The following is a 57,671-nucleotide window of genomic DNA, read 5'->3' as shown; positions in this document are numbered from 1 at the left end:
CGGCACAAATTCCATATCGTGCAAAAACAGCATATCCACATAATCGGTGCCAAGCCGCTGTAAGCTTGCTTCCACGCTTGCGGCGATATGTTCCGCCGAGTAATCAAATTCGTTTTCCGCGATCCGCCCGGCTTTGGTCGACAAGAGAAACTGATCCCTCGGCAGCTCCGCAATCGCCCGGCCCAGCACGGTTTCCGCCTTCGTTTTCCCGTAATACGGCGACACATCAAAATAGTTGATTCCCAGCTCAAACGCCCGGTGAACCGTCCGGATGCCCTCCCCTTCATCAATATCGCGGAACACCGAACCCAGCGAAGACGCCCCAAAGCTTAAGGACGATACCTTCAGCCCTGTATTCCCCAGCGGTCTGTAATCCATGTGCATGCTCCTCCCGAAAAAAGTGAATTTGCTGTTGAATTTGCTGTTGCCTTAACAACTTCCCTGTTTTAAAAAGGCTCCTCCTGTACTGGCAGCCAAGTCTGACTTGGTTGGCTTGGTTGGCTTGGTTGCCTTGGTGGGCCTGGTGGGCCTAGTGCGCCTGGTGGGCCTGGTCGGGTTGGTCTGCCGGCCGCGTCCCCGGACGCTCAGTTCATGTGCCCGCTTTGTGTACCCGTCAGCTTCACCCGTATAGCGCCGTACCCTAAATCCGGGCCTACAACGGCAGCCGGTAAAACGCCGCGGCGTTCAAACCGAACAGCCGCTCCCGGTCCGTATCACCGCAGGAATCCGGCAGCGTATTTTCCAGCAGCTCCAGCACTTCGCTGTAGCTCCCCGCCAGCAGGCATACCGGCCAGTCGCTGCCGAACATCACCCGCCCGGGACCAAAGCAATCCAGCACATGGCGGACATACGGTTGAAAATCCTCGGTTTTCCAGTCTGCCGCAGCCTCCGTCACCATTCCGGACAGCTTGCACCACAGATCCGGATATGCCGCCAGCTCCGCCATTTGAGCCCGCCAAGGGTCCTGCTGTCCGGCAGCAATCCGCGGTTTGGCAAGATGGTCGATGACCCCGTGCAGATGGGGAACCCGCTTCATGAGGGCTAACGCGGTGTCCAGCTGATCCGCCGTCAGCAGCAGATCCACCGGCAACCCTTCGTCCGCCAGATAAGTGAAGGCTTCCAGCGCCACCGGCTCCAAAATCTCATCCGGCCGCTCCATGTCCTGTATCATGACCCGCACGCCGGCGAATTTGGGGCGGTCCCTCATCTGCTTAAGCTGTTCCCGCCAGTCCGGCAGCCGGGGATCAAGCCAGCCGACCACGCCCACAATGGACTCCGTCCGTTCGGCTAGTTCCAAGATGAAGTCCGTTTCCTCCGCTGTCGGCGCGGCTTGGACCACCACCGTGCCGGCCAGTTTATGCCGCTCCAGATGCGGGGTCAAATCCGGCGGCAGATAGTCGCGGTAGAGCACCGGAATTTCGGGCGTAATCCAGCCGTAGTCCCCCCGTCCAATAGCCCAGTAGTGCTGATGCGCGTCGATTCGCATGCCTTTTCCTCCCTATGGACTCAGTTCGTTCTTTTCTCATCTTAACATCATAATAAATAATTAAAATAACTGATTTTTGCGCTTTCATATCTTTTTTTGATGTCCTATACTGACAGTAGAGGTGAGGGCTGATGAATCCGCTGCGCAAAAGTTTTCCTTCAGACAGCACATTCCCGTTCGAACTGGTTTACCGGGACCGTAAAACCTACCAAAGCGAGCTCCCCGACCATCTGCACGACTGGTGCGAGCTGATTTACGTGCACGGGGGCAGGGGCTCGTTTTTTATCGATCAGACCTTTTACGATATGCGGCCGGGGGATTTGTTTCTGATTCCCGAAAATACAATTCACCGGGCGTTCCCGGACCGGGATGATCCGGTGACGTCCACGGCGCTGTTTTTCCGGCCCAGCCTGGTTCAATCGCCGGATTTGCCCGACGGGTTTACCTTCCTGCAGTGCTTTGAGGAGTCCAGGCTTGCCCAGTCGTACAAAATGGAATGCCGCGGCCCGCTGCTGCTGAGACTGGAAGACAGCCTTGCCTCCATGCACAGCGAACTGTCCCAGCGGCGCCCCGGGCATCTGCACGCGGTTTGGCTGCAGCTGCAGCTGCTGCTGTTTACGCTGGGGCGGGAACGTGCGGCCGCAAGCGCACCCTCGAGCGAAGCCGCGGTTCACGGCGCCGGCTGGATTCAGGATGCGCTGCAGACCATCGACCGCGATCCGGGCGCGGAGCTGGGCTTGGCTGCGCTATCCCGGAAAGCCGCGGTCAGCCCCGCCCATTTCAGCCGCGAATTCAAACGGCTGACGGGAATGAACGTGACCGCGTACGTGACGGCCAAGCGGCTCATCCGCGTGATGGAGCTGCTGCGGACCACCGGGCGGAGCGTAAACGAAATTGCGGCCGCGACGGGCTTTGACAGTCTGCCGCATTTTTACCGGGTATTCAAAAAAGCGACCGGCCTCACCCCCGCCGAATACAGAGCAAAAGAGCGCTCCCCGTCATAGGGGAACGCTCTTTTTAATGGAAATGGTCCACCGAATCGGCCACAATCCCTGTCAAATTTTCAAGCGGCTAGCAGCTAACGGCTAACGGTTAGTGGCTAAACCTTAAACCTGAGCTTAAACCTAAACCCTATAATCCTCGAACCCAACTTCCTTCCCGTCAATCTTCCGGCTGACACGGAGGGACTGCTGCTCTGCTCCACTTTCTTCCCGGACCTCAAGTTTAAGCTCTGCGCCGGGCAGCGTCCGGTATTCCACCGCGGCCGACAAGCCGGGTCCAGCCGTAAACCGCGGCTGCCGGTTCTCCATATATGCCGCAAACTCCTCCAGCGATGACCAGCCGCCCGCTGCACGCTCCTCCGCTCCGGCCGCCTCAACCGCAACACCGCCCGGCATGCCGGAAACAATCACCTCTACGTACTGCTCCCGTTCTGTTAACCGGTACGCTCCGGATACAAAAACGGCAAAATCCACGCCGCCGCTCCGTCCATACAGCGCACCCGGCCGCTGCAGCCACTCTCCCGGCGGCAGCACGCCAAGCGCAAACGGATGCGGATCTGTCTCGGGTACCGGGAACAGCGCAAGCACCGTATTCCGGTTGAACAAGACTTCCATCCGGCCGCTCTGATGCCGCGGGTCGCCCTCCCGGTAGCCCTGACCAGGGTGCATAAAATACAGGCGGTTGCCCTTCCCGCTGCCGTCCACCGGCAGCGAGAACGCCCACCGCAGCTGCTCGTTATCGAATTCCTCCACCCGCTCCCATAGTCCGCCGGCGCCGTATTCCGCCGTCCGGTAGGTGTAGCTGTGGATGTCCGGCTGCTGCGGCTGACCCGGATAAACTTTGCGCGTCAGGCGTTTTTCTTCCGATGGAACGCACCGGTCCAAAGCCAGCGTACGGATGCGCTCGGGCGCTTCATAATACAGGAAACCCGCATACTCCGTCCGGGGCATCGCATCCGGCAGCGGAAAATCGCCGAACTGCACATAATCGAACAGCACATTAGCGTCCCCCGGCACGTCGTGCGGCCAGCCCCGGGAGAGCGGGCCAGCAAAAGCGCCTCCAATATATTGCCTTGCCCGCTGTTCCCAAAGATAATCCAGCATAGCCTCCAGCTCCTTCCGGAGCTCTCCTGCGCCTCCCCGTTCCTCAGCCAGCATAAGCGCGCAGGTAAACGCCTGAACCCAATGCCAGTACCACGGAAGCGCGCCGTATTCGGGCATGCCCTGCGTCCGGATATAATCCAGCGTCTGCTTCAAACTCCGGCGTCCGTCCTCGGTGAGATCCGCATCTTCAAACAGCTGCCCGAAAATTAGCTTTGCCGCCGTATATTTAGCTTCATGATGTCCGTAATGGACAACAGGCTTGCGGAAAAAACCGCTCCGGTAGACGTGCCCCAGCGCACTATGGAATGCCACGCGCAGTCCTGCGCTCAGTTCTTTTCCGTAATGGCGGCAAAAATAAGCCATCAGGCTGCCCATAATTTCCACAGGCAGTTCATGCGGACTCGCTTCCCTCGGCTCCGGATCGAGCCCGAGCGGCCAGTGCCCATACAGCGACGTGCTGGGCGTCCGGTTCTGCAGCCGCAGCACCTCCTCCAGCACCTGTTCGGCTTTTTGCTTCGCTGCGGTTCGGTCCATCTCTTCGGCGGTTTCCGGATCCACTGCAGCCGCAAACAAATAAGAAGCATAATAAAAATTATTGCGTACATCGTCATGGAACCATAAACCCGACGCTTTCAGCGGCATGCGGTAGGCCTCCGCCGCAATTTTCAAGGCGATCTCCCGCCGTCTGGCGTTCGCCGTATCGTTCATTTCATTCCATCCTTTTCGCTCATTTTTACATCCTATACCAATTAAAAGGTAATACAGAACGAAAATAAACGCAATGAGTAACATTAATCACTTGATAAATGAACATAAATGGAGTAAGTTATACCTATATGAACGAAAAATTCATTTTAAGGAGACTGAACATTCCATGGAAAGACGTTTTGCTTCCCATCCGAGAGAGGTCAAGAAGTTCGACACGCAGCAGCTGCGCGAGGAATTCCATGTGCCGGTTATTTTTGCCGAAGACGAGCTGAAGCTGGTTTTGACGCATGAAGACCGCATGATTGTCGGCGGAGCTTATCCGGTGAACAAGTCTGTAGAACTGACAACGGATCTGAAAGAGCTTGGGGTTACTTTCTTCCTGGAACGCCGTGAGCTGGGCGCCATCAACGTTGGCGGCAAAGGCATCGTAACCGTAGACGGGACTGATTATGAAATCGATACGAAGGAATGCCTGTATGTCGGCAAAGGCTCCAAGAGCGTAGTGTTCAAGAGCGCGGACGCCTCCAAGCCGGCCAAGTTCTATCTGAACTCCGCTCCGGCCCACAAGGAATATCCGACGGTCAAAGCGACGCTGGCGGAATCGGAATCTGCGGAACTGGGCAGCATTACGAACTCCAACGAGCGCAGCATCCACCGTCTGATTCACGCGAACGGCGTGCAGAGCTGCCAGCTCGTTATGGGCCTGACCCAGCTGAAGCCGGGCAACATGTGGAACACGATGCCGTCTCACACCCATCCGCGCCGGATGGAAGCTTACTTCTATTTTGAACTGCCGGAGGACGCGGTTGTCGTTCACCTGATGGGCGAGCCGCAAGAGACGCGCCACATCATTATGCGCAACGAACAAGCTGTGATTTCCCCGAGCTGGTCGATTCACAGCGGCGTAGGCACAAGCAATTATACGTTTATCTGGAGCATGGCCGGCGATAACATCCGCTACGACGATATGGACCCCGTATCCATGAAAGAATTACAATAGCAGTAAACTCTTTTACGGAAAGCTGAGGCTGGCAATGAACCCGATACGACGACACGAACTGATTATGGAAGTGCTGCTGAACCAGAAGGATGTCACAGTGAATGAATTGAGCGAAAAGCTACAGGTTACCGGCAAAACGATCCGCGAGGATTTAAGCCGGCTGGAGGAGCAGGGGCTGATTGTGCGTGTGCACGGCGGGGCCGTACTGGCGCAAAGCGACCAGTTCGGCATCCTGCCCTCCAAGGAGCCGCTGGCTACTTTCTCCTCGGAGAAAGCCCAGATCGCCAGACTGGCGCTGAATGCGATCGACGAAGGCGACATCATCGCCCTCGACGGCGGAAGCACCACGCTGGAAATCGCGCGCAGGCTGGACAACATGCCTCTAACTGTCATCACCAATGACGTCTATATCATCAGCGAGCTCGTTCCCAAAGATCGGATCCGGCTCGTCGTGCCGGGGGGCTACCGCGTCCGCAATATGCTGGCGGGCCCTGAGGCCGTCTCTTATGTGCAAACTTTAAATATACAAAAAGCATTTTTGTCGGCTACGGCCGTTCATATCGAACACGGACTGTCGATTTATACAGGCGACCTGCTGGAGTTCAAGCAGGCGCTTGTTCAGACGGCCCGGACTGTATATGCGGCCGTCGATCATCACAAATTCGGCCGGACCGCGCTGCGCACCTTCGCCTCGTTCAGCGAAGTCGACGTACTGCTGACGGACGCGGGGCTGCCCCTGGAGACGGCCGAACAATTTCAGGCAGCGGGCGTTATCGTCGAACGCGGTACCGAATAAGCGGCCGCGGACGGCACTTACCATTTTATCCAAAGGAGCGAATCATTTATGTCTTTATTTAGTCTTAAAGGTAAAACGGCCCTCGTAACCGGAGCGGCTCAAGGTCTTGGTCAAGGGATCTCGCTGGCGCTTGCCGAAGCGGGCGCGGACATCGTATCCGTCTCCTTGACTTCCAGCAGCGAAACGGTCAAAGCCGCTGAAGCGTTTGGCGTCAAAGCGGCAGGCATCGAAGCCGATCTGGGCGACCACAGCAAGCTGCAATCCACTTTTGACGAAGCGCTGAAGCTGACCGGACATGTGGACATCCTGGTGAACAACGCCGGCATCATCCGCCGTACTCCGGCCAAGGACCACAGCGAGAAAGACTGGTTCGACGTTATTAACCTGAACCTGAACACCGTATTCCTGCTGTCGCAAATCGCCGGCCGCCACATGCTGGAAAGACAATCCGGCAAAATCATCAACATCTGCTCCATGCTGTCCTACCAAGGCGGCATCAACGTGCCTGGCTACACCGCCAGCAAGCACGGCGTTGCGGGTCTGACCAAAGCATTCGCCAATGAATGGGCAGGCTCCGGTTTGAACATCAACGCCATTGCTCCGGGATACATGGCTACCGACAACACCGCTCCGATCCGTGCCGACGAGAACCGTTCCAACGCGATCCTCGACCGCATCCCTGCCGGACGTTGGGGCACCCCGGAAGACGTGAAGGGCCCGGCCGTGTTCCTGGCTTCCCCTGCTTCCGACTACCTGAACGGCCACATCCTGTGCGTAGACGGCGGCTGGATGGCCCGCTAAGATTTTTTAGGCTCACCGGAATATATGTTACGTCTGCAATAACTGCACTATCTTTTCTACTAGTCTTACTTGTTATATCTGCTGCATCTGTTATATCTCTGTTATCTGTTATATCTCTGCTATCTGTTATATTGATGTATCTGTTATATCTGCTGTACTTGCACACTGATTTGTCTGATTTGACTGCCGCATAACCGGCGTCTTCCAACACTTAAACGGAACCCGTACCAAGGATATCCTTGGGGGTTCCGTCTTTTTTTGACGAATGATTCATCCGGGATTGAAGAATTAGGAATCAATATATTAGAGTCTGTACGCAAACTTACTTCAGCCATAACCTCATCGAAATCAACTCTAAAAAAGCTTTGATCATGCTCGCTGTCTTTTCGAAGCCCGATCGCTTGCTTGCTGTGCCCCCATTTGCGCCTGCCCCATGCCGGTGGACTTGGACTATGGTTGTATTCATCGTCATCTGCTCAAAGTCGGGCTCAATGGTAACCTGCTTCAGGATTCCATCCCAGATTCCCGCCTTTTGTAGCCCCCAGAGGGGTACAAGTAGACGGACACAGAGGACCTTAATTGCTGATTATTCCGTGTTTTGGAAAAGTGACGGACTCAGATGCACCTATTTACGCGGAGAATCCATAGTTTGCATGTTTTTGGTACGAATAACGGATCTGGAGTCCGCCCGGCCTACCAAAAGCCCCCGAATTTCAGAAATAACGTCCGCTGAGTCCGGAAAGACCTCTGTATCGCGTACTGCAGTAATCCCGCTGCGGGTGTGTCGCAGGAGAGGATTCGTTCCAAAGTATTATCTATAATGGAGATCGATCGGACAATAAACGGGTGACCTTGCCGCCCCCGTCCCGGCTTGGCATTCTTTCCATTTATACGGATGAACAGATTGCACCATGTTATTGTACTGCAATCTGATTAGAGCTCTGCTCAAAGTCGGGTTCAATAGTAACGTGCTCAATGGTAACGTGCTTCAAGATTTCATCCCAGATCCCCGCCTTCTGTAAGCGCCAGAAAAAGCTGTAGGCGGAAGACCAAGGGCCATAATACTCGGATAAATCACGCCACACGCCATGGAGCACCTGTACGGGCAACCCACAATGACATTTAGTATCTGGCGACGGTCTTTAGGTGGTCGACCTCCTTGTGATTTTCGGGCTGGCGGTAAAAACATCTGAACGACTTCCCGCTCACGGTCTGTTATCTCGATCTTCGTCTCATAGCTCATATTTTACCTGACAGTTTGCGTACACACCCTAGTCTAAACATAAATAAGGAGCCGTGCTGGACACGACTCCCGATGCACAACCCACTATAAAGGCGGTTGGCTTCAAGGTATGGCCTGTGAAATAAACCGTTCCCCTGGTATGGGCGGTCTATTTCTTTTTGTTTTAGGTCAGGGCCACGACAAGCGCCACGGCTAACGTCAGCAGCGCAATAATCAGCGCTCCACCCACGGCTCAATCTCCATCCGCTGTCCGGCTTCCAAACGGAATACCAGCTGCGATCCGCCCGCCGCATCGTTCCATCGGCCTCCCGGGCCGATCCGCACACGGCAGTTGGCCCATTCCGGCCACTGTATTACTGCGTCGATCCGACGCTCCGCCGTCAGTACGGCGTGAAGCTCTCCATCTTGGGCCCGCCAACTGAGCGACAGCTTGCCTCCCGGTACGCGCCACCGGGTGAATGAGCCCGCTTGCCAGCCCGGTGGCAGCGCGGGCAGCAGCTTGATCCTGCCGGAGGATACCGAGAGCAGCATTTCCTGGACGGCATTCACCCAGCCCATATTCGCGTCAAGCTGGACGGGCGCGGACGGAACATCCATGCAGATGCCCATTCCCCGCCAGTCATTATGCAGTGTAAAAAAATTCGGCAGCAGGCAGGAGCGGGCCAGTGCAGACAAGCTGTCCTGCGCGCTTCCCCCGTCCCCCAGCCGGGCATAAACGGATGCCATATGGGCCAGCGACCAGCCGGTCTGCGCGCCGAGCCTGCGCTGCTTCACCGCCTGCTCAAAACCCCGGAACAGCTCGGGGTCGCTTTCCTGCGTAATCTCCCGGCCCGGGAATACCGGATACAGATGCGACAGATGCCGATGATCCTGCCTGTCCTCAAAGGCAGGGTGCTGCCATTCTCTGACCGCGCCGGCTTCGTTGAGCTCATATTCGGGCAGACCGTGCAGCAGCCCCTGCCATTTTTCAATATCTCCGCTGTGCAGTCCGGTTAACCGGGCCGCTTCAATCGTATGGCGCAGCAGCTCCTTCAGGATGGCGATATCCATCGTTGCATTGATGGCGGTCGGCATCGGGTGAGCCATCGGCCGGCCGTCTTCCGGCATAAAGTTCAGCGGGGTATTTTCCGGCGAAACCGACGGGTAGATGCGGAACTGGCCCTGTTCGTCCTGTACGAGAAAATCCTCATAAAAACGCAGGGTTTCCACCATAAAGGGGAGCGCCCTTTCCCGCAAAAACCGCTCATCTCCCGTAAACCGGTAATGCTCATAATAATGAGCCGCAAGCCAGCCGGCCGCCCCGGTCCAATTCAGGATAACCGGCACGATTTGGGTCGGCAGCCCGATTCCCGGCGTGGTTGCCGCCGGAATGAAGATTCCCCGGCAGCCGTAGAGCTTCCGGGCGTTGTCACGGAAGTCATCCATCAGCGCCTCATAATGGCGGAATAACCCCGGAACCAGGGAAGACAATCCGCCTACGGCGGCATGCCAATACATCATCTGGATGTTTTCGTTCGCCATATGATGGCCCCACATCAACCGGTAGTCGCCGCCCCACAGACCGTACAGCCCAAAGGGAAGCCCTTCCTCCGACGTCCCGCTGATGAACAGGTAGCGGCCGTACGCCCACATTTTGCGGACAAGCTCGGGCGGCGCCGTCCCTTCGTACGCTTCTATCAGCAGTTCTTCGTTGCTGCGGCCGGAGCTGGACGCTTCAGCGCTGTTGCTTTGGCTGCGTACTGCGCTACTTTTAAAGCTCCTGCTCGGCGCACCCGTGGCAGAAATGCATCTGCTGCCTGGTAGTCCAAAGCCGTTTCCGCTGCCGGTGGACGCTTCATCGCCATCGCCCCCGCTGCCGCTGAATCCTTCACCGCCCAACTCCAAGTCCGCCGATTGAAACAGCGGCCGATGTAGGGCTGTATGCCGGACAAGCAGTTCTTCCCAGCCGATGCCGCTTAGTTCGGACAGCTCCTGCCGCAGCCTCGCCCACTGTTTCTCGGGGTCCCCCCCGGTGAACAGCTTGATAAGCACCCGCACCGGGCCCGCAAACGTCAGACATGCGGCGGTTTCAGCTTCTACCGGAGGCTGCACCCGCTCCCCAGCTCCACCAGCAAGGTCCATGCCACCGCCTTGCCGCCCCCGGTCCACACCTCTGCCGGAAGCCTTCCCGCCCGCTCCACGCACAATCCGCAGTACCGCCCCATAGGGCTCGCCGTCCCCGCTGGTCCCCGCATAGCAGAGCGTATCTTCGCCAAAACGCCTGACGATAATGGAAGCCTCCAGCCGCTTGAATGCTTCATCCTCCCTGACTCGGTCCCCCGGCGGAAAGGTCAAGGCGACTTCGCCCCGGGGGATATTGGAGGCTCCGGAAACAGCAGCTGTCTGTGTTCCATCCGATAACAGAGCGGCACTGTCTTCTATGCAGCTATTTTCCATGCAGCCGCCTTCTATTTGGTAAACAATACAATCATCCGCCCGGGAGACAAACAGCCGCCGTGCATACCTTACTTTCCCTTCCCGCCAGCGGACGGTTACGACGCCCGTTTCCATATCCAGCTCGCGGCGGTACTCTGTAAACGGCGAAGCTGCAGGCATCGTTACAGTCAAGGCAGCCAGCGGAAACCGGGAAGCCAGTTTACTGGCGTATCCCGATTCCCGCAGCGTATCAGCCAAATGACGGCTCGCCTCCCGGTAGTTGCCTTCATCCATTATCCGGCGCGTCTCAGCGAGCGTGCCGCTGACATCCGGCAGCGGATCCCGCTGCCCCCAATGCCACAAGCCGCCGTGCTGCAAAAGAATCGTCTCGTCCTTGACCCCGCCATAGACAGAAGCCCCGATGCGCCCATTCCCGGCGGGCAGTGCTTCCCGCCACAGGCCTCCCCGCCAGGAGGCCGGATACCGCATCTGTAGAACATTACGGCCATCCTGCTCCATATGCGGTATACCGGTAGTTGGCGCTTGATCCGCTGCATGGTCCGCTTTCTGCTCCACACGGTCCTGCCGCATCCTTGGATCAGCCATTCTGCAGCTTGCCTTGCCCTGACTCAGAAGAACCGCCGACCTGCAGACCGCCTTGCCCTGATACCGCTGGATCATCTGCCCGCAGACGCTCCATCTCAATGCTGGCCAACAGGAAGGGCGCCACGCCCATCTGGACATCGCTGACAACTGCTTCACTCAGGTAGTATTCATACGAGCCGTCACGATATTTACGGCCGCCGAGGCCCGCTCCATGGCAGATTCGGTGCAGGTGCACGCCCTTTCCGTCTTCGTCTTCGGTAACGAATTCATGCAAAATACCGGCATATGCCCGCTCGACGACTATCGGGTCCAACTCGGCGAGATAACGCAGACGCAGCCCCTTGGCTAGCGCATAGGTCAGCATGCAGGATGCCGACGCCTCGAGATAATTGCCCTCCCGTCCATGCTGGTCCATAACCTGATACCATAGGCCGCTGGCCTGATCTTGGTTCCGCGCCACCGCTTGCGCCAGCCGCTCGAACAACCCCATAATCTGCCCACGCTGCGGATGATCAACCGGGTAATGCTCCAGCGCATCGACCACCGCCATGGCGTACCAGCCCATCGCCCGGCCCCACACATGGAGCGAGCGTCCGGTGGCATTGTTGCACCAGCGCTGCTCGCAGCTCTCATCCCAGGCATGGTGCAGCAGACCTGTGCGCGGGTCGCGCGTTTTTCGCTCGATCAGCAGGATCTGGCGGGCCGCTTCATCCCAGCCTTCAGGTTCGTCAAACACCGCGGCATACTCCGCCAAAAACGGCGAAGCCATATAAATGCCGTCCAGCCACATTTGGTACGGATAGATTTTTTTATGCCAGAATCCGCCTTCAGTGGTGCGCGGTTGGCTTTTCAGCTGAGCGAGCAGCAGCGCGGCGGCCTTCCGGTATTTCTCTTCACCGGTACGCTTCCACATGGCGAACAGGTTTTTGCCCTCATTAATCATATCCAGGTTATAGTCTTCCAGCGTGTAAGACGGAATCGTCCCGTCCTCCGCAACCAGACCGTCCATGTGGTGCATCACGGTGTCCGCATATTTTGCTTCTCCTGTCCAGTCGGCGGCGCGGTTCAAAGCCATCAAGGTCATGCCCGCCACATATCCCCATTTCCCCGCAATCTTCGGATGATTTCCGCAGGTGCATTCGGATAAAAGTGTATCGGCGATTTTTCTGGACCACGAGGCGGGTTTCGCTGTTTCCGTAATTAAGGCCATGTCTTGGTTCCTCCTCACGCATTGCATCGTTATTAAGTAAGATTTGGCCAAGGCAAGAGCTATCGGGGTTCCAGGGTTCCAGGGTTCCAGGGTTCCAGGGTTCCAGGGTTCCAGGGTTCCAGGGTTCCAGGGTTCCAGGGTTCCAGGGTTCCAGGGTTCCAGGGTTCCAGGGTTCCGAGGTTCCGGGGTTCCGGTTGCCGGGATGTTGGGTTGTTTGTTGTCCGGTTGTTTGTTGTCCGGTTGTTTGTTGTCCGGTTGTTTGTTGTCCGGTTGTTTGTTGTCCGGCTGTCCTGTACGGATGTTTTGACATTTCATCTTCTCGTTTGTTCATTTGTTCATCTATTGAACTAACCGGTTACCCGATACCTGATCCGTCCAGCCATCATCCGCCCTGTCTCTGCGCGGCCTACAACAACGGGAGCTCCTCCAGCGTCTCCGGCAGGTCAATGAGGTACAGATTAGCGTATCCCGTCCGGTCGCTCGTGAACAAAATCCGGCCTCCATCCTCCGTAAACCGGGGATGCGCATGCACCAGCTGCGAATGAAAGCTGCACCGCAGCTCGCACAGCACACGCGGTCCATCGTATTGCCCGTCGCTGCCGCGCCGCCAGAGACAAAGCGTCTTCACCGCACCTTTGCCGTCCACAACGAACTGTCCGCTGCCGTCACCGTGCGCGTGCCAGGTGTCAAAACCAAATTCAATTTCTTCTTTGTCCGTATTGTCGTAACGTACGCTCCCGTAAAAATTCGTTCCGTCGGGGCGAAAGCCGTGATACCCGATCCGTTCGCCGTCCGGCATAAAGCACTCATGGCCCACTTTTTCACCGGGAGCTATACGTTCGCGGATTTTCCAGCTCTTGCCGCTGCGCAAATCCAGCCCCCAAATCCGGTGGTCAACGAGATGCCACGGCCCTTCATGGCAAAAAGTCAGCAGCCACTCCCGGGTGGGCGAAGCATTGATGTGGGTGATGAAACACCGGTCCCGGTATACTTCGTCTACCGAACCCGACTCCAGGTCAAGCCGGATGATCGCGCTGGACGGCGCGGCTTCCATCAGCTCCCGGTGGCCGACGTACCCGTTGCCGAGGTCCAGATCCAACCGGTCCGACAGGTCCTCCTGAATACAGGTGAGGACGGATAAACCGTCGCAGGTGCAACTGAGGTTGCCCATGCGGTATCCCGGCGGACAGCTGTACAGCAGACGCTCTTCCAGGGTCTGCAGATTGAGTACGATCACCGAACCCGAGGTACGGAGCAAAGCATGCGTCCCTTTCGGGTGAAGACAGGCGCTGAGTTCGTCCGCATCCGGATAGGCGGTCAGCTGTGTCATTTCCCCGCTCTCCAGATGCAGCGAAAACAGATTGGTTGCGTTGTCCCGGTCCGACAGAAACAGCAAGCGGGCTCCCCCGTCATACCAGCCGTTTTCCGTAAAATAAAGATGGCGGCTGTGCGCCTTGTAATCGGTCAGCTGCCTGACAGGAAGACCGGTGATCCGGTCCGTGTACGTCCTGCTTTCCGGCGGAAAAACCGTTCCTTTTTTCATAGTGTCACTAGCTCCTTTCCTTACCTTTCTGTTTATATCAAGGACCCGCATCCACAATGCGTCCAGTTTTAAGGGGCGGCGCCAGCTTTACGGCAGCGGCTTTAGCCCTTCCCAGCGAACGTTCCAGTTCCCGTCCTGCGGAAAACCCGGGTTATGTGTTTGGAAGTGCTGCTCTCCTGCATCTTCCAGCGCTTCTTTTCCCCAGCCTGCAGCCATCATGGCGATGGTGGTCAGCAGACCGCCGTTGCCCGGCAGATAAGCCCACAATCCAGGCCGCTGATAATTATGGCCGCTTGGCAGATAGGTGTTTTTGGTCGCCTCCATCAGCAAAAAGTCCACCGCAAGCTCCCGCTCGCCCAGCCTCGCAGCCGTCATCGCGCACATGGGAAAATCCCAGCCCCACGCCGACTCCCAGTCCCAGCATTCCTTAACCTTCAGCAGCGTGGCTCGCATCGTCTCCGGATCAACCAGTGAACCGGAGAGCAGTCCAAGCGCGCCGAGCATAGATGGATGGTCGTGGTTTTTTCCGGTAAACGTATCCGGACAGCGTTCATGCGCCAAATACACACCGTCCTGCACCGCCGGACTTGCCATATGCGCCGCCGTATGCGCCCAGGCCGGATCGGGCGTGATACCCAGCCGCTCCGCCCATCTCACAGCGGTTTCCAGTCCGGTTTTCCAATATTCGAGTTCATAAGGCGGATTGATGCTGTCCTGCATCGCATGGTTTTCCTGAGCCGGAATCAGTGGAGGGCCCAGCACGTATGCCTGCCGGTTCTCCTCCCAATGCGCATAGGACACCATAAAGTCGGCCGCTTCAAAAACAATCTCCTTATAACGTTCCAGCAGCGCCGGGTCCGGGTCGGCCAGATAACACAGCTCCGCCAGCGCCGTCGGGTGCGGCTGCTGCCAGATGAGGCCTGGCGCCACGGGTGAAGGCGTCTGTTCGCCGTCAAATCCGACCATTTTGGGCCATCTGGCTCCTTTATAGCCCTGGGAATTGGCAAGCGCTTTTGCTTTGGGCAGCAGCTCCACATACCAGTCCATGCTTCTTAGAAGAAGTTCTTTGCGCCCCCATAGCGGAAAATGGGCGGCATGCCACCAGTGCATCTCCAAATGCAGCTTGCCGAACCAGCTGTTATACAGCAGACCTGTCTCCTGAGGCGGCAGCGAACCGCCGCTGTGAACCGCGCACAGGAATTGGGACAACACCACCCGCCGCTCCAGCTCGGCCGCGCGCGGATCGGTGCATTCACTAAAGTCGATTGCGGCGCCTTCGGTCCAGAACCGCTCCCAATAAGCGGCGCTTTCGCGGTTTATTTCCGTCCAATGAACGGCCTTCATCGCGGCGTGAGATTCATCCGGGGCAAAACCCACCGTGCAGGACCAGACGTCCAACCCGTTATCAACATGGGGCTTGAGTGTAAACGTATGCGGTCCGGACCGCTCCAATCTTCCCCCGTCCCAGGCCCACCGGACAGCGTAGGATTGTCCGTCCATCGTCCGCTTAAACACCGCCTTGCGCTCTCCGTTCTCCTGAAGTTCGGTCAGATGTCTGTCGTCCCGCTCCCATTCGGGAAAAACGGATTTGGCCCAGCTGCGGTGCGTCATATCCGGTGCCGGGAAACGCAGATACAGCTGGAGTCTTCCGGCCGCGAGCAGCCGGGATGCCACCCGGACGCCCAGGCAGTCCAGCCGGGGGTGGCAGGCGGTCTCGACCCGGATCTCCTCCTCTTCATAAGCAAAAACGCTATGCAGCACGCCGGTCCACAGGTTCAGCTCCTGACGGACCGGCCGTACCTCATCAAGCAGGGCCTCTCTTCCGTCTTCCGACAGCAGGCGAACAGCCAGCCTGCCAAGCTGGAGCCGGTGCGGATTTTGGCGCAGCCAGTGATAAGCTTCCTCCTTGTCTTCCGGCTTCATCGGGTAACGGACCTTGCGGCCATAGGTTTCGAATTCCTGAAACACGATATCTTTTTCCGTATAGCGGCCGGCTCCTCCGGTATAATGCCAACCCCAGTTGGACTGGGTGCCAAGCGGGACCTCATAGCATTCCGGATAGCTTTGCAGCCCCGTAAAATCCGCGCTGAACGCAAACTCCCCATTGCCCACCGCAAGCGGCGACAGCGGCTGGATCTCCGTCAGGACAGGATCATTCCGTTTCACGATTTGTTGTCTGTTCATCAATTTGGCATCCCCTCCGGACGTCACGGGGATGGGAGCGGAGCACGGCTTCCGGAAGCTTTCACTAGCGATCCTGTTTCTTAGTCCAGTTCTCCGAAGTTTGGCCCCGTCCAATTAGGACTCCATGGCGGATTGTCCCTGACTGCGCATAAGCTCCCGGTATTTCCCCGGCGTAACGTCCTTATATTTGCGGTACACGCGGATGAAGCTGTTTTCATGCTGGTAACCTACTTTAGAAGCGATTTCGGAAATTTTGTAATCCGTGTTCACCAGCAGCTCGCAAGCCCGCTCCATCCGCAGTCTTGTAAAATAACCATGTATCGTCTCGTTCATCTCCTGCTTAAACAGCTGGCTCGCCAGGCTGACGCTGATGCCTGTATGCTCGGCGATCTCCTGGACGCCAACCGCATCCTCCAGATGCCGCTCCATAAAGGCGACCATCTGGCGGCAGAGCAGATAATCCTTGCTGTGCAGCCGGCTGCCGAGGCTTTCCGCCAGCGCTGCCGCCTGCTTCCGCAGCAGAACCGCCGCCGCTTCCAAATGAAGCGTCCGGATACCCGCCAGCTCCTCGGGACGGAGGCAGGCCTCCTGCCCCCGCCCGGCGCGAATCCGCTCCAGCCGTCCGGCGGCAGCCTCAAGGAGATCCGCTGCCGCCTGCGGATGCCAGGCTTCTTCCTGCACCTGGGCGATCAGCCGGTCTACCGCTTTTTCCGCTTCCTCAACGCTGCCTGTTTCCACCGCTTCTTTGAGCCGGAGCAGCAGCCGGTCCTCTTCCCGGGCGCTTCCGGCAGCCTCCTGGCCGGCGGCGGCTTCATAAGCAATGGCCTGCCCGTAACCCGCATACAATCTGTATGCCAAGGCGTCTTCGGCCTCCAGCATGGCCTGTTTCAGCCGCATGGCGCCGGAGTGGCTGCCGCTGAGTCCTGCCGTCAAGCCGAATTTCAGCAGATCCGCTATGCGGCCGATCGTCTCGGTAAGCGCTGGCTGCAGGATTTCCGTTCCGCCGCGCAGCGGCTGGAACAGCGCCAGCATGCGGTCGCCGCCAAGATCGGCGGTCAGCACCCGGAAGCGCTCCGACATCAGCTCGTCGACCATGTTCGCGATGGCGTATTTCATCAGCGAATGGTCCGCCTTGGAGAAGCGGGCGCACCACGAGCCGAAATCATCGACGGACAGCATCGCGACCGCAAGCGGTGTTTCCTCCCAGCCGCGGAAGTAACGGGCCCACTTTTCCCCGATTTCACGGCTGCCGCTCAGGTTCCCGGTATAAATATCCGACAGGAACTTGGAAGCCGCCTCGGGCATCGTCTGCCGCAGATGTCCGGTCAGCCGCGCATGATCGGTCAGCAGCTGTCCGGTGATTTTCTCCAAATCGAGCACGCCGGAGCCAAGCTGGCCGGTATCGTATTGGCTGAACAGCTGCCTGAGCCGGCGCACCGGTTTAAACGCCGTGCGGTTCACGGCGACAATGGCGGCCAGACCTGCCGCAAGCGCAGCGACGGAGACGAGAATGACGGCGTTCCGGATTTTTTGGGCGTTGGCCAGGAGACTGTCCTGGGACACGACGGATAAATAACGCCATCCGGTGACGGGCGAGATGATTTGGGACGCGAGCAGCCGCCGTCCGTCATGTTCAAATTCATCCAGCCGCTCATCGCCCAGACTGGCGAGCGCTTTGTCGGCCGCAGCGGCATCGATGCCGCCTCCGCCCAGCGTTTGCAGCAGGCGGTTGTTGTCGCCCAAAATAAAACGCCGGCTGTCCAGGTGAGACACGGAAGGCGGCAAAAGCTCGCTGAACAGCTCGCTTGTTTTAAAATTCAGCGCAACGATGCCTTTGTATTGGCCTGAAATCATGATTTTGCGGAACAATGTAATCTGCTCGGCTGCGTTTTCTCCACCCGCCGGGATGCGGCGCTGCTGCACGAGCATCGTCCGTCCCCCAAACTGGTTCTCCACCTCCGTCCAGTCCGAGTCGGCAAAGTTCGCCCGGCTGGAGCTGTAGCCCTGCGGGAACGCCACAAAGCTGTCCCGTTCCGCATCATAAATGTAAGCGCTTTTAATATAGCCGGCACTGCTGATCGTCGCCTCCATAAACCGCACCAGTTCGGTAATATTGGCGTAGGAGGCCTGCTCCTTGTCGGTCAGGAAACGGTAGGTGCCCCGGTTCAAGGCGATTTTGATCGCAATCTGGTTGCTTTCCCGGATGTATTCGTCGACCGACTTCATGCTGATCCGGAGCATCTGGTGCTGCGGTTCGCTAAGCTCCTGCTGAAGCACCGATTTGGACGTATAGTAATTCGCCAGCCCTACCGATACGATCAGGACAAACACGGCCAGGGTCAGGATGAGCAAAAGTCGGGTCTGTGCATGGGTCACATTGTATTTCAACCATTTCCGGAGGGGTCCGGCCATTACAATCCCACCTTTACTGCAGTATATTCCCCATTATACTGCCCCCGCCCATACCTGACGACCCGGCCCCGCGCCTTATTTGTCCGCCATACGCTCCGGTATGCCCGGTCTTGGGGCTTAGTTGTCCGCCGATGGCCCCGGAGCGTTCCGCCCGCCGGCCGTGACCATAGCCTCGGCTGCTTTGCTCCGCATCACGGGTCCGTAATCATCCTTTTCCTCCTTTGGCGAATGCCGCTTCCAAGCCTTCCGCTTTCCCGGTGCGGCTTCCTCCCGCACCCAGCACCTCTTCGATGGCTACCGGCCGGCCCTCCTCCGCCGAACGCCACACGGCTTCGCCCGCCGCGACGGCGTAGGCCCCGTCTTTCGCACCGGACAGTACACGGTATCCGCGCTCCGCTTCACCCAGGAACAAATCCTCCAGCAGCAGCGGATCCCCGCCGCCGTGTCCGCCTTCGCGGTGCACGACATGAATCGTCTCCTTGGACCCGAACAGCGGAAAATAGTCAATAGTCTGCACCGGCACCGGAAACGGGACGCGCGCCGGGATATGGTACTCCGTCGTTTCCAGCCGGCCGTGCGTGCCGTTGATTGCCAGGCGGTACCCCTCATAGGGCAGCGAAAAATTCACCGAATAACTCATCATGGCGCCGCCGCTGTATTTTACAGTTGCTGTATAGGTGTCCTCGATGGCGATGGATGAGTCAAAAATACACCGGTCCGGACGATAGTCCGTATAAGGAAAATCCGTGCCGCCACCTTCCAGCGACCGCAAATGGTCGTCGGCAATCCGCAGCCGGCGGCTGCGGGAATTCCAGCGCGATTCATAAGCGCAGCGTTCGGCCACATGGCAGGTGCGGCAGTGCCGGCCGTCCTCCTTCGCGGGATTCCACTCGCCATCCGCCCCGTAATAGTTCAGCGCGCCGTAGGCAAACACTTCCACCGGCTTCTGTCCGGTCCACCATTGAACTAGATCGAAATGATGACTGCATTTATGGACGGATAATCCGCCGGAGCAGGCCCGCTCGCGGTTCCAACGTTTAAAATAACTCGCCCCATGATGCGTATCCAGATACCAGTTCAAATCAATAGAGGTGATCCGGCCGATCCGGCCTTCCCGGATGAGCTCTTTGATCCGCATATGCACCGGCATATAGCGGTAGTTAAACGTGACGTACACTCTGCCCCGGCTGGCTGCCTCCGCGTCCAGCACCACCCGGGCGTCCGCTCCGGTTGTGGTCATGGGCTTCTCGGCTATAACGTCGAGATCCTTTTGCAGCGCCGCCACAATATACCGGGCATGCGTATCATCCCGGCCCGCCGCAATAATGCAGTCGGGTTTCGTCTCCTCGGCCATCCGGTCGAAGTCCTCCGTGCCGTAGACCGCCACGCCGCCGCTGTCCGGAAAACGTGTGCGATACTGCTCAAAACGCGCGGGGTCGGGATCAAGCAGAGCAACAATCTCCGCCCGCTCCGAAAACAGTTCATGAATCGGCTTCGCGAACTGGCCGAGTGCCCGGCCGCTTACCCCGCAGAGCGCGTACCGGCGCTTCACGATTTCACCTTGGCGTACCATTCCTGCACCCGTTTCGTTACTTCGTCGCCGCCGGACGCCTTCCATTTGGCCACATACTCGTCGAACGCTTCAATCGGCAGCTCGCCGATTACGATTTTGGTCAACGTCTCCTGGAACAGCTTGTGGGACTGGATGTCCGGGTAACCTTCGTAAACGGAGGCCGGGAGTCCGTCGCCGGCAATCTGCCGCGCGTCCGCTTTGCTCACCATGAACATGTCTTTTACCATCTGCTGCTGATCTTCGGGATACGTCTCTTCGATCCGTTTCTCCATGTCTTCTTCGGTGGTCAGGTTTTTCATCCCCAGCGCAATCGGTTTATTATCAGCCGGCGGCAAAATCACTTTTCTTCCGTCTTTCACTTCATGCTGATGCCCTTCCAGACCAAAACGGACAAACTCCTCATTCTCCGGGTTGTAAAAGAAGTCAAGCAGCTTCAGCGCATTTGGCGCATTTTTTTCGTTGACGGACGGGATAACCCATTCAGGTTCGCCCATGCTCTTTTGGGTGACAAACGGTTCAAAACCTTCGGCCTTCGGCAGCGGCATGGCGGCAATATAAGCATCCGGCGCTTTGGTCAAAATGGCATTGTAACGGTCGCGCACGCTCGCCGGCAGATGGTACCAGCTGCCTACCTGGTTGTTGTTGATTTTGGCCTGCCACACTTCTCCTTTATTCAGGAACGTTTCGTTGTCGAGCAGCTTTTCCTCATACAGCTTGCGGATAAAAACAATCGCTTCCCGCATGTTGTCCGTTACGCCCGCATACTGGATTTCTCCGTCATAAATATCCCACTCGGGGTACCCTTCCCACATCGCGACCCCGTAGATTGCAAACAGGTGATCCATCCAACGTCCAAATTCCCGGCCGCTGGTCGGCAGCTCGTCGGCCGTACCGTTGCCGTTCGGGTCCTGGTCCCGGAATGCTTTCAGCAGCTCTACGTATTCGTCGACCGTCTTGGGCATTTCCTTGCCGACCTTCTCCACCCAGTCCTGGCGGATCATCGGCGCGCGTTCGGGAACGAGGAACACTTTGGGGATGTAGTAAATTTTGCCGTCCGGCGAAGCGGATCGCACGATGTCCCAGGCTTCCTGCGGGATGCTTTTCCAGACGTTTGGCGCATATTCGGGCAGCAGATCATCAAGCGGCAGCGCGCCGCCCTGCTGGATCAGCGTTTGTTCCACACCGCCGATCGGACGGAGAATATCCGGCAGCTCGGCAGAAGCGATCATCAAATTCAGATACTCCGAAGGCTCGGAGCCGGGCGGTGTGGTTTCCAGCTCGTAGCGGACGCCAGTCCGCTCCTCGATGTACTTCACATGCGGATCGTCGGCGGCAGGCATCGTGCCCAACCCCATATGGCTTTTGAAGACTTTGACCGTGGCAGCCCCCGTCTCGCCGCCAGCCGCCCCGCTGCCGCCGCTTGCCTCGGCTCCTCCGTTGGTATTGCCGTTTCCTCCGCCGCAGCCTGCAAGCGCAAGCGCCAGCGCTCCAGTCAGGATAAGCATTTTGTGGATACGCGTTCTCATAAGCAACCTCCTCAGGTTTGGCTTTCTATTCTTTGAGGGAGCCGAGCAGGGCCCCTTTTACAAAGTACTTTTGGAGATACGGGTACACGAGGATAATGGGGACGCTTGCAAAAATAATCGTCGCCGCCTTCAGAGTCGTTGTATTAAATCCCGGATCGGTCAGCGCCAGGTTAATCTGCGCCAGCTCTTCGGGACTCTGCAGATATGCCCGCAGCTTCATCTGCAAGGGCCACAAATCCTGATCCCGCAGAAAGAGCACCGCCCGCTGAAATGTATTCCAGTACCCCACCGCGTAAAACAGGCTGACTGTAGCGAGCACCGGCTTCGACAGCGGCAGATAGATGCGGAACAAAATGCGGAAGTCGTGGCAGCCGTCAATCCGTGCGCTGTCGTCCAGCTCTTTTGGCAGGCCCGAAAAAAAGGTGCGCAGAATGACCATATTAAACGTTCCGATCACGCCCGGAATAATGAGCGCCCAGATGGAATTCATCATGCCAAGCTCCCGGACCGTCAGGAAAAACGGGATCATCGGCGCATTAAAGATCATGGTGATCACAATGAACAGCATGACGGGACGGCGGATCAGGAATTCCTGACGCGACAGCGGAAACGCCGTGAGCACCGAAAACAGCATGCTAACTAGTGTCCCGACGACCGTTATGAACACGGTTACACCAAATGACCTCCACAACCCCGCGTTTTCCAAAATGTGCGCCCAGGAGGCGGTGGTGAATTCGACGGGCAGCAGAAACACTTCCTTGGAATCAGCCGCAATCGGCGAGCTGAACGAAACGGCCAGCAGCTGCAGTAGCGGCAGGATCATGGTCAAAGCCGCGGCGGAGAGCAAGACATAATTCAGAACCTGGAACGAGGTTTCGCCAAGGGTGCGTTTCATTACCACAGCCCCTCTCCCGTTTTTTTGGCAAGCCGGTTAAAAATCCAGAGTAAAATGAAACCGATTACAGACTGGAAGACGCCGATCGCCGTCGTCACGCTGTACTGCCCTTGAAGCACGCCGGACCGGTATACATACGTTTCAATAATATCGCCGACCGAATACGTCATAGGCGTAAGCAGATTGTACACCTGATCAAAGCCCAGCTCCAGGAAATTGCCGATATTAAGCAGGAACAAGATGAGAATGGTCGGGAACAGCGCCGGCAGCGTAATGTAAATCGCCTGCTTCAGTTTGCCCGCGCCGTCCATCACAGCGGCTTCATATTGGCTTTGGTCAATACTGCTGATCGCCGCCAGGTAAATGATCGTTCCCCAGCCCACCTCTTTCCAGATGGAAGAAAGGACGATGATCGGCCGGAAATACGCTTCCTGCTGCATGTAGAGCACCGGCTCGTAGCCGAACCACCCCCGGATGGAGTTGATGATCCCGCCGGATGCCAGTACCTCAAACACGATGCCGCCGACGACAACCCAGGACAGGAAATGCGGAAGATAAAACAGGCTTTGGAGGAACCGTTTTGCCAGCATCTGCCGTACTTCATTAAACAGGAGCGCCAGCAAAATCGGAGCCGGAAACCCCATCACCAGTTTGTACAGGGCGATCAGGGCGGTATTGCGCAGCACATTGTAGAAATCCTGGTACGTAAAAATAAATTTGAAGTTGTCGAGTCCCACCCAGGGACTGTCCAGTATGCCTTTGAAAATCTGATAGTTCTGAAAAGCGATGACGCTTCCCCCGAGCGGAATGTATTTGAACACAATATAGAACAAAATGCCCGGGAAGATCATGACGTACAGCATCCAATGCTTTTTCATGTTATCCAAATAACGGTTGTTCACCCGTTTGACGGCAACGCCGGGAACCAGGTCGGTTCGCTCCGACAGCTCTGCCATGAATGTCCAGCCTCCTTTTCCCCTGATGATGTGAAGGGCGCCTGTTGCCAGCATACGGTCGGGAAAGCTTACGCACAATCATGCGATCAGCCAGAGGATGAGCAAATCCTTGAGCGCCGGGGGTTCTGGCAAATCGGTTCATCGGCTGGCGAATCGGTTGGTTATGAAATTGGAGCGGGAAGGTGCGGTTCGCAGCCGAGGAATGAAATGATTCGAGAGCCCGAGACAATGCGGTCTTGGCGCCACTCCGGAGCGCTTTTTTATTTATTTTTCTGAAAGATGTAACCTTTTTTCCTTTTCGTTCGTCTAATAGATATAAGGCCGTTTAGATCTGAACATAATGGGTATATAGCCTTATGTATTACATAAATTTGCAAGGGGGAACGGATAAACATGAGAATCAAGAAGTCGGCCTATGGGGTATCGTTTCTTGTCCTTTTGTTCTTGTCCCTGATCGCAACCGCAAGCACGGCCGGCACGACGGCGCAAGCCGGTGCGAGAAGCCAGCAGCTGACAGTATATATCGACGGCCTTCGAACGGAAACGGGAGCGGCGACGCTGACCGCAGACGAGCTGGAATGGTACGAAGGAGCCGCGGCGGATGCCGAGTTTGCCCGCCAGGAGCCTGACGCAGCCGCAGAGCTCGGCGGAGCACCGGACGGATATTATATCGTTAACGATTTTGAACAGCTTGCCCAATACCCGATCGCGGACGACTGCAAGGTCGTGTTGCAGATTTACGATCACACCGGCAACCCGGAAGATCTCGATATTCAGTGGAACGAAGAGATTTCGCTGCAGAAGTTCGGTGAACTGTATCACAACACTTCGGTGCTGAATCTGGGCGACTTCCCGTATCACCTCACCATCGAGGACGGTCAAGTGGTCAAGATTGTCCAGCAGTATATTCCTTAATCACACAAGCCAGCCAAATCACAAGTCAAAGCCTAAGCGCCTTCGGGCGCTTTTTTTGTTTGGTTTTACAGCCCGAAAAAAGTGGTCTGCACAGTCCCCGTCGAGGTTCAACGCCACATCAATTTCTATACCCTCCATCGTGTTTCAAAACAAACGGAAAAAGCCTCGGTCCAGCAGAGTACCGGACTAAGGCTGCTTGATTGCTTTTTTTACAATCGTCTAGTCGGTATAAGTTCAGGGTAAAGATCAGGATCAGGCTCCCGTCGTTTTATTGAGCTCTTCCGTTAGCTAATAAGAAAAAACAAGTCATCTCCATTGGAGTTCAAGCACATCCAAATTATCGTGAACGAGGATCATTTTGTCCTTATATTCCCAATGGCTGATCAAGTTAGGCAGCTTCGTCAGAATGTAGTCTTTATTCCATGCCAATAAGTTGTGGATACCTTCGAGCGTCTCTTGCTTCTTAGTTGGGATGATTTCTACAACACGTTCTTCATATCGCTTCCAGATCCGTTCCTCTTGAACGGACAATGGTGTCATCAGTACGACAATCTTATCTGCAGCAGCAAAACTTGGCGTTACCCACGACCTGTAAACGCCTTCTGTGATCCACGAATCATTTCCGATGATTTCACTGAGCCGGCGGTCACGCTCATCCTCTGGTGCCTTTACACCATACTCTTTCGAGTGATTATCCCAGAAAATATCGTCTAGATCGTAATGCGGGATATGAAGTTTATCACTTAATAAAGCCGCTATGTAAGATTTACCGCTTCCTGAGCCGCCGATGATATGGATTCGGATTGCTAACACCTCCTATGAAATACCAATCTCTCTTTTACTTAATTTTTTAAATGCCGAGTAATCCTGATCGGACTTGATAAAACTTAATATTTTTTCGGCACATTCTGTTGGATTCGACTCTTCAGTATTTACTTCAATGTCATATTCATTAAAGCAATATACTTTGTCGAACTGGGAACTTGCTAGTCCGATCTGTCGATCTCCTCTAATTTGCTCTCTTCTTATGAGTTCTTCTTTCGAGCATATTACACCTATAAATAACGTAGGCTGACCGGAAAATACATCAAGACACTCATTAAACCACTTGTCATTCTCGATTACGGTATCTACGATTACATTCAAACCCATTTCTGAAAACAATTTAACTGTCGAATAGAACATTGAGACTATGGGATCAAAAATAATTTGTGCGACAACATGATCATCTACTTTTCTTGTAGGTTCAATATTCGGAAATTTTTTATCAATAAATTCATTGAAATTATGAAAAAAATCATCTATTGACAGATGATGAAAAAGAATCTCTTTCTGATTTACCAGTTCAGTAGAAATACTAGTTTTTCCGGAACTTGAAGTTCCGTTCAACAGCACAATTAATCCTCGTTTCAAACGAATCACCCTCACCTATAAGATTTACGTATCCTTCAGTTAACGTTGTATTAACAACTCTATAGATTTATCCAACCAAGAGAATATTCGAGAACCGATTTAATTGCCCTGCCCGTTACTTCAATGAACAAAGGCAACCGATCTAGCCGGCTGTCTTTGTGCGGGTACACTTTCACTCCATAACTCACTTAGGTTCAAAAAAACCTCCCTTTAGAAGCTATCAAATCTAGTTTGCTTCTGAGGAGAGGTTTTAATCTTACTGAAATATTGATCTAACGTTTTCCTTTAGTTTAAAAAGAATTGAGAGATCATACAGTTAGTCCAAGCTTATTAATGAGTAAATCACCTTGTTCGATTTTCAATGAGTTCTTTTCTTGCTTAAATTCCCAACCCATTTCAATCGCATGCCTTATTAAACGTTCGCAATTCCTAAGGCTATGTGGATTAAAATGCCAACTACCTTCCCATGTGAATGACCGGATCGGGCGGCGCAAAGCGGCTATTGCTTGCTTGCTCGTAAGCATAGGCAAGTCTGAATAACGTAGGTTCGCTATATGCGGTTCCGATAAAGGTTACCCCTTGCGGACCCTTGGTCGTATAGCCCCCTTCTGCGATGATTCCTGTGTCCGCATATCCTCCCGGTACTGTAATTGCAGGATACCCCGCACGTGCGGACAAATCGAGCCCCTCCTCGTTGCCAAGAAACAGCAGCGCGTCCAATCGATACTCGCGGATCGCGTAGTCGATCCCCTGGCCTCGGGCTATCTCCCGGTTCAGGCGTAAACTCTCAATATACTCCGTTTCGGTTAACATGCCACTCGTTTCGTTAGACCAAATTAGTGTATCTTGGCCATATTTAAGCGCGGAGTCGCGATTCGTTTCGTTATAGGCTATGAGTTCATCTAACGTTCTAACCGAAGCACCCGAACCTGCTCTGGCGAGATAATCGTTGAGCCCTTTCTTAAACTCGAAGCGCATCACGTCCCAGTCCCACTTAGCACTCTCGCAAGGTAACGATATCGGGTCGACGATAGTGGCTCCGCATTCCTTGCACAAGGCGATCGCCCGTTCGATAATCGCTAACCGGGCTTGATCCAGTCCTCGATAATATTGACGTGGTATACCGATTCTTGCATCACGCAAACCATCAGGATTCAAAAACTGTGTATAGTCCTTGTGCGCTATCCGCTCATTAGATAACATGGCTGCATCTTGCGGGTCTGCCGCTGTCATGGCGCCGAGTAAGATCGCAGCATCCCTGACTGTCCGAGTCATTGGGCCGGCTGAATCTTGACTTTGAGTAATCGGGATGATCCCCGAACGACTGACAAGTCCGATTGTGGGCTTCAAGCCGACGAGGTAATTCTGCGAGGACGGACTGATGATTGAACCGGATGTTTCTGTCCCGATGGCAGCGGTACACAAATTCGCGGCAACTGCTACACCAGAGCCCGAGCTAGAGCCGCCTACGAACAATTCACCAGGTCCATAAGGATTGAGTGTCAACCCTCCTCTGGAGCTATACCCTGCCCACATCGTAGGCGACATGAAATTCGCCCATTCCGTCATATTCGCCTTGCCCAAAAATACCGCTCCTGCAGCCCTTAATTGCGCGGCTACGGAAGAATCCCTCGGTGCGAAATGGTTCGCCAGCGCCACCGACCCTGCACTAGTGTGCATACGGTCACCTGTATCGATATTGTCCTTGAGCACGATTGGGATGCCGTGAAGCGGTCCACGTGATTCGCCTTGCTGTCGTTCTTCGTCTAACGACTCTGCGACAGCAAGTGCGTCCGGATTCACTTCCAGCACCGCTTTCAGTATAGGGTTAAATCGTTCAATTCGCTCCAGATACCAGCGAACGCAATCCACTGCCGTTAACATGCCTGATTCCATCGCCGCTTGTATCGAAGCAATGTCTGCCTCGAATAACATTTCGTTAATCGTTCTGTCCATTTTTTGAGAGGCACTCCAATTCTGTTTTTCTATGTTTAGGAAATGTCCGATATTAATAGCATACAGCTATCAGGAATCAAAATCACTTTTTCTGTGTAATTTTTAGAATGAATACTAATATAATCATACATACATCTCACCTCACTCTGTATATCAACTATTCGAAAAAGAACAGCGGATTCCCTTCTGACAACCGTTCAATGCTCTGCCATTTACGCAAACAAAACGGCGCCCGCCTCCCATTAAGGGAAGGGGCGCCGTTTGGACGATCCATGTTACTTCGACTGCAGCTGCTCTCCGCCTTCAGGACGGAGGGAGTAGCTGTGATCTCGGGAAGCTTCTTCGACCTCGGCATAAGACCAATGTCCGGCCGGTACATCCGGCCAGGCCGGTTCGGTTACACCGTACAGCGGGCCGCGGCCGAACAAGCGGTTAACGATCTTGACGGCGGCGCTCCGCTGAAGCGCGTCCTTCGGCCGGTACGTACCGTCGCCGAATCCGTCAAGAATACCGGCGTTCTGTGCGGCCGCAATTTCGGCTGCCGCCCAATGCGAAGCAGTATCGGTAAATCCTCCTGCAGTGGACGCCGTAAGCTCAAGCTTTTTGTAGCGTGCGGCGATAGCTGCCATCTCTCCGCGGCTGACCGGCTGATCGGCACGGAACAGGCCGCGGTTGTCACCCACCATGAGACCGGACGATTTGACGAATTCAATCGCTCCGGAAGCCCAGTGGGTGGACTTCACATCGGGATATGAGGAAGCCGAAGGGTTTGACGCCTGCTTGTATCCCAGGTTTTTTGCCAGAATGGAGGCCATTTCGGCCCGCGTAATACTGCGGTTCGGCTTGAACGTGCCGTCCGGGTAGCCATTGATGTAAGCGGTGTGCGAATTCGCTTGGCTTCCATCTTTGCCTGCGCCGGTAAGCAGCTCCAGCGCCGCGGCGTAATCGGCCCATCCTCTCATATCAAGCACTGTAAATGTACTGAATTTATTGACGCCAAACTCCAGTCCGATCGTGCCATCCTTGTAATCCACGGCTTTTGCCTTAACGAGCTCTTTATCTCCGTCGCTGTGCTCAATGAAAATCGCCAGGTTCGCCAGATAATTTGCTCTCTCCGCCAGGTCGGCGGGAAGAGGTACACTGCTGAGCGGAAGCGTCAGCGTAACCGGACGGCTCTGCATGTTCGTCTCAATCGTCATCGGACGGCCAACGACCAAAATCTCGTCGTTTTTGGCCACTTCGCGGACAATTTTTTCGATTCTCGCGCGTGTCTCCACCTCTTTGCGTTTGTTCTCTTCCTTGATCGGTACCAGGCGGAAGAACAGGTCTTCGTTAAATTCATTCATCGATGCGTTCGGAATTACGATTTTTACGTTGTTCGTAAAAATCTCCATATCGACTTTGGCATCGCCCATCAGCTTAAGAGCACCCCGCGGAACGTACACCTTCAGATCGGATACTTCGTCCTTGTCGTCAGGGATCACGATCCGGGCGGTCGAACCGCCTGCGGTCGCGATATTGCGTACCGCTTCCTGCGTCTGCGCTTCATTCAGCGTGACCAGATCGCTGACTTTGCCGTCGGCTGCCCGTGTGCGCAGGATCGGCGTTTGGGTCAGCAGCTGCCCGCTATTCAGGCTGCCGGACTCTACTTTAATTTTGATTTCTTCCGTCACCGGGCCGGTTGGCTGAACCGGCTGCGGAGCAGGCTCCGGTGCAGGCTCGCTGCTTGGCTGCGGCGTCGGGGCTGTGCTTGGTGCTGCACTTGGTTCTGTGCTTGGTGCCGTACTTGGCTCTGTGCTTGGTTCTGCACTTGGTTCTGTGCTCGGTGCTGCACTTGGTTCTGTGCTCGGCGCTGCACTTGGTTCTGTGCTTGGTGCTGCACTTGGTTCTGTGCTTGGTGCCGTACTTGGCTCTGTGCTCGGTGCTGCACTTGGCTCTGTGCTTGGTGCTGCACTTGGCTTCGTGCTTGGTGCTGCACTTGGTTCTGCACTTGGCGTCGCGCTTGGTGCTGCGCTCGGCTCGGCGCTTGGCTCAGGACTTGGCGTCGCGCTTGGTTCCGCACTCGGCTCGGCGCTTGGCTCAGGACTTGGCGTCGCGCTTGGTTCTGCACTCGGCGCTGCGCTTGGCTCAGGACTTGGCGTCGCACTTGGTTCCGTGCTCGGCTCGGCGCTTGGCTCCGTGCTTGGTTCTGGGTTTGCTGTCGGCGAAGGCGTTGGTGCCGGCGTAGCCGACGGCTCCGGCGAAGGCGTTGGTGTCGGCGAAGGCAGCGGAGCAGCCTCTTTTACGATATGGATCGTATAGGTCAGCTTCGTACCGTCTTCCGCAGTCACCGTAATTTCAAAGACATTGTCGCCGTCTCTCAAATCATCCAGCTGCGCCCCGTCTTTGCCGGCGATCTCATACGTCGCTTTTTTATCAGACAAAACGATCGTCAGATCAAGCCCGGTAACTTCATGTCCGATATCTACTTTGTAATCTATGATCTCGGGATCGAAAACCGGTTCCAGCGGCCATCCGCCGCCCACTTCAATACTCTTAATCTTCGCGTCCGCCGACAGGGCTTCCCGGGTTACGACCACAGTGTATGTGGTTGATGTTTTCCCGTCCTGCGCGCGAACAACAATGTCTATCTTGTTGGGTCCTACTTCAAGCGCTTTTTCGATCCGGTCATTGGCGGGCAGGCCGTCAACATACAGAATCGCCTGGGGATCACTTTTCGATACAGCCAGTTCAACTCCATCAAGACTGTTCGGAACGTTCACTGTATAACCCGTTACGTCGGATGCAAATCCAGGCGTCAACGGAAGGCTGTCGGTTCCTTCCTTCGGATATACAGTCAAGCCTGTCAGCAAGGCGTCGCTAGGAAGCAGCTTCCGGTTAACCATTACCGTATATTCACGGACAGTATGCCCATCCGCCGCGGTAACAGTAACCACCAATAGATTGCTTCCTTCCCGCAGCGATATCGGAGCATCTGCCGTTACATCCACTCCGTTGTTCGTTACGGTAAATACAGCGCCAGGGTGATTCGCTTCAATATCCAGTACAATTTCATCCTGATCGTTTGGCACTGTTGCGGAATAGTCGGCTGTTTCCGGATCAAATCCCGGTGTCAGCGCAACACCCGGCTGAATCGTCAAATCCTTCAGCGACGCATCATGACTCGGTTGTCTTGTTACGTCAATCGTATAACTGTTTTTTGTTCCGTCCTCCGCAGTAACCCGGACGACAAGCTGGTTAACTCCTGTTTTCAGCGGTATAGCCGCCCGGTCAGCAACTTTCTCGCCGCCTAGCTCCACCTCAACGGCCGCCTTTTTATCAGAGGTTAAAACCTGCAGATCGATCACTTGAGTCTGATCCGGAACAAAAGCTTCATAACTGGCCGTATTTGGTTCAAAATCCGGTGTCAGCGTAACGGGAACCGCCCCGTCCAGCAGCTCCAGCCTGGTCAGCTTCGCATCGGAGGATTTGGCGCGTACAACGGTGATGCTGTACCGCTTAATTGTTCCGTCCTGGGCCGTCACCACAATCTCAAATACGTTTTCGCCTGTATGCAGCGCCTTCAGCGATGAACCGTCTTTGCCGACGACTTCATATGCTGCAAATTCGGGATCCGACAGGACAATCGTCCAATCCAGTGAGGTGACCTCATGGCCAACCTTCACTTCATAAGCGGTTACGCCCGGATCAAAAGCAGGCTCCAGCGCAGCGTCACCATTCAACACAATCTCCCGGATGTTGGCGTCCGATGAAGGCGATTTGCGTGTGACTTTGACCGTATAGACCTGCTTCGTTTTATGATCCTGTGCCATTACGGTGACATCAAACGTATTGACGCCTTCCAAAAGGCCGATAGCGCTTTGTTGTCCCGCCGGAAGTCCGTTAATAGACAGCAGGGCATGGGAGTCGCTTGTGAGCGCCTGCAGGGAAGCCTGATCGATGGTATACGGCACTTCAACCGCATATTCGGTCACATCAGATGAGAATCCTGGTGTCAGTGTTTCCGTACCTCTGACAGTAGTTACGCTCAGGTCCGCCAGCGATGCATCTTTCGGCAGAACTTCACGGTTCACCGTCAGCGTGTATGTCTTCACTGTTGTTTGGTCTGGCGCAGTTACCTTAACAATAATGACATTGCTTCCTTCTTCAAGGTTTACAAAATTATTGATGATTTCATTACCATTATTCGTGATTGTGTACGCCGCATCCGGATGATTGGTCAGCGGGAATAAGGAGAGGGAGTTGATGCCGTTCTCTACATTGGCGGCATAATCCTCAACGCCCGGTTCAAAGCCCGGAGCATATTCCACACTGCTGTTCAGTTCCTTCAGCGATGCGTCCGTACTCGGATTTTTTGTCAAATTAACCGTGTATTTCTTGATACTGCCGTCTTCGGCTGTAACCCGGACTTCAATAACATTCAGTCCAGTCACCGGCGTCAGTAGCAGGGGATCCTCTACCTCCACGCCATTCAGCCAATAGCTGATACTGCTTACATCCGGATCTTCGGCCAATGCCGCAAGCTCCAGACTTGGAATGCTGTCCTCAATACTGGCGCTGTAGACCGTTGTATCGGGGTGGAACTCAGGCGTCAACGGCACAGGCCCGCCCTCCCCGGTCAGCGCCAGACTTTGCAGATTGGCATTACCCGAAGCCGCACGGATCACGGTCACTGTATACTCTTTTGTAGTGACCCCGTCGGGGGCAGTCGTAACAACTGTAACCAGATTTTCGCCAACCTTCAGCGGAACTGGAACCCCGCCTTTGCTCTCCAATCCGTTGACGGTATAAGTTGCAAGCGGATCGCTGGTTACTGCCGCAGCCGTTACTGCGGATACGTTATTTGCCACATGCTCCACATAAGTGGAGGTTGCAGGATCAAACCCGCCGGACAGCGGAGCGCCGTTCAGGGTTAAATCCTTCAGATCGGCGTTGGATGAAGCCTTGCGCACGATCGTAAGCGTGTAGTTCTTAATCGTTTTGCCGTCCTGCGCTCTGACCGTTACTGTAACCGTGTTGGTCCCCGTCTGCAGTTCAACTTGGGTTCCAAATTCATCGGCGGCTGGTATACCGTTCAGCAGCAGGGAGGCCGTCTTGTCTTCCATAGCTGGCGTAACCGAAATTTGCTTCACATCATTTTCGACGGTTACCGCATATTCCGTCTGATCCCGGTCAAACAGCGGGGCCAGCGAACCGGAGGATACGTCCAGACTGCTCAAATTCGCATTGGACGAAGCTTCACGGATCACGGTGACAAGCGTCGTTTTGGTCACGGCTCCGCTTTCGGAGGTGACCTTAAGGGTAACCGGATTGATTCCTACGCGCAGCGGTTTGGAATACAACGTGCCGTTTGGATGCGGCAGTCCGTCCACGCTGAGCTCGGAAGCCGGATCGATCAACCAAGGGGTCAGATTAAACGTCCCCATCCAGTTAGGAACAACGATGCTGTACGCCGTATGTTCATTGCTGAACATCGGGTTCAGCGCAGCATCCTGGACGTCAAGCGCTGCCAGGTCGGCCACATCGGACAAGGCCCGGACAATCGCAAGCCGGTATACTTTCTTGGTTATACCGTCTTGAGCGGTTACTTCGATGGTGTACATATTCGCACCGGGCGACAAATCGCCGGCTGCATACGGTACGCCGCTCGGATGGTCGGCACCGTTGATCCGGATTGTCGCTCCCGGAGCTGCGGCCGGAGTGAACGAAGCAGCGTTGACGTTATGGTCCACCGCCAGCGTGTAATCCAGTTTAGCCGGATCGAACGCAGGCAACGCCCCCGCCGGCTGTGTGGTCAGGCTCGTAAGACTCGCGTCAGACGAGGCTTTGCGAATAACGGTAATCCGGTAAGGCTTTACCGTTTTTCCGTCTTCGGATTTCACCTGAAGGGTGATTACATTTTTGCCAAACGCCAAATTCACGTCGCCGCCGGCTTCCGCTTCGCCAATCGAACCGATGCCCGTATTATTCAGCATCACGCTCAAAAAGGGGCTGGACTTGCGGACGTTCACGCGCACCTGGCTCACTTCGGGGCCGACTTCAGCCGTATAGCTCAGCTGGTGTTTGTGATAAGACGGAGACAGCGAAACCGGTTGTCCCTCTGCCGATAACGCAAGGCCTTCAGCTTCCGCCAAATCGGCATCGTTACCGGGATAGCGGATCAGCTCAACCCGGTATTCTTTGTATCCCGATCCGGCTTTGTCGGCTGCACGGATGATGACCGGTTTATATACACCGACAGCAAGTCCGCTGACCCTAAATGCCGGATAACTGCCGGAGACCGTAACTCCGGATCCCTGCTCTGTATAAGCTGTCACCAGGGTGTCATTCGGGAACATGGACGCCACATTCAGCGTAACGTCATTGTTCGGAAGCGCTCCAGTTTTATTCGGAACATGCACTTTGTAATGGGTCACCAGCCGGTTGAACACCGGATCCAGCACCCCGGCGGAAGGTTTAATGGACACCAAATCATTACCGCCTGGCTTCACATTAAATTCAAAATCGCTTGTTGTCTGCAGCTCCCCGTCGTCCAGCGTCACAGCGATACGCGCTGTTCCGATCCGGTCCTTCGCCGGCGTTATCGTTAACAGCCGTTCGTTACCGGTGCCCGTCATTTCAATGCTGGCATCGGGAACCAGGTTCTGATTGGAGGAGGAGTACGTAGCGGTAACGGGATCGCCATCCACTTCAACAATTTGAAATGCCTTGGTTGCCGGCACGTTTACCGTCGTAGTAACGCTATAGTTGAAGCCTTCGCTTGACTGGTATTTCCCAGGAGCTGGATCGTTGTATTGATATACCACACCATGCTTGGCCGCAGGCGTGGAATCTTTGATCTCTCCCCCGTCGTCCGGATTGTTCAGCTTATAGTTCGCAACCAAATTCGGCTCGCTTCCGGTCAGCCTCCGGTTCATGCTGCCTGCAATTTCCGCCTGCGTTCTGGCCTTGTTCCAGAACCGGAAATCCCGAAGGCCGCCCGTATAGTTGGCATCCATCGACCAGGTGCTTTCGCCGATATAGTTGATCGGCCTTGGCGCGCCGTCGTTAGAGGCGGCAGCATTGGCCATATTGCTTAAGTCCATAGGGCCGGATGCCTTAAGGACACCATCCCAATAGATGTAACCCATCCGCTTTTGATGATCGTACACAGCTGCGACATGCACCCATCGTTTGAGCGGCAGTTTCTCTGCCGTGGCTACATTGTATTCGTGAACTCTGTAACCTTGTTGCGGAATTCCAGAGAGGACCACATTGCCGCCGTTGCCCTGGAAACCAAAAAACACTACAAAATTATCCATACCATAAGAAGTATCGAAGAACCGCCCCCAAGTGGAGTAGCTTGTTGCATATACCTCGGTTTCCAGTGTGAAGGAATTCGCGTAAATGCCAAGATCGGGGATTGACGCATAATTTGAACCGTCAAAATCGAAATAATACGATCCGCCTACTTCGGTCAAATAAGGAGCGTCATTTACCGGCGTGACGGTAATTTGCGCCGTCTTAACCGTTTCGCCGAACTCGCCAAACTCCTCAGCAGGATAGTTCAAATGATATTCGGACCCGCTTGCTTCCGGATCTCCGGAAATCCACTCCCGGTAAGTGAAAGTAGCCGTGCCGTTCCAATCTGCATTGGGCACATAACGGATCGGTACATTACGGTTAAAAACATACATTGTACCCGGCTGCGGGGTTTCGATCGCATACCAGACAACGCCATTGAAATATTGCCATTGGCCGTGGGCATTATCTACTCCGGTAATCCCAATCCCGTTGTTGTAGATCGTCGAGGTCAGCTCTCCGGGAGAATCGAAGGTATCCTCGGCAATGGTGTTCAGCTCCGCATTTCCTGACGCTGCTTGAACCGCTGAAGGCGACGCGGGAAAGATGCCAAGCAATAAGGTAATAATGAGAAGGATGGTTAGTCCCCTGTTCGCAGTCCGTTTCTTCACAGATTCAACTCCATTTGTTCATGATGTTCCATACTAGGATGCGTGAGAACCGGCCTTGGTCTGCTAACCACCAAATGCGGAGCCTCTCAGGCACACATACGAATCGAAAATTGTCGGACATCCCTCCTACAGCCATGGATAAGTGAAGTTTGTTGCAGATAAAGATGAAAGGTACTACATATATCGGATTTCACTCGCTGTTCTTTAACATTTTTTGAGAAAAATTTTAGGGCTTAGTACCCACAATTCACGTCATTTGGGGGAATTTGTGAAAAAAGGATGGGACCGCACAGTTTGCTATGCGGTCCCATCCTCATTAATGAGCTGTTTATCCCTTTATTCCGCCCCGCCGTCCGGCACAGGCTCTCCAAAGTCAGGCATCCCGTCCGCTTTCCAGCCGAAGACCTGAGCGCGCGTGTGGCGGTTCGGGTCATACAGCGGATCACCCGTGATTTCCTTGTAATTCCGGGCATGATAGATCAGCACGTCCTCGCCGTATTCATTGACGGTAAAGCTGTTATGCCCCGGTCCATACTGCCCGGCCGCCTCGCTGGTGCAAAACACCGGCTCCGCGCTTTTGCTCCAGGATGCCGGATCCAGGAGATCCGAATCCGCATCCGCGCTCAGCAGACCCATGCAGTAATGATGGTCGGTCGCGCTGGCGGAGTATGCCAGCAGAACTTTACCGCCGCGGATCAGCACCGCCGGTCCTTCGTTGACAAGAAAACCTATCTTTTCCCAAGGATACTCCGGGGTGGAGATCATCACTTGCGGCCCCGTCAGCGTCCAGGGATTAAGCATGGCCGAGATGTACAGGTTGGAGTTTCCCGGGATCTCCGGATCCTTTTGTGCCCAGACATAATATAAGGTTCCCCGGTGCCGGAACACGGTCGCATCCAGCGCAAACGACTCCCAGGCCGTCTTCACCTGCCCTTTCTCCGTCCATTCCCCCTCCAGCGGATTCGCCGAGTCATTCTCCAGCACATACATCCGGTGATCGAACAGCCCATCATTTGTTTCCGTGGTGCGTGCAGCCGCAAAATAAATGTACCATTTGCCGTCAATCGCATGAATCTCCGGCGCCCAAATGTTGGCGCTGAGTTGGCCGGTCTCATGTTTTGTCCAGACAGTCACAGGGACGGCTTGGGCCAGCTCTTCAATCCGTTTGGCCCGGCGCAGTTCAATCCGGTCATACTCGGGCACGGAAGCAGTGAAATAATAGAATCCGTCCGTGTGCAGGTATACCCAAGGGTCCGCCCGCTGCTCCACTAGCGGATTGGAATATCGCTGTGTTGTAATCATGATTTACGTGCTCCTTTGTCGTTAGCTTGGTCAGTTTGTCTGCCGGGAGACTTACCCTTTAACTGCGCCGGCTGTCATGCCGTCGATAAAGTATTTTTGAAATGCCACAAATAAAATAAAGATTGGCAGAATGGAGAAAAACGAGCCCACAATAAGCAGGTCATAGTTATTGCCGTATGGCGTCAGCAGCGTCTTCAAACCGATCGGAAGCGTGAACTTCGAATCATCCCCGAGCACCATAAACGGCCAGAGGAAATTGTTCCAGCTGTTCATCCCGTTCAAAATCGCCATCGCTGCAAAAGAAGGTTTCATGATCGGCAAAATCAATCTGGCGTAAATGCCATACTCTGATGCTCCATCCACCCGGCCAGCCGCCATCAGCTCCTTCGGAATGCCGCTGAGATATTGGCGGAAGAAAAAGATGGTCGCCGCGTTGGCGATCCCCGGCAGAATGATTGCGGAGTAGCTGTTCATCATCCCGATGTTAAAAATCAGCGAATAAAGCGGCAGCAGCAAAATTTCAAACGGCACCATCATAATCAGCAGCACGCAGATGAACAGGAAGTTTTTGCCCCGGAATTCATAAGCGGCAAAGCCGTAAGCGACCGTTGCACTGATAAACAGCGTCAGCGCTACCTGCACGACCGTCAGCAGCAGGGAGTTGAAAAACCAGGTAAAGTAAGCATGGTCACCCGTAAACAAATAGTTGAAATTATCAAACGACATGACCGACAAATCGAATTTCAGATTGAGGCCATACCGGATGAGATCTTCCCCCGGCTTAAAGGAAGCCAGAGCGACCGCATAAAACGGAATCAGGATCAGCAGACACAAAATACTAAAAAAAACGAACAGAAGAATCCGAATCCCCGTTTCTTTCTTCATGCGGGGAGCCTCAGCGGAAGGTCGTATCCCGCGCGGGTCGGCAGCAAAGGCCGCAGCATCTTTTGTCATCACTGATCCCCCTTCTTGAACAGGCCGCTAAAGGCGAGCTGGGACAAATTGATAACCATCGTGACGAGCAGCAGCACGATGCCGACCGTTGCCGCGTAGCCCAGGTTGTTTTTTTCAATGCCCTGCCGGTACAGATAACCGACGATAGTGAGGCCGATATTTTTGGGCGAGTTGTTGCCGTTCCACAGCATCATGCTTTCGATAAACATGGACATGCCGGCATAAATACTGATCGTCAGCACATAAATCGTAATCGGTTTAAGCAGCGGCATGGTGATCCGGGTAAATTTCTGAACGGTCGACGCTCCGTCAATGGAAGCCGCTTCATAATATTCATCCGGAATGTTTTTCAGCCCCGACAGAAAATACAGCATATTGACTCCGGTCCATCTCCAGGTTGCCAGCGCCAGGAGCGCGATAAAACCGGTGGTCTGACCTTTCAGGAATTTCACCGGCTCAACGCCGAACAAACCCAGGATGCTATTAATCAGCGATCCATCCATCTCTCCGAACATCAGCCGGAACACGGTGCCTGCCACCACTACCGAGGTAAGCGCGGGAAAGAAAAAAGCAGATTTAAAAAACTCTCTTCCCCACATCAGCTTGCTGTTGATGAGCACCGCGAACAGCATCGGAAACGGAATCAATATCACCAAGGTCAAAATCATATAAATCGTGCTGTTCTTGACCGCTTTCAGGAATACGCCGTCGCCCAGCAGCTTGTCGTAATTATCGAAGCCGACGAACTGGGCGCTCTGGCCCAGCATCAGCTTCTGAAAGCTCATTTCGACCGAGCTGAGCAGCGGATAGACCCAAAAGATCAGGAAGACCAGAATAAACGGCAGCACGAAGATATAAGGAGCGACCTTCTGCGAGTACAGAAATCTTTTTATCATTCGACCTTACTCCTTCTTAACAGGAGCCGCTCCCTGCCTGCCGGGAGCGGCTTCTCCTTGTTTTAGTGGCGTCCCGTTATTTTAGCTCCTGCTCAATCTGTTCCTGCGCATCCTTCAGCGCTTCCTTGATATCCTTGCCGTCCTCAAAAATCTCGTTCAGCGTTACCGTACAAAGGACGTTGTTAATCGTAGGCGATGCGGACGTCGACTTAATCATCCGGATTTCATCTTTGATCTCGTGCAGCACGTCAAACGGGTTGTTTTTGAAATACTTCACAAATTGGTTATCCGGATTATGCGTAACTTCCTTCATGTCCCACACGTCCATATTCACCGGGTCAAATCCAAGCGTATTCCAGATTTCGACGTTTGCATCGAGCGATAGCTTGGCGAAAGCAAGGAATTCCTTGGCAAGCTGCACATCTTTGGCCGTCTTGGTTACGACCGTGCCGGTGCCGCCGCCGCCAACCGATCTGGGCATGCCTTTTTCAATGACAGGAATGGGAGCGATCGCGATTTTGCCGGACAGTTCCTTCATATAATTGGTGTATCTGGACATCTGCCAAAGCGGCATAAACGCGGTCGCATAGTTGCCGGCATTAAATTCGCCGTAAGCTTCTTCCGTATCCGGCTGTCCGCCGGCGATGGTGGCGATGACGTTGTTCTCCTGCAAATCCTTCAGAATGGACAGCCCTTTGGCCAGTGCTTCCGAATTCACAATCGGCTTGCCGCTGTCATCCGTAAAATCGGTTCCTTGCTGGGCGAGCATCATCGAGAGCTGCCAGGTTGCGCTGGTATCCGCGGTTCCCATATATTTGCCCGTCTTCTCGTACAGCTTGATGCCGGCCTGCTTGAAATCTTCCCAAGTCTCGATCTTCGTGTAATCGATGCCGGCTTGTTCCAGCAATTCGGTATTGTAGAAGGCGACCGATGCGCCGACATGGGTTGGCGCCGCATAATTCTGGCCGTCCTTACTGTAAATATCGATTCTCGACTTCACGAGCGTATCTCTAAAAGGGTCAATCACATCGTTAAGCGGCACAAGCTGCGGCTCGCCTGCAAGAAAATCCGGGAATTTACCAAGCTCGATATCCGCGATATCCGGAGCGCCCGTGCCGGTCTGGACTGCGATCGACAGCTTGTTGTGCATATCGTCATACGGCATGACGGTTACATTCAGCTTGATCTGCCGGTCCGGGTTTGCTTCGTTCCACTTCTTCAGCATTTTCTCAAAATGCTGGCCGTGCAGCTCTACAAAGGTCCAATAAGACAATTCAGTAGCGGAATCGCCCGCCCCTCCGTCCAGAACCGATGATTTCCCCTCTGCGGCTTTACCGCCCGATCCGCCGCAGCCTGCCAGCAGCATCAGCATCAGGGAGAATACCGTTACCATCGACAACCATTTTCTCTTCATCCGTTGACCCTCCTCATAATCATAAAATCATGTCCTGTTCCTGCCTTACCTGGTGCAAGCAACAATAAAAGGGTTCAGCTTTCAGCTTAAGCAGCTGCAAAGAGGCAAAGTGAGCGAAATCATTTCACATATGTATAAATGATTTGAATATATATTAAATGAATTCGCTTACAACCTTAAATTACCACACAACAAGGCATTTGTAAACTAATAAATCTAAATCTTTTTAAGTTTATTTAAAACAGATTGAGTTGGCTTGTATTTAAGGGAGGGGTAAATCGGTTAGCCCCGAGGGAGCAAGAGAAGAACGGGGCGCCCTATTGAATATACTCCAATAACCTGCGCCCCGTTTATTTTAAGCTTATCTAAAACACAATAAAACAATAACGGAAGGAATTATGCTTACACCCACTTTGCTCCTTCCGGAAAAGGGCAGTCGGCGTCCTGCAGCCGTGTTCTCACTTCCACAAAACAGCCGCAATAACGGCAGGTGACGCCAAACTGCAGGCCGGTGCAATCGCGGCAGGCTTCGATCCTCCGCCGGTACTGCTCTTCCGCCGCAAGCGGCCTGACACGTGTGGCAATCTCAATCAGCCGCTCCAGCTTCTCGGGGCTGACCCGCATTGCTTCATCGCATGACCCGCATCGCTTGCGGGGTTCGCTATGCGCGTTATCCATCTCTCTTCTCATCTCCCGCGGAAATAGATGAGAACCGGCCCGGACCTTACCCGGCCGGGTAGGCTCTGCTCTCTATTGTACCAGCGGGATCTCAAGCAGGGTTATGACGGAAATCGCCCGGGCGGCAGGGCCGCTGCCTTAGTCAGCCGGTTTGGGCCGGCTGTTCGGTACGGCTGCAGTCCCGCTATTTTTAGCTAGCGGTTCGCTGATTGGGCTGGTATCTCCTTAAGATTTGGCTTTACCCAGGCGGATAACATTCCATGAAGCCTTGGATAGACGGGCATATACATACCCGTCACGGACAACCGCATCCCCGCCGCTGTGCGGTTTGACCTGTTCATTCGATGCGGAATTAACCGCTTTAAGATCAGAGTGGGCCAGCACGATATGCTCTATTACAGTGTATCCCTCAAATCCGCGCACGTCGCATTCGAGCTCCAAGCCTTCTTCCAGATGCCGGTTCAGCGCAAAAACAGTCAGCTGCTCCTCCGCTTCGTTATAGACCACCGCGCTGTCCAGATAAGGAACATCCGTGTAATCCTGGGCGTCATACTTCGGCGAATCGATAATCGGTTTCAAGGAAACGCCTTGACCGTACAGCGACGCATGAAGATACGGATAAAAAATCGTCTGTCTCCAAGCGGAGCCCCCGGATTCAGTCATAATTGGGGCGATTACATTGACCAGCTGCGCCAGGCAGGCGATTTTCACCCGGTCGGCATGCTTCAGGAAGGTGATCAGCATACCGCCGACCAGCAGGGCGTCTTCAAAGTTATAAATATCCTCAAGCTGAGGGGGTCCTACCGTCCAGGGTTCGATCCGGGTATCGGCATCATTGGAGTGATACCATACGTTCCATTCATCGAAGCTGAGGTGCATCGTTTTATTGCTGCGTTTTTTGGCTTTTACATAATCACAGGTGGAGATGACTGTATGCAGAAAATGCTCCAGATCCATCGTCCGGGCTAAAAAGTTCGCGGAATCGTTGTCGCGGTTGCCGTAATACTGATGCAACGAGATATAGTCCGCTACGTCGTATGTATGCTCAAGGGTAACGGCCTCCCATTCGGGGAAAGTCGGCATGGTAGAGCTGGAGCTGCCGCAGGATACCAGCTCGATATCCGGGTCGACAAGGCGCATCGCTTTGCCTGTCTCATAAGCCAGTCTTCCGTACTCGGCAGGCGTCTTCTGGCCAATCTGCCAAGGCCCATCCATTTCGTTACCCAGACACCAGGTTTTGATCTTGTGCGGGGCGTCGTATCCATGCGCTTTGCGCAGGTCACTCCAGTAACTGCCGCCGGGATGATTGCAGTATTCCAGCAGATTGCGGGCGGCATCCACACCGCGGGTGCCAAGATTGACCGCCATCATGACTTCGGCGCCGACACTGTGCGCCCAGCGGGCAAACTCATTTGTGCCCACCTCATTGGGTTCCACTGTCCGCCAGGCCAGCTCCAGGCGTTTCGGCCGCTCTTCGACCGGACCCACCCCGTCCTCCCAATTGTAGCCTGATACGAAGTTGCCGCCGGGATACCGGATAATCGGCACCCGCAGCTCCCGGATCAAAGCCTGCACGTCCTTGCGGAAACCATTTGAGTCTGCCTGGGGATGCCCCGGTTCATAAATGCCGCCGTATACGGCGCGCCCCAAATGTTCAACAAAGGAACCGTAAATTCTGCGGTCCACTTCCGCTATCACAAAAGACTTGTCGATTACCAGTCTGGCCTTGCTGCTCGTCTGCATTCACTTCTCCTCCAATTCATGTAGAATGTAACGGAAGACACCTATGTAACGGAATACATAGCGGATTGTATCCGCTTACGTGTAAAATTAGCACAACTTCCTCTGTTTGTAAATAAATAAACCTAAACCTTTTTAATGATTTATAAAGATTTGATAGGGGTCCTCCCTTATCTTTTTGAAGGTAAGTCTTTTGGTACAGATGCCATTTTGCTTGGTTTATAATTAGATTTGCCGCTGAATCCCAGCTGCTTCGCTTTATTTTCCTGTTCGATTAGTTTATAATTATTTAAAACAATTATCCAATCACTTCCGGAAGAAGGTTAACGCATGATATATATTAAGGATTTGATGAGCGGAATTGATATTTTCAAGGCGCTCAGCTCCGAAATCCGGATTCAAATTCTGGAGATGCTTGCCAGCAACCAGGAATTGAACCTTAATGAAATCGCCAAAAAGCTGAATTTGAGCAATGGAGCCATCACCATGCATATCAAGAAACTCGAGGAGAGCGGACTGATTGAAATTCATACCACGGTGGGGAAACACGGCATCCAGAAGGTATGTTACTTGAACAAGGACAAATTGATGGTGGATTTGCGCAGAAAAGACGTGGATAATCTGTACGAGGTTGAGATTCAGGTTGGACATTACAGCGACTACCAGGCCCTTCCCACCTGCGGGCTGGCTACCAAAGACAGCATCATCGGCGATTTTGACGAACCCCGTTATTTCGCCGATCCGGCAAGAATCAACTCCGAAATCATTTGGCTGACCGAAGGATTTCTGGAATACCGGATTCCGAACTACCTGAAGGCTAACCAGTCCTTCCGCGAGGTCCAGTTCTCGCTTGAAATCGGTTCGGAAGCGCCGGGGTTCAATAACAACTACCCGTCCGACATCTATTTTTATATCAACGGGATTGAGATCGGCTACTGGACCAGCCCAGGAGATTTCGGGGATACCCGGGGGACATTCAACCCGGACTGGTGGCCGCCGCACTTGAACCAATACGGCATGCTGAAGCTGATCCGGATTAACCAGGAAGGCAGCTTTATTGACGGCTGCCGCATTTCGGACGTCACACTGGATGACATCAAGCTCGATTACCGCAGCGAGCTTACCTTCCGCATCGCTGTAGGGGAGCAGTCGGCGAACAAACGGGGAATGACGATCTTCGGGAAGCATTTCGGCAACTACAGCCAGCATCTGCTCGCCAGAGTGCTGTACGATGTGCATGAAGTCGAGGAAAAAGTGTGTCTTAAACCGGCACCTGCCAATGCTCAAGCGGGCGCAGAGGACTAAACCCGGATTGCCTGAAAGCCAGCGGGGAGTATGGTTTCTTGCCGCTGCCGTTAATCTGCCCGCTTGCCGAATGAGGCCTGCGCCGGAAGGAAGCCGCGGCCTGTAACTGGCAGACCATTGGCTGCGCAGCGAGATGATCTGTGTATCCGTCCCGTCTGCCCCCGGCTCCATCCGGGACAGGGGCATAATCAAGCACTCGGTAAGCCATACTAACTGCGTCTCCCAAACCACCGAGAAGGAGTGTTTCGAATGCGTGAAGGCCTGATCCCAACCGTACTTGGAACTGTCGTATCCGCCACAGGCGCGGCTTTTCTTGGAAGCAAGTATAAGCTCGCCGCCACAGGCGTGCTTGGCTTTGGTCTGGCCCACATTGTGCTTGGCGCCATCGACTTGATCGAGCACCGGTAAAGGAATGGAAGACCCGGGGAGCGTATTTGACAATCGCCCCCGGTTTGGCTGTCATGTCGGGCGTCTCTTTCGCCCTGCGATAAAAAAATGCAAAACCGCCCGCCGCTGGAGAACGGATTCCCCGTTCCTATGCGATGGGCGGTTTTTATTTTGACTGAACAGATCATGGTCTTCAGTGCAACATTCAGTACAGAGCATGTCTTATCCAAGCCAGTCCCTCTATCACCCCGCCGTTGTCCGGGGTTCGGGTTGATACTTATACCGGACTCGGATTTTCGGCGATCAAACCTCTGAGCTGCTCGGCCATTTCTGTACCATCCGTTGTATAGACGATATAATTTCTGCTGTCCGTGCGGATCGTCACGCGGTCAGTAGTCGCATAGGGCAATCCGAGACGAATAGACGGCTGCTCGCCGCCGCTGTAATGCTCCGAGAGCCTAATGTCCCGGATGTCGCGCAGCGGAATTTCCACCTTGGACAACAGCCAGCGGACAACCAGTTTGTCGTTCACGATTTTCATCCAAGCCATCGCCGTATTCCTCCATTTCTGCCGGAATACTAATTATTACCCGGAGCGATGCTATTTAACCGCGACATAAAACAGCCGCTCCGCATCTTCGCGGGCAGGGATCCATTCAAAATCCGCATAGATCTCCACCCTGCTGAATCCTGCGGACTGAAGCGCCTCGCGCGTCCACTCCGGATCGTAGGCCCGCTGTGTGTGCGTCTCTTCAAATCTGCGGTACAGATCGGGATGCCCGTCCTCCTGGACGAATATCGACAGATCGTGCTCAATGATCCGGCTGGCCGGGTCCAGTCCGCATGTCCAGATATAAGCGACCCCGTCCTCATCCCAGATGAACGGCTGCTCCTCGTCATACCGGAGAAATGTATTTGGATGATGAACATCAAACAGGAAGGTCCCGCCCGGCTTAAGCCCTTCGTAAGTCCGGGCCAGGACGGCCTGAATCTGCTCTTCTTCAAGCAAATAGTTCAGGCAGTCGCAAAACGATATAACCGAATCCGCGGGTTCCGGCAGCTCCCACCGCGTCATATCCTGCTGAAGCCAGCGTATTCCGCCCTCACGCGTCAGCCGCCGGACAGGCGGAAGATCATCCAGCTTGCGCTGCGCCACCGCCAGCATATCGGAGGATAAATCGATACCGGTCAGCCGGTAGCCGGCCGAAGCCAGCGGTATCGTAATATTGCCTGTACCGCAGCCGAGCTCCACCACATTACGGGGCCGGCCATAGTGCTTCCAGGCTTCCTCCGCGAACTCCACCCACCTGGGGTAAGGCATGTCCGCCATCAATTGATCATATACATAGGCAAATTTGCCGTAGGAAGACAACCGCTACACCGCTTTCCTGTTCAAAACTTGTCGCCGTTATTTCCCGGCTTCCTGCTGCCCCGCTTCGTCCGTGGAGGTTTCCCCGTCCTTTTCCCCGTCCCGAACCAGATAAGTCCAGTTCTCTTTTTGGGTGATCCGCCCTTCTTTCATCAGCTTGCCCAGCGCCCGCTTGAAGGCGGACTTGCTGATGCCGAACCGCTGCTTGATAATCTCCGGCGGCGTCGCGTCGCTGTATGGCATCCCTCCGCCTGGCCGTTCGTTCAGGAAGGCCAAAATCCGGGCGGAATCCTCATCCCGTCCGATTTCCTTGCGCGGAGCCATGGACAGGTTGACCCGGCCGTCCTCCCGGATATGGGCCACCCGGACCTGCAGTTCTTCCCCGAGGCGGAGAAGCCGCGTACGTTCTGAGGAATGGATCATCCCGATTACACCGAATCCAAGAACGCCGCCGTCCACCAGCACAAACGTCCCCATCTGAAGCGGCTTGTACACGCGCGCGGTCAGCCACTGGCCTTTCCACGACTCCGGCGCCGGGAAAGTGTGCGGAGCCAGCTCCTGCTCTCCGGCGAGCTTCGCCCGCAGGCGGCCCTGCTTGTCATGCTCCATGACAACAAAAACATAATCGCCGACAACCGGACGCAGCTCTTTCAGCTCCGGCAGCTCGCGCATCGGCAGCAGCAGCTGGCGGCCCAGGCCCATCTCCAGAAAAGCGCCGAGACGCGGATGTAAATCCGCTACTTCAAGCAGGGCCATTTCGCCCAGCGTTAAGTAAGGCTTTTTCATTGTGGCGGCCAAGCGGTCTTCCGTGTCGAAAAAAAGAAATACTTCCACGCTCTCCCCCGGCTTGATCTCCCGGGTTAGCTCCGTATAATGCAGCAGCACATCCTGGTCTCCCGCGCTGAGAAAATACCCGTACGGTGAAACTTCCCGCGCCACTTCCAACGTTACCGTCGTTCCCGCAATCAGGCTCATACGGTGTTCACAACTTTGGCGTCGGACCACAGACGCTCGATGTTATAATATTCGCGCTCATCGCGGTGGAAAATATGCACCACCACATCGCCAAGATCCATCAGCACCCAACGCGCCGAATCCATGCCTTCGATGCCGCGGATGGTCTGGCCGGCCTCCTGCGTAACCTTTCGCACCTCGGTTGCAATCGCTTGAACCTGGGTGTCCGAATTACCGTGGCAGATCACAAAATAATCACTGATCAGCGATACGCCGCGCAAATCGAGGGCTACCACGTTCATCGCTTTTTTATCCTCAACGGCGTTTAATACCCGCTGAAGCAGTTGTTCCGAATTTAATGTCATTTGGTTTCCTCCAATTGTCTGACTAAGTCATTACGGGCCAGTACGGTGAGCGGGAAAACAATTTTCCCTTTCTCCAGCAGCAGGCTGATGGTGGAATCGAATCCGGCAACCAGCCCTTCCTCGAGACTTTGCTTAGCCTTTTTACGGATTTGTTCTACACCGGGAAAATCACGGCCGGGCTCGATATAATCGGCCAGGCAGACGATTTTGTCCAGGAGCGTCATTCGCTCGCGGCCCGAAGTATGGTAACGGATGGCATCCAGCACTTCCTGGTCTTCAATGCCGTAGTCCCGCCGGGCGACAAACGCGCCAACCTCGGCATGCCACAGCTGCTTGTCATACGTCAGCAGTTCCTTGGACAGGTCCTGCCCTTCTTCAATAATCTCCCGCATTTGTTCTACGGGCCAGTATTTGGCCACATCATGCAGGATGGCCGCCAGCTCCGCACGTTCGGGGTCGCCCCCGTACCGTTTGGCCAGCTTGACGGATGTCTCCATCACCCCAAGCGTATGCTTCCAGCGCTTCTCGGGCATCTGTCCCGAGACGGATTCAATCAGCTGTTCGCGGCTGTACGCCATATAATCCACCCCTTTGAATAAAATGGAACACGCCGTCCGGCACAAGATATCGGATCGACCGGCCTTCCGCCAGCCGTTCCCTCAGCTTGGTGGACGACACATCGATTAACGGCATGTCGGCCAGCCGGACCTTGTCCCGGATATAGCCGGGCAGCGCATCAGGATCCAGGAGCGTGCCAGGGCGGGCGACTCCGATAAAGGACAGCCGCGCGGCCAGCTCTTCAATCCGCTTCCATTTTGGGAGATACTGCACCATGTCGGCACCGATGATAAAATAAAACTCCGCCGCCGGGTAGTCCCGCTGCAGTTCAGTCACCGTGTCGATTGTATACGAAACGCCGCCGCGCCGGATTTCCCGGTCTTCTACCCGGAATGCGGGATGTCCCTCCACCGCCGCTTTGACCATCGCCAGCCGGTCTTCAGCGGAAATACCCGCCCGCGCTTTATGCGGCGGAATATGCGATGGAAGAAACCACACCTCTTCCAGCGAATACGTCTCCCGCGCCGTCTCGGCGGCCAGCAGATGGGCGATATGCGGCGGGTCGAACGCGCCGCCCATAATCCCGATTTTCAAGAGGAACGCCTCCTCCCCTGCCTGCTCCTGTTAAGGAAGCTCGATCTGTTTGTTGTCTCTGGACTCCTTGTACAAAACGATCGTTTTGCCAATCACCTGTACGAGCTCCGAGCCCGATTGTTCCGCCAGCGTCTGTCCGACTTCACGGGGATCTTCCATGCTGTTGTTCAGCACGTTGACCTTGATCAGCTCCCGCTTCTCGATTGCTTCTTCGATGTGCCGGATCAGATGGTCGTTGACGCCGCCTTTGCCGATCTGGAACACCGGATCTAGATGATGCGCCAGCGAGCGCAGATGACGTTTTTGTTTGCCTGTCAGCATAATTTACGAACTCCTTAATTTTACATATATTATAGCCTATCGTCCCGCTGAAGAAACAGCGGGTTATCTTATTAAAAAGCGTGCCGGCTTCGCCGGATGATGGACACTAACACCAGGCGGCGCTCCACCGCCCCTGCGGCGCATATGGACTTCCGGTCGCTGTTGTTTTCAGATTTCTTTGAATTAGGGCCGGGTTGCGGAAGAAATCCGAAAACAAAGGCGATCGCTGCCGCTCCTACAGTTCCATATGGCCTCCGGTTCGGCTCCGCTGCTCTGGTGGGAATGCTGAACCTTCGCAGCGGGCGAGAGCGTAAGACGAAAGCGCAGCAGCCGTTTGCCTGTGGCCGCCCGCCTGCTGCAAATCATGTCAGCGCTTCGGGGCGGAAAGGCATCGGCTCTGGACGGTTGTTCTTCCGTCACATGTCAATGTCAAACACATGTCAATGCCAAACGCTCAACCTCAGGTTCGGCTCCGCTGCTCTGGCGGGAATGCTGAACCTTCGCAGCGGGCGAAAGCGTAAGAGGAAAGCGCAGCAGCCGTTTGCCTGTGGCCGCCCGCCTGCTGCAAGTCAGGTCAGCGCTTCGGGGCGGAAAGGCATCGGCACTGGACGGTTGTTCTTCCGTCACATGTCAATGTCAAACACATGTCAATGCCAAACGCTCAACCTTAGGTTCGGCTCCGCTGCTCTGGCGGGAATGCTGAACCTTCGCAGCGGGCGAGAGCGTAAGACGAAAGCCAGCAGCGGCGTGTCCGTGACGATCCGCCTGCCAGCCGCATGTCGGGTCAACGCTTCAGGACGGAAAAACACCGTCCTACCCGCCCATACACTCCAACATCGCCTGGCGCATGGCGTCTACGGGAGCGGGACGGCCGGTCCAATACTCAAGCGCATAAGCGCCCTGGTAGACGAACATTCCGAGCCCGCCATGCGCCCTGCAGCCCCGCTCTCGCGCCTCGCGGAGGAGGCGGGTCTCCAGCGGATTGTAGATCAAATCGCTGACGACCATCCCGGGCGCAAGCAGGTCCGCCGGAAACGGCGTACCGTCCACTTTTGGATGCATGCCGATGGAGGTTGTGTTGATGACCAAGTCGATCCCTTCTATAAACGAAGGGGCCTCCTCCAGTCCAATTCCCCGAATCGGGCCGAGCGCACTCCACTCTTCCGCCAGCTGGACCGCCTTGTCCGGCGTCCGGTTGGCGACGATCAGCTCGGCGGGGCGCTCCTTCAGCAGACTGTGGATGATTCCCCGGGCTGCACCGCCAGCCCCCAGCACAAGAATGCGGGTATCCTGCAGCTCAGGCGCGGCTTCCGCTTTTAGCGAACGGACATAACCGATTCCGTCGGTGTTGTAGCCCGTCAGCCGCCCCCCGTCATTAACGATCGTGTTGACGGCTCCAATGGATGCGGCACTCTCGTCCAGCTGGTCCAAAAACTCCATGACCGCCACCTTATGCGGTATCGTCACATTCACGCCGCGAAAACCAAGCGTCCGGATCGCAGATATCGCGTCGCCCAGACGTTCGGGGGCAATATGCAGCGGCACATATGCCCCGGTGATACCGAGCGCCTGCAGCGCCGCTCCATGCATTTGCGGCGATTTGGAGTGGGCGATCGGATCTCCCATTACACCCAGCAGCAGTCCGCCGCTGGAATGGACAAATTGCTCCTCTGCTTTCATCCGTGCTCCTCCCCCTTGGCTCATATCAAGGATGGCCGGGTCAGCACTTTGACGCCTTTAGGAACATGCACCGCAACCACTGCGCCCTGCGTTCCGTTCATCTTGATCCAGCCGAGGCCGGAGATAAACAAATCGCTGTGGCTGCCCGGCTGGATGCGGAATTCGTGACGCTGCCAGGCCGGCAGCTTGGCGGCGTCTTCGGCCGTCGGCGGCGACAGCAGTCCGCCCAGGTGATCCCGGTACAGCTCGTCCGCCCGCTCCAGCTTTGTCCGGTGAATTTTTAGCACCCCGCTGATAAAGCAGGTGAAGGACTGATGTTCACCTTTAATAAAATCAAAGCGGCCCAATCCCCCGAAGAACAAGCTTTGGCCTTCGTTTAACTGGTATACCGCCGGCTTCAGCGGCTGGGCAGGCATGACGGCATCCAGGTCCCGGCGTTCAACGAGCTCGCTGTAGCGCCAAGGGTATACGATACCAGGCGTGTCGATAATATGATGCCCGTCGTCCAGCGGGATATGAACCATATCAAGCGTTGTTCCGGGATAACGCGACGTTGTCAGCTCCTGCTCCAGATCGCTGTGGTCGGAGATCAGGCGGTTGATCAGCGTTGATTTGCCTACATTTGTCGCGCCAACTACGTAGACATCGCGCCGGCCCCGGAGAGTGCCGACCGTATCAAGCAGCCGGTCGAAGCCCTGGTTGCGTTTGGCGCTGCACAGCACCACTTCCGCGGTCTTCAGTCCGTGTTCTTTGCAGCGCTGCTGCACCCAGTTCCGCACCTTGTTCCAGTTCGTCACTTTGGGAAGCAGGTCGCATTTATTGACGGCCAGCACGACAGGGTTATTGCCGACAAACCGCTGCAGCCCCGAAATCAAGCTGCCTTCAAAATCGAACAGGTCCACGATGTGAATAACCAGCGCATCCTGCTCGCCGATCCGGCTGAGCAGCCGCAAAAATTCGTCCTGGTCGACGGACACCGAAGAAGCTTCATTATAGTTTTTAATCCGGAAACAGCGCTGACAAATAACCGGCTCACGCTCCAGCGCAGCCGGAGGGATATAACCCGGCCGTCCGCTGTCCTCGGTCTGCAGTTTGATGCCACAGCCGCCGCAGCGGCCGGAATGTTCCGTATGTTCCAATGATTGATTCATTTGCTGGGATCCTCCTCATGCCACAAGCCTTGTTTGCGCAGCCGGGTAAGCGCGATGCGTTCCAGCCGCCGGTTTATCCGGGTTCCGAAGCCTTCGTCCTTGATTGAAATCGGCAGCACAAGCACGGTATAGAGTCCCAGCCGGTTGCCTCCATATACGTCGGTCAGCATCTGGTCGCCGACAACCACCGTCTGCTCCGGCGTCAGCTCCATCAGCTTCATCGCCCTGCGAAACGGCGCATTGCTCGGCTTCCGGGCCTGATGCACGAACTGAATATTCAGCGGGGTGGCAAAACGCGAAACACGGTCCATATTGTTATTGGAAACGATGACCAATTTAAAGCCGATTTCTTTTACCTTTTCGAACCAGAGCAGCAGCTCCGGCGTTGCCAAAGGCGCTTTTGCCCCGACCAGCGTATTGTCCAGGTCTGTAATAATCCCCCTGTAGCCTTGACGGTACAACTCCTCCAGAGAGAGGTCAAACACAGTATTTACACGCAGTTTGGGAACTAGCATTTCAAACAATCGATTCACCTCGTTTAAGTTCCGAAAAAAATATCATAATCTTTTTTCCCCAAAAAGGAAACAGTCGAAAAGGGAAATGCTCCATCCTCGCTGAACGGCTGTCGGCCTGGACTGGAATGGAATGTCCTAAGGGGCCGGCAGTCCAGCCGGGAACCGGCCTAAGGCTGGCAGTCTGGCCGGCACGGCCAAAAGGAACCCGTCCGAACGGGAACAGCCACAAAGGGCCGATCATCCGGCCGAAGCAGCCGTAAGGGGCCATCAGTCCGAACGGAACAGCCTAAGGGGCCGACCGTCCGGCCGAAACAGCCAGAAGGAGCCAACAGTCCGAACAGAAACGGCCTGGGACCGGCAGTCAGCCGGCCGGCCGCCGAAGCGGCCATAAGGACCGACTGCCCAACCGGGAACGGCCAAAGGAGCCGGCGGTCCGGCCGGCTCCTTTTAGCGGGTACCCTTTAGCGATTTGCGCAGCTGCAGCGCGTGGTCGTACACCTTGCGCCAATCGCCGTCCTGAACCGCTTCGGGGCTGTAGCTTGCTTTTTCGAACAAGCTCAGCAGCGGCGACAGCGCTCCGGTGGCTTCAGGCCGTTCGCGGCTCCAGCGGAATACCGACTCCCGGAGCGTCTCATGCCCTTCCTTCGGCATTCCCTTTCGCCGCATATACTTCAGCCAGCGCTCGGTCTCAAAAATCACTTTCTGGGCCGGTGACGGCGTCTCGCCGATCCGCAGGCGCAGCAGCAGATAACGCAGCTTCAGCCGGTAACGCCAGAGCTGATATCCCGACCATCCGAGCAGCACGGCCGCCGCCGCGGCAACCACCCAAACGCCAATTGGCGATTGATCCTCCACCGGAGCCGCAGGTTCGGCCTCCGGTTTTGGAGCAGGCTCTTCTTCATCTTCCGGCGTATCGGTTACCGGCTCACTTGTATCGGTTTCCGTCAGCAGCGGCATGTCGAAGCCCGGAGTCGCCTCCACCGGAATCCAGCCGTATTCGCCAAAATACACCTCCGCCCAGGAATGGGCGTCCGCATTGGTTACTGTATAGCTGTTGTTGCTGACACCGTTTCGGATCATCAGATTGTCCGGAACTTCCGCCTGATTGCCCGGCGCATACCCCTTCACCCAACGGGCCGGTATATCAAGCGAACGGGCCATGGTTACCATTGCGGTCGAATAGTAGTCGCAATACCCTTCCATCACTTCAAACAAAAAGCTTTCTACAAAATCAGGGCTAGACCGTTTGGATAAATCCGGTTCGTTCGTGTAACTATAGGTCTGCTGTAAATATTGTTGCAGCAGGGCCGTTTTTTCATACGGCGTGTCTGCGGATGCCGTAATTTCTTCAGCCAGATCTTTGACCCGCTGCGGGAAATCCGAAGGAAGCTGGAGGTAGATGTCATCCACTTCGCCTGCCCCGTACAACTGCTCATACGTCCGGGTGCGAATCTCATCGACCGGGATAATGGGAACCTCTGACGTAACCGTGTATGTCTTCGGATATCCTCCCCCGTCGTCGTCGGGATTCCACAACATCTCCGCCTGCCGGCTTCGCCAGTACAGGCCTTCCCCTTCCTTCTCCCCGTCAATTGAATCGACGGAGGTCATCGCATAGGCTCCGAACAAAACGGGATAATCGTTATTGTTCAGCATCGTAACGGTCTGCTGCAGCTTCTGGGTCTCCAGTCTGGAGCTTTCGCCATTCTCCAGGCTATCGCCTACCTGGGTTTCCGTCAGGCTTCCCCGCCGGTTCCGGTTGTTGTCCAGCCATCCTGTCCCCGAATACAGCGTCCGGGTCTCGCCGCGCCAGTAGGTGCGCAGGTCGGAGGTAACGGACATGACCGGGGAGTAATCGAAGGTAAACCCGCCGCCCAGACGGTTATCCTGACGGCTGTACCCCGAAGAAGTCCGCTTCACTTCAGAGCTGGATCCTCCGCTGCCGCTGCTTGTTCCCGTACCGCCGGAGCCGATAAAGCTGACTCCTTCTCCTCTCCACTCGCGCCATGCGGTGTAGGGATCGGTCAAGGTTGGCCGGACTTCGGGCATGCTCACACCTGTCATGATGATCAAGGAAAAAATAATCGCGATATTAAGCGCAACCTTAAACGGATAGTTCCGCAAATACTTCCATCCTTGAGGATAACGCTTCTGGAAATTCCGGAGATGGTCGGTCACCAGCCAGCACATCCCCGCGAACACCGACCAGGCGACTTCCTGCCACAATTCGGACGACGTAAACGAATCCAGGATCGCAAAACCAACGATGTTCAGGCCGATAAAGACCAAAATCCGCCGTTTGGAGCGGACCCACCAGGCGGCGGCCAGCAGGCAAAGCCAAGCGCCAAGCGCAAACCAGATATAAGGAATCGAATGTGCGGCCAAAGTTTCGAGATTTTCCTGCCAAGTCAAATAAGGATTAGAGAGATAGAGGCCGTAATGAACCAGAATCCGGTACAGCAAAAATAGAATCAGCAGTCCCTCGGCGGCCAGCCGCACCAGCAGGCGGACGGGGAAGATAATTTCAAAAATAACGACAGCCGTCAATACGATCAGTACGGAAGCGGTTGTCTGCCGCAGCCATAACGGTTCCGTATAAGAAAGCCACTGCAGCGCGATGATCCACAACCATACCAGACTCAGCGAACGGTGCCATGACGATTTGAGCGCGGTCAGCCATCCATTCATCTTACGCCCTCCCCTCCAAGCGCTGCTGGAAGCTCCGACAGTGCGCCTACGCTGTAGCCGGACGCGCCGCGGGATTTCAGCATGTTCTCCCATTCTTCCCTGCGGCGGAATCCGGCCGGGCTCATGATGTGAACGTGGCATGGAGTAAGTCCCCGGTTCTCCGCCCAGCGCAGCACCTCAAACGCAGGCCCGCCGGCTTGAGGACTGACCAGTACCATATAGGAGCCTTTGGGAAACAGGCTCTGTCCGCGTTCGAGACGGGTAACCATCGATCCCCGGCCATCCGCTTCGACATCGACCAGGTATTGGATCATCATCTGGCGCTCCGATCCATTTTCGGAAGGGACGAATACCTTGACGTTGCGGTCAAGTACGCAGAGGCCGATTTCAATCCGGTCCCGGACGCCAAAGCCGAGCAGCGACGCCGCAGCCGAAACCGCAAGCTCGAACTGTTGGGTAGTCGAATACGCGGTGGCGGTGCAGTCCAGCACAATCATCGTTTTGGGGATAGACTCGTGTTCGAACTCCTTCGATTTCCAGGTGCCCGTCTTGGCGGTGGCATTCCAGTGAATTCGCGTCATCCGGTCGCCGTATACATAATCGCGGACACCGTTGATCTGCGTCGTTTCTCTGCGGGAATGGGCCAGCGAGGTCTGATGCCCGGCCAACCTGGAATTGCGTTCGTAAAGCGTCCATCTCGGAATGTAGACGACACGGGGAAGGACCCGGAACTTGCCTTCGGCCTCAAACGAGCCTTTATGCTCCACCAGGCCAAAAATATCCTCGCTGACGATCTCGGTATTGGAGAAGGTATAGGTCCCTCTTTCAAGCGAAGGCGTCTGGAAGCGAAGCTCCCCGGTCCCCCTCAGATTCGGAACGAAACTCTCCTCGAAAACCCAGGATTCACCGTTATGACGCTTCAGCATTTCCCGGACAATAATGTAGGGCAGCGGTAAAAATCCGGGAATCGAGATGTTCAGCTTCACCCGGAGATGGCCTCCGGCGTGCAGCAGATCGGTCTTGCCGCCGTGATCGCCATACAGTTTCCGTGATCCCTTGGCGCGGCGGATGCCGCCGAAGCCGCCGAAGATTAAATAAAGCGTCAGCAGACTGACCATACTAAACAGCATAAAAGAGGTTTTGCCGCCCTGGAACAGCACATACAGCAGCGTGACCGCCCATACCGCGAGGATGCCGGCCAGCTTGCCCGGCTGGATTACGCTTGAGGCCGCATTGTAAAGCCGTCTCATCTTGCCGGCCTCATCGTCACCGGCACTTTGATCTGCCGGAGCAGCTCCTGCAGCAGCGACTCGACGCTGACGTTATCCAGCCGCGATTCGGGACGCAGCAAAATCCGGTGGCCCAGCGTGTACGGAGTCAAAATCTTCACATCATCCGGCAGGACATAATCTCTTCCCTGCAGAAAAGCATAAGCTTTGGTTGCCATCATAAAAGACAGCGACGCGCGTGGACTCGCGCCCAGCAGCACAAGCGGATGCTCCCGCGTCATGCGGACAATTTCGATCAGATAGTCGAGCACGGGGTCGCTGATATAGACTTCGCGGATTTCCTTCTGGATGGCTGCAATCGTATCCATGCCGGTTACCGGCGTCAGCTTGTCCACCGGCTGGCCGAGCTGGTGGGTCATAAGCAGATTTTTTTCCGTAGGTGCATCGGGATAGCCAAGGCTCATACGCAGCATAAACCGGTCAAGCTGGGCTTCGGGAAGCGTATAGGTTCCCTCGAAGTCGATCGGGTTCTGCGTCGCGCACAGCATAAACGGATGGGGAAGCTCATACGTCTCTCCGTCAACCGTCACATTCCGCTCCTCCATGACCTCAAGCAGCGCGGACTGCGTCTTGGTGGTGGCGCGGTTGATCTCATCCGCCAGCAAAATATTTGTCATCACAGGGCCGGGGCGGAAGTGGAACATTTCATCCCGGGGATGGTAAACCGAAACGCCGGTAATATCGCTCGGCAGAATGTCGGGGTTGCACTGGATCCGGCGGTATTCGCCGGACATGGAGCGCGCTAGGGCGCGGATCAGCTGGGTTTTGCCGGTTCCCGGCACATCCTCGATTAGGACATGCCCGCCCGCCAGAAGCGCTGTGAGCAGCAGCTCGATTTCAAAGTTTTTCCCCAGAATACAGGATTCCAGATTCGTTCGGATCGCAGCAATGAGTTGCATCGATTCCTGGTGTACGGGCATATATGGCAAACCTCCTGTTTAGGTATCATAAGCTTGTATACTTATAATTACCATTCTACATGATTCAGGGACCCAAAGTACATTGGACACGGCTCCGAAAATCAAAAAACGCGCACATACATACGTATTTTCCGAAGTGTGTTCGGCAAGTTCCGGTCTTGTAACCGGCGGAAATTTTTAATTTAATTGAATGCATTCCTGCTGGCGGCTGGCGGATGGGGCGGAGGAGGCGACGGCTTTTTTGGCATGCGGTTGCGCTCGTTTGCGCGTGTTTGCGCGTGTTTGCGCGTGTTTGACGCGTGTTTGCGCGCGTTTTGGCTCTCGTTAATGGGAGTTGGCGGATGCGGCGGCCTTTTTGACGCGCATTTGCGCGGTTTTGGCTCTCGTTAATGGGACTGCGTGAATTTTGAATCCGGGTGCTTTGGATTCCGAGTGTTTTTGAACCGGGGTGCTTTGAAGTCCGAGTGTTTTTGAACCCGGGCGTTAGGGTGTGTACGCAAACTGTAAATTAAGGAAATACTCTGCGAATCCATGAGTCTGAGTGAGGAAACTGAATCATTTCGATAGAGCTGAATCATTTCGACAGAGCTGAATCATGTCTTCCCCCTAGTAGATTGCAGTACAATCACATTGCGCAATCTATTCATCCGTATGAATGGGAAGAATGCCAAGCCGGGACGGGTATGGGTGTGGCGAGGTCCACCTGTTTATTGTCAGATCGATCTCCATTATACATAACACTTTAGAACGAATCCTCTCCTGTGACACATCCGCAGCGGATTACCACAGAACGCGATACGGAGGTCTTTCCGGACCCAGCGGCCGTTATTTCTGAAATTTTTGGGCTTTGGTATGCCTTGGCGGACTCCAGTTCCGTTATTCGTGCCAAAAACATA

The 57,671-nt window shown here is 55.1% G+C and carries 42 protein-coding genes (1 of these 42 running past the window's edge); 7 read left to right on the top strand and 35 right to left on the bottom strand.

Annotated elements, in window-relative coordinates; all coding sequences use genetic code 11:
• Both ACE6ED_RS18570 and ACE6ED_RS18565 read right to left on the bottom strand, forming a co-directional pair.
• Positions 1–378, bottom strand: the 5' end (the start) of a protein-coding gene (locus tag ACE6ED_RS18570; RefSeq protein WP_410828714.1) for an aldo/keto reductase. It extends 591 nt beyond the left edge of the window; the window shows 378 of its 969 coding nt (coding positions 1–378); it begins with the start codon at positions 376–378; its stop codon lies beyond the left edge, outside the window.
• Positions 379–652: 274 nt separating this feature from the next.
• Positions 653–1,486 carry an amidohydrolase family protein gene (locus ACE6ED_RS18565; protein ID WP_410828713.1) on the bottom strand — a complete coding sequence of 278 codons (834 nt, stop codon included), beginning with the start codon at positions 1,484–1,486 and terminating at the stop codon, positions 653–655.
• Between the two features lie 131 nt (positions 1,487–1,617).
• Here ACE6ED_RS18565 and ACE6ED_RS18560 point away from each other — a divergent pair, with 131 nt between their 5' ends.
• Positions 1,618–2,490 (top strand): AraC family transcriptional regulator, encoded by an 873-nt coding sequence (locus tag ACE6ED_RS18560; protein WP_410828712.1) that lies wholly within the window; start codon positions 1,618–1,620, stop codon positions 2,488–2,490.
• Between the two features lie 120 nt (positions 2,491–2,610).
• On the opposite strand, the gene ACE6ED_RS18555 is transcribed toward ACE6ED_RS18560, so the two are convergent.
• The gene (locus ACE6ED_RS18555; protein WP_410828711.1) at positions 2,611–4,299 is read right to left on the bottom strand and encodes a hypothetical protein; all 1,689 of its coding nucleotides are present in this window, start codon (positions 4,297–4,299) and stop codon (positions 2,611–2,613) included.
• Positions 4,300–4,465: 166 nt separating this feature from the next.
• Between ACE6ED_RS18555 and kduI the strand changes: the two genes are divergently transcribed.
• Genes kduI through kduD form a run of 3 tightly spaced genes read left to right on the top strand, consistent with a single transcriptional unit; the run spans position 4,466 to position 6,896 of the window.
• On the top strand, positions 4,466–5,299 hold the full coding sequence (gene kduI / locus ACE6ED_RS18550) for a 5-dehydro-4-deoxy-D-glucuronate isomerase (protein WP_410828710.1): 834 nt from the start codon (positions 4,466–4,468) through the stop codon (positions 5,297–5,299).
• 34 nt (positions 5,300–5,333) lie between these two features.
• Positions 5,334–6,095 carry a DeoR/GlpR family DNA-binding transcription regulator gene (locus ACE6ED_RS18545; protein WP_410828709.1) on the top strand — a complete coding sequence of 254 codons (762 nt, stop codon included), beginning with the start codon at positions 5,334–5,336 and terminating at the stop codon, positions 6,093–6,095.
• Between the two features lie 48 nt (positions 6,096–6,143).
• On the top strand, positions 6,144–6,896 hold the full coding sequence (gene kduD, locus ACE6ED_RS18540; RefSeq protein ID WP_410828708.1) for a 2-dehydro-3-deoxy-D-gluconate 5-dehydrogenase KduD: 753 nt from the start codon (positions 6,144–6,146) through the stop codon (positions 6,894–6,896).
• A gap of 1,456 nt (positions 6,897–8,352) precedes the next feature.
• On the opposite strand, the gene ACE6ED_RS18535 is transcribed toward kduD, so the two are convergent.
• The 9 genes from ACE6ED_RS18535 to ACE6ED_RS18495 form a co-directional block, all read right to left on the bottom strand.
• Entirely contained in the window at positions 8,353–11,160 is a 2,808-nt protein-coding gene (locus ACE6ED_RS18535; protein ID WP_410828707.1) for a glycosyl hydrolase family 95 catalytic domain-containing protein, read from the bottom strand.
• On the bottom strand, positions 11,153–12,370 hold the full coding sequence (locus ACE6ED_RS18530; RefSeq protein WP_410828706.1) for a glycoside hydrolase family 88/105 protein: 1,218 nt from the start codon (positions 12,368–12,370) through the stop codon (positions 11,153–11,155). The genes ACE6ED_RS18535 and ACE6ED_RS18530 overlap by 8 nt, the downstream gene beginning before the upstream one ends.
• A 406-nt stretch (positions 12,371–12,776) precedes the next feature.
• Positions 12,777–13,913 carry an oligogalacturonate lyase family protein gene (locus ACE6ED_RS18525; RefSeq protein ID WP_410828705.1) on the bottom strand — a complete coding sequence of 379 codons (1,137 nt, stop codon included), beginning with the start codon at positions 13,911–13,913 and terminating at the stop codon, positions 12,777–12,779.
• A gap of 87 nt (positions 13,914–14,000) precedes the next feature.
• The gene (locus tag ACE6ED_RS18520) at positions 14,001–16,097 is read right to left on the bottom strand and encodes a glycoside hydrolase family 65 (RefSeq protein ID WP_410828704.1); all 2,097 of its coding nucleotides are present in this window, start codon (positions 16,095–16,097) and stop codon (positions 14,001–14,003) included.
• Between the two features lie 114 nt (positions 16,098–16,211).
• A complete protein-coding gene (locus tag ACE6ED_RS18515) occupies positions 16,212–18,509 on the bottom strand; it encodes an AraC family transcriptional regulator (protein WP_410828703.1) in 2,298 nt (765 codons plus the stop codon).
• Between the two features lie 205 nt (positions 18,510–18,714).
• A complete protein-coding gene (locus ACE6ED_RS18510; RefSeq protein WP_410828702.1) occupies positions 18,715–20,082 on the bottom strand; it encodes a Gfo/Idh/MocA family protein in 1,368 nt (455 codons plus the stop codon).
• Positions 20,058–21,608: an extracellular solute-binding protein gene (locus ACE6ED_RS18505; protein ID WP_410828701.1), complete on the bottom strand. Its 1,551-nt coding sequence runs from the start codon at positions 21,606–21,608 to the stop codon at positions 20,058–20,060. The genes ACE6ED_RS18510 and ACE6ED_RS18505 overlap by 25 nt, the downstream gene beginning before the upstream one ends.
• A 25-nt stretch (positions 21,609–21,633) precedes the next feature.
• On the bottom strand, positions 21,634–22,503 hold the full coding sequence (locus ACE6ED_RS18500; protein WP_410828700.1) for a carbohydrate ABC transporter permease: 870 nt from the start codon (positions 22,501–22,503) through the stop codon (positions 21,634–21,636).
• A complete protein-coding gene (locus ACE6ED_RS18495) occupies positions 22,503–23,459 on the bottom strand; it encodes an ABC transporter permease (RefSeq protein WP_410828699.1) in 957 nt (318 codons plus the stop codon). Before ACE6ED_RS18495 ends, ACE6ED_RS18500 begins: the two co-directional genes overlap by 1 nt.
• Positions 23,460–23,852: 393 nt before the next feature.
• Here ACE6ED_RS18495 and ACE6ED_RS18490 point away from each other — a divergent pair, with 393 nt between their 5' ends.
• Positions 23,853–24,374: a hypothetical protein gene (locus tag ACE6ED_RS18490; RefSeq protein ID WP_410828698.1), complete on the top strand. Its 522-nt coding sequence runs from the start codon at positions 23,853–23,855 to the stop codon at positions 24,372–24,374.
• Positions 24,375–24,680: 306 nt separating this feature from the next.
• On the opposite strand, the gene ACE6ED_RS18485 is transcribed toward ACE6ED_RS18490, so the two are convergent.
• From ACE6ED_RS18485 to arfA, 10 genes are all read right to left on the bottom strand, one after another.
• Positions 24,681–25,187, bottom strand: coding sequence for a P-loop NTPase family protein (locus tag ACE6ED_RS18485; RefSeq protein ID WP_410828697.1), 507 nt, complete (start codon positions 25,185–25,187; stop codon positions 24,681–24,683).
• 3 nt (positions 25,188–25,190) lie between these two features.
• Positions 25,191–25,787 (bottom strand): chloramphenicol phosphotransferase CPT family protein, encoded by a 597-nt coding sequence (locus tag ACE6ED_RS18480; RefSeq protein WP_410828696.1) that lies wholly within the window; start codon positions 25,785–25,787, stop codon positions 25,191–25,193.
• Between the two features lie 456 nt (positions 25,788–26,243).
• Positions 26,244–27,743, bottom strand: a complete 1,500-nt coding sequence (locus ACE6ED_RS18475) for an amidase family protein (RefSeq protein ID WP_410828695.1) — start codon at positions 27,741–27,743, stop codon at positions 26,244–26,246.
• A 275-nt stretch (positions 27,744–28,018) separates the two neighbouring features.
• Positions 28,019–35,695 (bottom strand): cadherin-like beta sandwich domain-containing protein, encoded by a 7,677-nt coding sequence (locus ACE6ED_RS18470; RefSeq protein WP_410828694.1) that lies wholly within the window; start codon positions 35,693–35,695, stop codon positions 28,019–28,021.
• A gap of 336 nt (positions 35,696–36,031) precedes the next feature.
• Positions 36,032–36,997 (bottom strand): glycoside hydrolase family 43 protein, encoded by a 966-nt coding sequence (locus tag ACE6ED_RS18465; protein WP_410828693.1) that lies wholly within the window; start codon positions 36,995–36,997, stop codon positions 36,032–36,034.
• A gap of 51 nt (positions 36,998–37,048) precedes the next feature.
• The gene (locus ACE6ED_RS18460) at positions 37,049–37,882 is read right to left on the bottom strand and encodes a carbohydrate ABC transporter permease (RefSeq protein WP_410828762.1); all 834 of its coding nucleotides are present in this window, start codon (positions 37,880–37,882) and stop codon (positions 37,049–37,051) included.
• A gap of 68 nt (positions 37,883–37,950) precedes the next feature.
• The gene (locus ACE6ED_RS18455) at positions 37,951–38,847 is read right to left on the bottom strand and encodes a carbohydrate ABC transporter permease (RefSeq protein ID WP_410828692.1); all 897 of its coding nucleotides are present in this window, start codon (positions 38,845–38,847) and stop codon (positions 37,951–37,953) included.
• 76 nt (positions 38,848–38,923) lie between these two features.
• Positions 38,924–40,261 carry an ABC transporter substrate-binding protein gene (locus ACE6ED_RS18450; RefSeq protein ID WP_410828691.1) on the bottom strand — a complete coding sequence of 446 codons (1,338 nt, stop codon included), beginning with the start codon at positions 40,259–40,261 and terminating at the stop codon, positions 38,924–38,926.
• Positions 40,262–40,663: 402 nt separating this feature from the next.
• Positions 40,664–40,939, bottom strand: a complete 276-nt coding sequence (locus ACE6ED_RS18445; RefSeq protein WP_410828690.1) for a DUF6171 family protein — start codon at positions 40,937–40,939, stop codon at positions 40,664–40,666.
• A gap of 225 nt (positions 40,940–41,164) precedes the next feature.
• Positions 41,165–42,682, bottom strand: a complete 1,518-nt coding sequence (arfA, locus tag ACE6ED_RS18440) for an arabinosylfuranosidase ArfA (RefSeq protein WP_410828689.1) — start codon at positions 42,680–42,682, stop codon at positions 41,165–41,167.
• Positions 42,683–43,009: 327 nt separating this feature from the next.
• Between arfA and ACE6ED_RS18435 the strand changes: the two genes are divergently transcribed.
• Positions 43,010–43,984, top strand: coding sequence for an ArsR/SmtB family transcription factor (locus tag ACE6ED_RS18435; RefSeq protein ID WP_410828688.1), 975 nt, complete (start codon positions 43,010–43,012; stop codon positions 43,982–43,984).
• A 249-nt stretch (positions 43,985–44,233) separates the two neighbouring features.
• The gene (locus tag ACE6ED_RS18430) at positions 44,234–44,392 is read left to right on the top strand and encodes an asparagine synthase (protein ID WP_410828687.1); all 159 of its coding nucleotides are present in this window, start codon (positions 44,234–44,236) and stop codon (positions 44,390–44,392) included.
• A 256-nt stretch (positions 44,393–44,648) separates the two neighbouring features.
• Here ACE6ED_RS18430 and ACE6ED_RS18425 read toward each other — a convergent pair whose 3' ends face one another.
• From ACE6ED_RS18425 to ACE6ED_RS18365, 13 genes are all read right to left on the bottom strand, one after another.
• On the bottom strand, positions 44,649–44,921 hold the full coding sequence (locus ACE6ED_RS18425; protein ID WP_410828686.1) for a SunI/YnzG family protein: 273 nt from the start codon (positions 44,919–44,921) through the stop codon (positions 44,649–44,651).
• 51 nt (positions 44,922–44,972) lie between these two features.
• Entirely contained in the window at positions 44,973–45,743 is a 771-nt protein-coding gene (locus ACE6ED_RS18420; protein WP_410828685.1) for a class I SAM-dependent DNA methyltransferase, read from the bottom strand.
• Positions 45,744–45,779: 36 nt separating this feature from the next.
• Entirely contained in the window at positions 45,780–46,715 is a 936-nt protein-coding gene (locus ACE6ED_RS18415; protein ID WP_410828684.1) for a CvfB family protein, read from the bottom strand.
• On the bottom strand, positions 46,712–47,059 hold the full coding sequence (rsfS, locus tag ACE6ED_RS18410; RefSeq protein ID WP_410828683.1) for a ribosome silencing factor: 348 nt from the start codon (positions 47,057–47,059) through the stop codon (positions 46,712–46,714). Before rsfS ends, ACE6ED_RS18415 begins: the two co-directional genes overlap by 4 nt.
• Positions 47,056–47,637 (bottom strand): bis(5'-nucleosyl)-tetraphosphatase (symmetrical) YqeK, encoded by a 582-nt coding sequence (gene yqeK, locus ACE6ED_RS18405; RefSeq protein WP_410828682.1) that lies wholly within the window; start codon positions 47,635–47,637, stop codon positions 47,056–47,058. Before yqeK ends, rsfS begins: the two co-directional genes overlap by 4 nt.
• Positions 47,609–48,211, bottom strand: coding sequence for a nicotinate-nucleotide adenylyltransferase (locus ACE6ED_RS18400; RefSeq protein ID WP_410828681.1), 603 nt, complete (start codon positions 48,209–48,211; stop codon positions 47,609–47,611). The genes yqeK and ACE6ED_RS18400 overlap by 29 nt, the downstream gene beginning before the upstream one ends.
• Before the next feature lie 30 nt (positions 48,212–48,241).
• Positions 48,242–48,532, bottom strand: coding sequence for a ribosome assembly RNA-binding protein YhbY (gene yhbY / locus ACE6ED_RS18395; RefSeq protein ID WP_410828680.1), 291 nt, complete (start codon positions 48,530–48,532; stop codon positions 48,242–48,244).
• Positions 48,533–49,345: 813 nt separating this feature from the next.
• Entirely contained in the window at positions 49,346–50,212 is an 867-nt protein-coding gene (gene aroE, locus ACE6ED_RS18390; protein WP_410828679.1) for a shikimate dehydrogenase, read from the bottom strand.
• Positions 50,213–50,232: 20 nt separating this feature from the next.
• Positions 50,233–51,363 (bottom strand): ribosome biogenesis GTPase YqeH, encoded by a 1,131-nt coding sequence (gene yqeH / locus ACE6ED_RS18385; protein ID WP_410828678.1) that lies wholly within the window; start codon positions 51,361–51,363, stop codon positions 50,233–50,235.
• The gene (locus tag ACE6ED_RS18380; protein WP_410828677.1) at positions 51,360–51,887 is read right to left on the bottom strand and encodes a YqeG family HAD IIIA-type phosphatase; all 528 of its coding nucleotides are present in this window, start codon (positions 51,885–51,887) and stop codon (positions 51,360–51,362) included. The genes yqeH and ACE6ED_RS18380 overlap by 4 nt, the downstream gene beginning before the upstream one ends.
• A gap of 438 nt (positions 51,888–52,325) precedes the next feature.
• Positions 52,326–54,566: a DUF4129 domain-containing transglutaminase family protein gene (locus tag ACE6ED_RS18375; protein WP_410828676.1), complete on the bottom strand. Its 2,241-nt coding sequence runs from the start codon at positions 54,564–54,566 to the stop codon at positions 52,326–52,328.
• Positions 54,563–55,816: a DUF58 domain-containing protein gene (locus ACE6ED_RS18370; RefSeq protein WP_410828675.1), complete on the bottom strand. Its 1,254-nt coding sequence runs from the start codon at positions 55,814–55,816 to the stop codon at positions 54,563–54,565. Before ACE6ED_RS18370 ends, ACE6ED_RS18375 begins: the two co-directional genes overlap by 4 nt.
• Entirely contained in the window at positions 55,813–56,775 is a 963-nt protein-coding gene (locus ACE6ED_RS18365; RefSeq protein WP_410828674.1) for an AAA family ATPase, read from the bottom strand. The genes ACE6ED_RS18370 and ACE6ED_RS18365 overlap by 4 nt, the downstream gene beginning before the upstream one ends.
• Positions 56,776–57,671: the final 896 nt, after the last annotated feature.

The organism is Paenibacillus nanchangensis, from assembly GCF_046543445.1.
GTDB classification, from domain to species: domain Bacteria; phylum Bacillota; class Bacilli; order Paenibacillales; family Paenibacillaceae; genus Paenibacillus_AQ; species Paenibacillus_AQ nanchangensis.
This window is presented reverse-complemented; position numbering and strand designations above follow the sequence as displayed.

Bases quoted from the DNA above. Each gene is read 5' to 3' on its own strand.
- ACE6ED_RS18490 (WP_410828698.1), top strand. From the start codon at position 23,853: ATGAGAATCAAGAAGTCGGCCTATGGGGTATCGTTTCTTGTCCTTTTG.
- ACE6ED_RS18415 (WP_410828684.1), bottom strand. From the start codon at position 46,715: ATGAGCCTGATTGCGGGAACGACGGTAACGTTGGAAGTGGCGCGGGAA.
- ACE6ED_RS18560 (WP_410828712.1), top strand. From the start codon at position 1,618: ATGAATCCGCTGCGCAAAAGTTTTCCTTCAGACAGCACATTCCCGTTC.
- rsfS (WP_410828683.1), bottom strand. From the start codon at position 47,059: ATGACATTAAATTCGGAACAACTGCTTCAGCGGGTATTAAACGCCGTT.
- yqeH (WP_410828678.1), bottom strand. From the start codon at position 51,363: ATGAATCAATCATTGGAACATACGGAACATTCCGGCCGCTGCGGCGGC.
- ACE6ED_RS18555 (WP_410828711.1), bottom strand. From the start codon at position 4,299: ATGAACGATACGGCGAACGCCAGACGGCGGGAGATCGCCTTGAAAATT.
- ACE6ED_RS18455 (WP_410828692.1), bottom strand. From the start codon at position 38,847: ATGATAAAAAGATTTCTGTACTCGCAGAAGGTCGCTCCTTATATCTTC.
- ACE6ED_RS18370 (WP_410828675.1), bottom strand. From the start codon at position 55,816: ATGAGACGGCTTTACAATGCGGCCTCAAGCGTAATCCAGCCGGGCAAG.
- ACE6ED_RS18495 (WP_410828699.1), bottom strand. From the start codon at position 23,459: ATGGCAGAGCTGTCGGAGCGAACCGACCTGGTTCCCGGCGTTGCCGTC.
- ACE6ED_RS18475 (WP_410828695.1), bottom strand. From the start codon at position 27,743: ATGGACAGAACGATTAACGAAATGTTATTCGAGGCAGACATTGCTTCG.
- yhbY (WP_410828680.1), bottom strand. From the start codon at position 48,532: ATGCTGACAGGCAAACAAAAACGTCATCTGCGCTCGCTGGCGCATCAT.
- ACE6ED_RS18460 (WP_410828762.1), bottom strand. From the start codon at position 37,882: ATGAAGAAAGAAACGGGGATTCGGATTCTTCTGTTCGTTTTTTTTAGT.
- ACE6ED_RS18445 (WP_410828690.1), bottom strand. From the start codon at position 40,939: ATGGATAACGCGCATAGCGAACCCCGCAAGCGATGCGGGTCATGCGAT.
- ACE6ED_RS18535 (WP_410828707.1), bottom strand. From the start codon at position 11,160: ATGGCTGATCCAAGGATGCGGCAGGACCGTGTGGAGCAGAAAGCGGAC.
- ACE6ED_RS18500 (WP_410828700.1), bottom strand. From the start codon at position 22,503: ATGAAACGCACCCTTGGCGAAACCTCGTTCCAGGTTCTGAATTATGTC.
- ACE6ED_RS18510 (WP_410828702.1), bottom strand. From the start codon at position 20,082: ATGGTACGCCAAGGTGAAATCGTGAAGCGCCGGTACGCGCTCTGCGGG.
- aroE (WP_410828679.1), bottom strand. From the start codon at position 50,212: ATGAAAGCAGAGGAGCAATTTGTCCATTCCAGCGGCGGACTGCTGCTG.
- ACE6ED_RS18425 (WP_410828686.1), bottom strand. From the start codon at position 44,921: ATGGCTTGGATGAAAATCGTGAACGACAAACTGGTTGTCCGCTGGCTG.
- ACE6ED_RS18450 (WP_410828691.1), bottom strand. From the start codon at position 40,261: ATGAAGAGAAAATGGTTGTCGATGGTAACGGTATTCTCCCTGATGCTG.
- ACE6ED_RS18525 (WP_410828705.1), bottom strand. From the start codon at position 13,913: ATGAAAAAAGGAACGGTTTTTCCGCCGGAAAGCAGGACGTACACGGAC.
- ACE6ED_RS18520 (WP_410828704.1), bottom strand. From the start codon at position 16,097: ATGAACAGACAACAAATCGTGAAACGGAATGATCCTGTCCTGACGGAG.
- ACE6ED_RS18505 (WP_410828701.1), bottom strand. From the start codon at position 21,608: ATGAGAACGCGTATCCACAAAATGCTTATCCTGACTGGAGCGCTGGCG.
- yqeK (WP_410828682.1), bottom strand. From the start codon at position 47,637: ATGGCGTACAGCCGCGAACAGCTGATTGAATCCGTCTCGGGACAGATG.
- ACE6ED_RS18465 (WP_410828693.1), bottom strand. From the start codon at position 36,997: ATGATTACAACACAGCGATATTCCAATCCGCTAGTGGAGCAGCGGGCG.
- ACE6ED_RS18545 (WP_410828709.1), top strand. From the start codon at position 5,334: ATGAACCCGATACGACGACACGAACTGATTATGGAAGTGCTGCTGAAC.
- ACE6ED_RS18430 (WP_410828687.1), top strand. From the start codon at position 44,234: ATGCGTGAAGGCCTGATCCCAACCGTACTTGGAACTGTCGTATCCGCC.
- arfA (WP_410828689.1), bottom strand. From the start codon at position 42,682: ATGCAGACGAGCAGCAAGGCCAGACTGGTAATCGACAAGTCTTTTGTG.
- ACE6ED_RS18435 (WP_410828688.1), top strand. From the start codon at position 43,010: ATGATATATATTAAGGATTTGATGAGCGGAATTGATATTTTCAAGGCG.
- kduD (WP_410828708.1), top strand. From the start codon at position 6,144: ATGTCTTTATTTAGTCTTAAAGGTAAAACGGCCCTCGTAACCGGAGCG.
- ACE6ED_RS18565 (WP_410828713.1), bottom strand. From the start codon at position 1,486: ATGCGAATCGACGCGCATCAGCACTACTGGGCTATTGGACGGGGGGAC.
- ACE6ED_RS18365 (WP_410828674.1), bottom strand. From the start codon at position 56,775: ATGCCCGTACACCAGGAATCGATGCAACTCATTGCTGCGATCCGAACG.
- ACE6ED_RS18375 (WP_410828676.1), bottom strand. From the start codon at position 54,566: ATGAATGGATGGCTGACCGCGCTCAAATCGTCATGGCACCGTTCGCTG.
- ACE6ED_RS18530 (WP_410828706.1), bottom strand. From the start codon at position 12,370: ATGGCCTTAATTACGGAAACAGCGAAACCCGCCTCGTGGTCCAGAAAA.
- ACE6ED_RS18515 (WP_410828703.1), bottom strand. From the start codon at position 18,509: ATGGCCGGACCCCTCCGGAAATGGTTGAAATACAATGTGACCCATGCA.
- kduI (WP_410828710.1), top strand. From the start codon at position 4,466: ATGGAAAGACGTTTTGCTTCCCATCCGAGAGAGGTCAAGAAGTTCGAC.